The sequence below is a fragment of the Eubacterium sp. LMAG:50 genome (genome assembly GCF_008680265.1).
GTDB lineage: Bacteria > Bacillota > Clostridia > Lachnospirales > Lachnospiraceae > Eubacterium_U > Eubacterium_U album.
Genome location: NZ_NALP01000007.1, coordinates 403,700 through 461,370, shown reverse-complemented (window position 1 = coordinate 461,370; position 57,671 = coordinate 403,700). Strand labels below are relative to the sequence as shown.

The window sequence follows — 57,671 nt, the reverse complement described above, 5'->3', positions numbered from 1 at the left end:
CAGGATCATAAACTTCCATTAGTAGATGAAGTTATTGAATTAGACGAAAAGAATCGTAAAATAAAGCAGGAAGTTGAAGCACTTCGTGCTGAAAAGAATAGTCTTTCAAAATTAATTGGTGGATTAATGAAAGATGGAAAGAAAGATGAAGCTGAAGAAGTTAAAGCTAAAGTTGCTGCAGGTAATGCAAGAATTGATGAACTTACAGATGAAGAGAAAACAACAGAAGAAGAAATCAAGAAGAGAATGATGGTTATTCCAAATATTATTGATAAATCAGTTCCTATCGGAAAAGATGATAGTGAAAATGTTGAGATTGAAAGATTTGGTGAACCAGTAGTTCCTGATTTTGAAGTTCCATATCATACAGATATCATGGAAAAATTTAATGGTATTGATTTAGACGCTGCAAGAAAGGTTGCAGGAAATGGATTCTATTATCTTATGGGAGACATTGCAAGACTTCATTCAGCAGTTATTTCATATGCAAGAGACTTTATGATTGATAGAGGATTTACTTATTGCGTACCTCCTTTTATGATTAGAAGTAATGTTGTAACAGGTGTTATGAGTTTTGATGAAATGGATCAGATGATGTACAAGATTGAGGGAGAGGATCTTTACTTAATCGGTACAAGTGAACATTCAATGATTGGTAAATTTATTGGAACACATACAAATGAAGAAGATCTTCCTTACACACTTACAAGTTATTCACCATGTTTCCGTAAAGAAAAAGGTGCTCACGGTATCGAAGAGAGAGGTGTTTACAGAATTCATCAGTTTGAAAAACAGGAAATGATCGTTATTTGTAAGCCGGAAGATAGCATGATGTGGTATGACAAACTTTGGAAGAACACAGTAGATTTATTTAGAAGCATGGATATTCCGGTTCGTACTTTGGAGTGTTGCTCAGGAGATTTAGCAGACCTTAAGGTTAAATCAGTTGACGTTGAAGCCTGGTCACCAAGACAGAAGAAATATTTTGAAGTTGGTAGTTGCTCTAACTTAGGAGATGCTCAGGCAAGAAGACTTTCTATAAGAATTAGAGGAAAAGAAGGAAACTATTTTGCTCATACTCTTAACAATACAGTAGTTGCACCACCTCGTATGCTTATTGCATTTTTGGAAAATAACCTTAATGCAGATGGAAGCGTAAATATTCCTGAAGTTTTAAGACCATATATGGGTGGAATGGAAAAAATTGTTCCTAAGAAATAGTTAAAATATTTAAAAACAAGATAAATTCAGAAAAATTTTATAAATGTCGCTATAGCTCAGTTGGATAGAGCGACCGCCTCCTAAGCGGTAGGCCGGAGGTTCGACTCCTCTTAGCGACGCCTGGATGTTATACCGAAAACTTTGTAGTCAAAGTTTTCGGTTTTTTATTTTAGAATAATATATTGTTTATGGAAATAAATATTTAAATAAAACAGAATTTGATTATTTGTCAGGAATGATGGTAACACAAAATTTTAAGAAAATAAATTTTTAAATAAATATTAAATTTTTAAATAAATATTTAAGAAAGTCTCTTTGCCAAACATGGGATAAAATTAAGAAACAAATAAACTATAAAATGGAGATTATTACTTTTTAAGAATAAAATAAACAATTAAATCAAATAGATAAATAAAATATAAATGTAATACATATTGACAAGTAATTAAAATAATAAGATAATTGTAAAGTACGTGTAATACCCTATTACTCAAATGTTACAATTGCTATAATACAATTGTAAAGTACGATATTTAAAGGAAAGGTTATAAAACCGAGATTATGGATTATATTGTAATGGATTTGGAATGGAATCAGAATCCTTATGGTAAAAACAATAATCATCCTGACATACCATTTGAAATAATAGAAATAGGTGCAGTTAAAGTAAACGATGATTTAGAAGTTGTAGATGAATTTCAGCAGGTTGTAAAACCTAGAGTTTATAAAAGATTGCATTATAAAATCCAGGAAATTACTCATTTGACAATGGAAGAGTTAAATTCGGGTGAAGATTTTAGAAAAGTGATAAGAAATTTTCTAAATTGGTGCGGAGATGACTATATCTTTTGTACATGGGGATCAATGGATTTGACAGAATTGCAGAAGAACATGAAACATTATGGGATGGAAAGAATATTAGAATTTCCATTATTTTATGTTGATTTGCAAAAAATGTACAGTTTGTGTTATGAAGATGGTCATATAAAGAGAACTTTGTCATATGCAGTTGAAGAATTGAATATCAAAGAAGATGAACAATTCCATAGAGCTATATGTGATGCAGAGTATACTGCTAAAGTAATGAAAGCAATGGATTTTGATAAAGTAAAAGAAATGCTTTCAATTGATACTTTTTATTCTCCTAGAATTAAGGAAGAAGAAGTATTTGTTAGATTTCCTACTTATACAAAATATATTTCAAGGGAATTTTTAAGTAAAGATGAGATGTTTTTTGACAGGGATGTAAGCAGTATGAAATGTAATGTGTGTGATAAACCATTAAAAGTTCTTATAGATTGGTTCTCAGACAGTGGAAAAATGTATTATTGTTTGGGTGAGTGTCAGGAACATGGATATGTTCGAGGAAAAATAAAAGTTAAACCTCGGGAAGAAGATAGTTTCTTTGTTGTTAAAATCATGAGGAGTACTGATGAAGAGGGAGCAGAAAGTATTAGAGAAAAACAGGAAAGCATTAGGGAAAAAAGACGAGAGAGAAGACAAAAATCGTTAGATAGTGAGATTGTCATCGAAGAAATATGGGATGAAGATGAAATAAAATCAGAATTGGATGACAAATAATAAAAAGGACATGTAGACGGGAACGTTAACATGTCCTTTTTATTATTATTATTTTGTATTGTTGTAATTCTCCATCAATGAATCAAGTTCATTTAATAAGCAATCAACTTTACCGTAGAAGGCATCGTTATTTGTAGGAGAATCAAAATTATCTCTAATATTTGTAAGAGCATCAATAATATTATTCAATCTGTTCTTACCACTTCCGTTAAGATATAAGAAATATCTGCTACGTTCATTTTCCTGTGGTGTCATTTTCTTCAATACAATCTCGATATTTGGCTTTTCACCAATATATCTATATGTAATTGAAGGTGATGCATGGTTAAATAAGTTCTGTAAGTAGTAAATATCACCTGTTTCATGATAATAATTCCAAGCAAAAGTTTTTCTCATTGTCTGTGCTCCGATTGAAGTTAAGCCAATCTTGTGACCAACAGATCTTAAAACTCGATAAGCCTGTTCTCTTGAAACCGGTTTATCAGATGAAGCATGTCCTCTAATTAAGAATGCTTCAGGATTTTTTCCCTTAGTATAATCTTTAATAATTGCCTTCAAATCTTCTGGAATTTTGAAAGTATTTTTGATGTTCTTTGTTCCAATTTCAACTGTGATTTCATCTTTGTCAGTAACATCTTTGTTTTTGAAATTTAAAATGTCCTGAAGTTGTAAACCTGTTCCAACTCCAATTTCAAACATAATGTAATATTTATAGTCTGTGTTTTTCAATGCCTCTTTAAATTTTGATAATGTTTCAGAATCCTTAATAGGTGCAACCCAATTCATATAAACCCATCCTTTCAATTCATTGATTTTTAACGGTTACGTCTTCTTTTTGAAGCTCTTACTGCATTTAAATGGTCCATTTTCTTCTTAAAGAAGATAATAATTACTGCTAAAATAACTAAAATTACTGCAATAATTATAATTTTAAATATAGCTGAACTAAATTTAAAGTGAGACTTTGATACAGTTTCTTTTTTAGTTGTCTTTTTAGTTGTGTCTTTGTCAGAAACTTTTGAAGAATTATTTGAATTTTCAGAATCTACAGAAGTTTCTGTGTCAACTGTAGTCGATTCTTCAGGAGTAACAGTGGCATTAACACTTATTTTATTTGACACTTCACTATACAAAACAGGAGCAGTTCCAATTGTATGATTTCCATATGAGTAAGAAATCGTAGCAACGGTATTGTTGTCGTCAGAACTATCCTCGTTTAAAGTAATAGTAGAAGTTGTATCAGCAAAATTAGCATCTTTTGGAAGTACAACTACAGCATCTTTAGATAATGATAATCTGTGAAGCTTAGTTTTAAATATAGAATCAAAATTGTTAGTAAATGTTGATTTGTTTTCAAATCTAGTATCATTTTCAGATACATTTGTCAATTTAAAATTCTTAAATCCAAAGTCTAATAAAGCTGTTGTATCCACATAGGAATTTGTACCAGGCGAATTAAGAACAACAGTAATAAGAGTCATGCCGTCTCTTTGAGCACTTGTTACTAAAGTTGTTCCGGATTCATTTACAAAACCGGTCTTACCACCAATGATTCCGTCATAATGGAAGGAATTCCATGGCTGAACCATCTGATGACGCTGACTTATAGTAAGAGGTTCTTTTCGCTTGTTATCTGTAGGTAGTGTATAACTTGAGGAATTAATAATTTCTCTAAATACCGGATATTGTAATGCTGCCTGCATAATCTTTGCCATATCGTAAGCGGTTACATAATGTTTTTTATTAAAAAGTCCACATGCATTTGCAAAATGAGCATCATTTGCACCAGCCTGTTTAGCTCGTTTATTCATTAATTTGGCAAATTCTTCAATACTTCCGCTAACATGTTCTGCTAAAGCAGAGGCTACTTCATTAGCGGATTGCAACATTAATGCATATAAACAATCTTTAACACTCATTTCTTCACCAACGACAGCTCCAATATTGGCTGCTTCAGGTTCAAGAGTGTCAATAGCGCTCTGTGAAAATGTAACAGTATCATCAAGATTACAATTTTCAATGGTAAGTAATGCTGTCATGATTTTAGTGATACTGGCTGGATACATTTTCTGATGGCATTTTTTATCAAAAAGTACTGAACCGGTAGAGGCATCAATCATTACGGCAGTTTCGGCAACTAATCCCGGTCCACTAGGCCAGAAAACAGTATCTGCACTTACAACAGAGTTACTATTATATGAACAAAAGCCAAATGATGTTACCGTAATAACAATCATCATGACCATAGATAATATACGTTTCATTCTTAATCTCCTATATTTTGATGTTGGTTATAATCTATAATAGTTTAATAAATGGAAAATTAGTTTAATTAACCTAAATATCATAATATAGTATACAGCAAAATAAATGAATATAAAAGACAAAAAATTCATTAAAACTTAATAAATATAAAATGTCCTATATTGTAAATTCTAATTTATAAATGTGAAAAAAGTATTAATTAAATGTGAAAACTAACTTATAAATAATTAACACGTGGAAATAGAAAATATCCTATTTTCACGTGTTAATGTATGAATATTAATTTTTATTTTGCGTCAGCTCTAGCTTTTATTACTTTAAGCCTTGTAAATTCTTCTCGCTCTTTTTCTTCAAGCGCATTAGAAATTGTTTTAACAAGTCCTTCATATGTTGGAATTGTTATATTCTTTAGAGCATTTGCTCTTTTTTGCGTTTTCTTAATATTATAAGCAAGTCGGTAAGCTGAATTTTCAATCATCGAAAGTCTGATTGTTAAATCCTTTACTTTTTCAAAACAAGTTTTTGCCTTGTCTAGAGACTCTGTAGTTCCATAAAAAGAGTAAACAGGATTATGAACAGATTCGTTATTAGTAACAAGAGGAATTTCAGTTCCCATGATACTTCGACTTTTTATTTTTACATCATGTTCAAGAGGAACATTAAATGCAAATATTTCAACATTTTGGATTCCAAGTTCGATATTTGCTCTTTCCAAAGCAGTGTAAGCTTCAGTAAATGTTTTATCAATATCGTCCTGAATGTCTTTAGCTTTAGCATTTAAATCCATAATTTCACGAACAAGAATATTACGTTTTTTGTCCATAAGTTCAAAGCCCTGTTTCGCAAGAGCAAGAGAATTTTTTGCGGCTATTAAGTTACCTTTGGTTGGTACTGCATTTAAATCCATAAAAAACCTCCTTGTTTGAAAAATTAAAGTGAATCAGAATCTTCTTCGTCATTATTTAAAGATACACTATCGTAATATTTCTCAAGAATCTTTGTATCAATTCTATCAAGTTCTTCTTTAGGAAGAAGATGTAATAACTTCCAACCTAAGTCTAGTGTTTCTTCAATAGTTCTATTTACATTTGGTCCCTGACCAACAAATTGCTGCTCAAAAGCTTTACCAAATTCAAGATATCTTTTATCTGTAGGTGATAATTCATCTTCACCAATTACTGATGCTAAAGCTCTTGCATCACCAACTTTTGCGTAAGATGAGAATAACTGGTTAGCAACATCCTGATGATCTTCTCTTGTAAAGCCTTTACCAATACCATCCTTCATCAAACGTGAAAGGGAAGGTAACACATTAATTGGAGGATAGAGTGACTGTCCGTTTAATGAACGATCTAAAACTATCTGACCTTCTGTAATGTAACCTGTTAAGTCAGGTATAGGATGTGTTATGTCATCGTTAGGCATTGTAAGAATAGGAATTTGAGTTACGCTACCTTTTGCTCCTTCAACAATACCTGCCCTTTCATATATAGTTGCGAGTTCACTGTATAAGTATCCGGGATAACCTTTTCTTGAAGGAATCTCACCCTTTGAAGATGAAACTTCACGCATAGCTTCTGCAAATGATGTCATATCAGTTAAAACAACTAAGATATGCATATTTTTTTCGTATGCAAGATATTCTGCAACAGTTAAAGCAACCTTTGGGGTTATCAAACGTTCTACAACAGGGTCATTTGCCAAATTTAAGAACATTACAACGTGTTCAGAAGCTCCGCTTTCTTCAAATGTTTTCTGGAAAAATTCAGCAACATCATGTTTTACACCCATTGCAGCAAAGACAACTGCAAATTCTTCATCAACATCATCACCAAGAGATGACTGATTAACAATCTGTGCAGCTAACTGATCATGAGGTAAACCATTTCCGGAGAATATAGGAAGTTTCTGTCCTCTAATCAATGTTGTTAAACCGTCAATAGCTGAAATACCTGTTCTAATATAGTTTCTTGGATATTCACGGGAAACCGGATTAAGTGGTTTTCCGTTTACATCTCTCTTTTCTTCAGCAACGATTGGACCAAGACCATCAATAGGCTGGCCAATTCCGTTGAAAGTTCTTCCTAAAATATCAGGTGATAAGGCTATTTCCATAGGGTGTCCTGTTAATTTTGTATGTGTATTTGAAAGGGACATTCCTTCTGAACCTTCAAATACCTGTATAACTGCTTTATCTTTGTAAATTTCAATAATACGACCGAGACGTTTCTCGGCACCGTCATTCATTGAAAATTCTACTATTTCATCGTAAGCCGCATCTTTTACACCTTCAAGTGCAATAAGAGGACCATTAATTTCGCTTAAACCTAAATATTCTATTGCCATTTTGGTACCTCCTTATGCATGTCTAGCCATGATTGATGCATAGTAATCATCAATTTCATGTTTATAATCATCAAATTTTTCAAGTTCATTATTTGCAACATCATATTTGATAGAAATAATTTTTTCAAACATATTGTTTTCCTTTAATACTGATACAGGAATTCCAAGATTAATAATCTCAAAAGCCTTATCATTTAAATAAAGGATAAGTTGCATCATTTTTAACTGCTTCTCAAGAGGTACACATGTATCTTCAGCATGGAATGCGTTCTGCTGTAAAAATCCTAAACGTATAACTCTGGCTATTTCAAGAATAAGCTTTTGGTCATCCGGAAGTACGTCACTACCAATAAGTTTTACAATTTCCATCAATTCGCTTTCTTTATTTAAAATAGCTAAAATTCTGTTTCTGCAGTTTACAAAATCAGGACCTACATTTGTGTTGTACCAGTCTGCAAGATCATTTACATATTCACTATAACTTGTAAGCCAGTGAATAGCAGGGAAGTGCCTTGCATAAGCTAATGATTTATCAAGTCCCCAGAAACATCTAACGAAACGTTTTGTATTCTGTGTTACAGGTTCTGAGAAGTCACCACCCTGAGGAGAAACAGCTCCAATAATTGAAACAGAACCTTCTGTTCCGTTAAGGTTTTCCATATAACCCGCTCTTTCATAGAATGCTGAAAGTCGGCTTGCAAGATATGCAGGGAAACCTTCTTCTGCAGGCATTTCTTCCAAACGGCCTGAAAGTTCTCTTAAGGCTTCAGCCCATCTAGATGTAGAATCGGCCATTATAGCAACATCGTAACCCATATCTCTGTAGTATTCCGCAAGAGTTAAACCAGTGTAAATACTAGCTTCTCTGGCAGCAACAGGCATGTTAGATGTATTTGCAATTAATGTTGTTCTGTCCATCAATGGATTTCCTGAACGAGGATCTACTAATTCTGAGAATTCATCAAGAACCTGTGTCATTTCGTTTCCACGTTCACCACATCCGATGTAAATAATAATGTCGGCATTTGCCCATTTTGCAATCTGATGCTGAGTCATTGTTTTTCCTGTACCAAAACCACCCGGAATAGCGGCTGTACCACCTTTGGCAATAGGGAAGAGAGTATCAAGAATTCTCTGACCTGTTACAAGTGGCTGGCTGGCAGGATAACGTTTATTAATAGGACGAGGTGTACGAATTGGCCATTTCTGAGTAAGAGTCAATTCTAATTCTTCACCATTGTCTTTCTTTATTACTGCTATAGTTTCGTTTATTGTATAAGGACCATCATCTACAACGCTAATAACTGTTCCAGAAATATAAGGGGGTACCATTGATTTATGTAAAATGGCTTTTGTTTCCTGAACTTCTGCTATAACTGTACCACCGGATACATAATCACCCGGTTTAATTGTAACGTGAACATCCCATTTTTTTGTTGTATCAAGAGAATCAACACTAACACCACGGCTGATGAATGCGCCTGATTTTTCTCTGATTTTACTTAAAGGTCTTTCAATACCATCAAAAATATTGTTTAAGATTCCTGGTGCAAGAGTAACAAAGATTGCAGTTCCAGTTCCATAAACTAATTCGCCCGGTTTAAGACCACTAGTTTCTTCGTATACCTGAACGGTAGTCATTTCAGATGTAAGACCAATGATTTCGCCAACAAGTTTTTCTTCGCTTACGTAAACCATTTCACCCATCTGAAAATCGGTCTTTCCTTTTATATAAACTACAGGACCGTTAATACCGTATATCTTTCCTGTTTTTACCATCTGGCTGCCTCCTAAATTGAAATCGTAAACTTTTCCTGCTCCTCAGCAAGCTTTGTTTTAAAAGAATTGTCAACTAACATATTTTTATCTGAAATAATAGCTTTACAACCACCAATAAAAGGAACAGTGCTTATTTTAATATCGGCACCTGTATGACTTTGTAAATCAGATAATAAAGATTCGTCACTTGAATCAATATAAAATTCTACTGTAGTATCATTAAAATCTGAAGATATTTTGTTGATTTGTGATATAAGTTCCTTTTTATATTCTTCTGTTTTCTTATAAGCGTTCAATTTTTCAACAACTGCTGAAAAAATTTGAGATTTCAGCTTGTTTTGGTGTAATGTAACAGTTCTACGAACTTCAGCCTGAACTTTTGAAAGTTCTCTTTTAACTTCAAGTCTCACCGCATTTAGTTTTGCGCTTTCAACGGACTTAGATTCTAAAAGTGCTGTTTCTTTATGTTTTTCAAACTGTTCATCAAGAGACTGTTTGTAAGCTGTTAGTATATCATTACTTTTAGCGGATGCATTATCCAGGGAGACATTTTTAAAATGTTCCATTTTTTCTTCTATTGTCATGCTAAGCCCACACTTTCTATATTTTTATTCCGATAGCTTCATTAATATATGCTGTAATGAAATCCGGACGACGGCCTGAACCGTGGCGGTCAGGAATTTCCAGCAACAAAGGAAACGTACGGTTTAATTTAATATCATCAACAATCTCAGGAATTTCTTTTCCAAGCTTTTCTGTCATTAAGATAATTCCAATATCTTTTTGAGAAAGAACTTCGTCTAAAGCCTGCTTAATTTCCTGCTTTTCGTGAACAACAACTCCATCAATTCCTGCAAGACGCATTCCTGTAAGAGTGTCCACGTTATCACTAATGAGAAACATTCTCATAATTTGTTCCTCCTATCTGTGTAAGTGTTAAAGTTGTATGATTTATAATGCACCTAAAATCATGAATGCGATAATTAATCCGTAAAGAGCAATACCTTCTGCAAGACCTGCAAAGATAAGTGCTTTACCAAATACGCTTCCATCTTCACTAATTGCTCCAAGAGCAGCACTTGATGCACTTGCTACTGCGATACCACCACCAATACCTGAGCTACCAACTGCTAATGCAGCTGCGATGTATCCAAGACCTGAACCTAATGATAAGCCGGCAGTAGTTGTTTCAGCAGCACTTGCTGTCTGAGCAAACATAACAACAGTTGATAAAACTAATAAACCGAAAAATCCAACAACGTTTATTGCTAATGATTTTTTAAAGCGGCCTCTGCTCTTTTCACCAACAAAGTAAGCTACCATAGGTACGATAATTGATAAAGTTAATGCGATAAATAATGTGACTTTTAATAACATATTTTTGTCCTCCTAGTGTTTAATATTTTTTGAATAAGGTTTAAATTCCTTACCGGAACCTGAATAAAAACGGCCAAATAATTCATAGTATTCAAGACGCAATCCCTGAATTGCTACAACAAGGCCTTCCATACCACATACGAAAATGTTACCAAGAATTAAAACTAAGATATTTGGTGAACCTCCGTCTGTAGCTCCTGCTAATGTTAAAACTACTTCCATCATGGCACCGTGGCTGATTGCAAACGCACCGACACGAAGGAATGATAATGTATTTGAAAAATAGTTTAACAACATCTCAAAAAGTTCAAAGAATCCTTCAACAAAATACATTGCTGCTGATTCAGGAAATAACTTTTTGTTCTTTTGTACAAGATTTACTATAGGTGTCTTTAATGCAATTAGAATTAATGGAATGACGAACATTATTACAAGAACGATAGTTCCTGGAAGAGAATGTCCTGACATGTATAAAATAACTACAGCCATTAACGATGCATAAAATATAAGACCTGTAAGACCGTTAGGTCCTATAAGTAAATCTGCATATTTTTTATTTTTGAAAGCATTTACCATATTAATAATCATTGTTATGAGTATTAAGAATACACCAAATAATATGGCAGCTACAAAAACTGTGTTAAATGAACCAACTATAGGCAAATTCATTTTACTTGTTCTTGGATTAACCCATATTTGAGGAATTACACCCTCAAATCCAAATATACTTCCGTATAATAATCCAAATATGGCGGAAGTAAATCCTGCTGCTGATAAAATAGCGGCTAAAGGAATCTTCTTTATCAGGTATACAATTAAGCCTATGGCAAATATGCATAATCCCTGTCCTAAATCACCAAACATTGCACCAAAAAGAAGTGAATAAGTTATTGCTACAAAAATAGTAGGATCAAATTCGCCGTATTTTGGTAAACCGTACATTTTAACGTACATTTCAAATGGTTTTGCAAATTTAGGATTTTTTAATTTTGTAGGTGGAACCTTTGATTCATCAGTTTTATTATCAATCATACAAACAACATTAGGATCATTTTCTGTCTCGGCCTGAAGTGAAAGAGCATCCTTTGTTGCCATCCATCCACAAAGAATATGGAAAACTATGTTAGAATCACGTGTACATGCTGCAAGTTTTCTTACATCAAAATTTCCATATGCAATTTCTATTCTGTTGCAGGCAGATAAAACATGAGATTTATTTACCTGAACTAAAGTTGAAATTCTACTTTCTACAGTTCTTATTTTTTCATCAATTTCTGAAATTGACTTTGCAATATTCATACATGCCTGAGCAGGAGTACCTGAATAATTATCAGGAATTTTAACCTGTTCAAAATGTAAAGCTTCAAATGATTCATCAACTTTTTTTATTGATATTTCAGGAGCAAAATAAACACCCCATATAAAATCATTGTCAACAAGACAATCAATAAAAACAGCGTCAAGATCAGGATTAATAAATGTTTGGAAACTGTCCCACATATCTCTAGGAACACGACCAAAACGGTATTTGATGTAATTCATTCCCAAAACCTGTTTTAAGTCGTACTCTAAATTTTTAAAAGGAGAAATACAATCATAATCTTCATTTAATTTATCTTTTCTTATATTGAGAGTATTAATTTCTTCTTTTAAATCTTTGATTTGGTCATCGATGTTATTTATTACATTAGTAGCTTCTTCAACACTCATATCGGTTAATGGAGAATTAGCAATGCTTTCATCCATTAATTCAAGTAAAGCGTGACTCTTATCTAAAATATCTTTGTATGGATTAGCTTCAACGTATGGAAGTAAATTTCCTGATGAGTTAAGTTCTACTAATGCATTTTCAAGTTGTATCTCGTATTTTGATAAATACGTATCAATAACTCTGTCGATATCTGATTTAGGTCCGGCAAGAGTTACAAAACTCATTTGTACAATCACTAGATACCACTCCCCTTTCCATTTATATATTGTAATGTCTTCTCCGGACTGTATTGATAACGAATACATTCAAGAGCAGTAATAATTTTAGCTGATTCAGAGTTTTTCATATGAAAATATCCGTTTATTGCAGCTAATGAATAAGGAGATTCTTTAAAATCTTTAAAAATTATTTCATCCATAATATGATTACACTGCTCTTCAAAAGGCATTTTGCTTGTGAAATCAAAGTGTTTTCCATATCTGGTTTTTGATATTAAAGAAATAGTATCCTCAATAGTTGGTGCTTCAACTATATTTTTTATTTCTGATTTTTTTAATTTATAATTTACAGGAATTAAAAAAGTATAAATTGAAGCTGATGAAACTGAATAGTAAGATTTGCATCTGTAAATCCATAACATATTCAGAAGATCAATACGTGAACCGTATGATTCGGTAATATATGCACATTCTTTTTTAGAATAGGAATCTTTTGCTTTCCATATAGAAGCAAAATAGAATAAATCCAATCCCATTTCATAGTCAAATAGTGCAGCGTTATCTAAAGTGCTGACCTTAAGAAGTGGTGCATAATAAATAGTACCCTTTAAACAATTTATAAATTCTTCCATAGTTGTAGTCTGGGAAAGCTTCTGAGTGTCAATCTTTGAATGCTTCTCAAAATCATTCTCGATTACAGAAATAGAAGTAGATTGTCTAGGATCAAGCATTGCCCTCATATATCTTTTAAGCGTCTGAATTTCATATCTCATAAAATAAAGATTGAGATATTTACGCTGCCTTTTCTGAGCAAAACAATAAATCTTAGAAAAATCAGAATATGTTGAAAAATTAAGTAACCATTCAATCTGTCCACGGTGAATTGTAGAAGGGTCAATATCTGCAAAAAGTTCTTCATAATAAGGAAGCTTTTGCAGATATGCAAATGCATCTGCCACAGTAGTAAAGTGAGCAAGTTCTTCGTATTGTTCGTTTGTTAGTAATTTACTATGCATGGCTTTGATTTTAGTTGTCAAAGCACTGTAAGCTAATAAATTTCCACCTGTCATAGAATCACTCCTTTACAATATGGTTAAATATGGACTCAATCCATAAATCTTTGTTAGCAGTGTACATAGAATCTAAAGTTTTTAATGAGGCTTCTGTTTCCTTCTTGAAGTCATCAATAGCGTGCTCATTTTCAACAAGTAAAGATTCTTTTAATTGGTTTACCTGCTTGTCGATGCTGCTGGAAAGTTGTTCATCGAATTCTTTAGTCTTTTGCTTAATCATGCTTGCGTAAGCTTCTTTTTCCTTACGGGTGCTCTCCATAATCTGAGAAGAAGCTTTGTCGATTTTAGTTAAATCCGATATGATTGAATTAATATCATTTACCATATGCAGCCTCCTTTGTTTAATTAGTATGTATAAAATTCTCATAAATAGACTACCACTTTTTAAATAAAATGCAACAAAAAGAAAAATTCTTAAGAAAAGAAAAATGTTTATTTATTTTATAAACATTTTATTATAAAATATTATAAGTTAAGTGAAAAAGTAAATTATAAAATTAAATTTTCGGAGGATAAAATGCGATTAAGAAATGTACCGGGTTCACGAGAAGCAATTGCAGAAAGTGAATATACAATTAATGAACCAGAATTAAATAAAGGAAAATGGAAAGAAATTTTTGGAAATGATAATCCTATAAGAATTGAAATAGGAATGGGAAAAGGTAAATTCATTACAACATTAGCGCAGCAGAATCCAGATATTAATTACATTGGAATAGAAAAGTTCTCAAGTGTTTTAATTCGTGCAATAGAAAAAATGGAAGAATTAGAACTTACAAATTTAAAATTTATAAGAATGGATGCTGAAAAAATCGAAGACACATTTAATAAGGAAGAAATTGATAAAATTTACTTAAATTTTTCCGATCCATGGCCAAAAGACAGACATGCAAAAAGAAGACTTACATCAAAAGAATTTTTCAAAAGATATGACAATATATTAAAAAAAGATGGAGTAGTTGAATTTAAGACAGATAATAATGATTTGTTTGATTTTTCATTGGAACAGATTCCTGAAGCAGGATGGAATATAGTGGAATATACAAGAGATTTACACAACAATGAAAAAATGAATGAAGGGAATATTATGACCGAGTATGAAGAAAGATTTTCAAAAATGGGTAATAATATTAATAAATTAATTGCAAACAGATAATAAAAATAAAAAGCTAAGCGTCAATAATGTATTTAATAAAATTAGATTATGTATAAATACATTATAAAATGCTTAGCTTTTTAAATTAGTTTGCTAAAGATTTAATATTTAAAAAGTTATTAAATGCTTATTTTTTTACCTTCATAAAGTCCGAAATAATTTTTAAATAATCAGTAAAACTCTTTGAATTAGATTCATGCTTTATTTTAGGAAGATTAACATTTTGCTTTTCTAAGTTGTGCTCAACAATATCGTCAAGAATGCTTGAAATAACAGCAACACAAGGAACGCCTAAAAACATTCCGACAATTCCACCAATCCATCCTCCGACTGTAATTGCAAAAATAATCCAAATAGGGCGAAGACCAGTTTTGTCACCTAAAATCTTTGGACCAAGAATATTTCCGTCAAACTGTTGTAAAATTATAACAAAAATTAAGAAAGCGAGTCCCTGCTTAGGTGACACTGATAAGGATATCACTAAAATGCTAGGTATAGCACCAATAAATGGACCAAAATATGGAATCATATTTGTAAGACCAACAAATATACTAACAATAACTGCATATGATGAACCAATATTAAACAACTTCATACCTAAAAGGCATATTATACCAATGATTAATGAATCAATAGTTTTACCAATAATAAATCCACTGAAAATGTCATTTGCATGCTTAAAAGTGCTCCATACATAGATTGCACGTTCTTTTCTAAAAATTGAATAAACAATACGTTTAAAGCTTCTTGAAAGAATATCCTTATCAAGTAACATATAAATAGAAACAATAATTGCAACAATAAAATTTAATACCCATCTAACAATTGAAATGGAAGCATTGGCAATTGAAGGAGCTAAATTGGCAGCCCATGATTTAAATGTTTCTAAGTAGCTAGGCATGGCATCCTGAATTGCAGCCTGAACATATTCGACAGTTGAGTTAGGATATTTCGAACTTATTTCTTCTATATAATTAATAAAATTCTGATATATTGTAGAAATATTTCCAGCAATATCAGAAATACTTTGTATAAATGAAGGTATAATAAAGAATAGTGCTAAAATCAACATACCAAAAACAATAACGTATGAGGATATTAAAGCAACCATTTTACGTACCTTAACATTAGATATATGAATTGTGTTTGTAAAAAAACGATTCTCCAACTTTGATGAAAGGTTACCCATTATGTATGCAATAAAGAAACCAAGTAAAAATGGAGAGAGGCTGGATAAAAGACCCAAAAGAAGACTTTTAGTTTCTGACCAGTTCCAAATACATCTTATAAAAAATACTGCTACAACTGTAGTAATAAGAGCATAGATGCATAGGGTAAATAATTTTTTGTCGGGTTGAAATTTATTTTGATTCATAGGAAACCTCCATATATTTAAACTGAAAATAACAATTAATTGAAGTATAACAGTAACAAATAATCAATACAAGAAGATAATAATAAAAAAATAAAAAAAAGGGGTTGATTTTTGTATAATCATGAATTATAATATCATCGTTGTCAAAAATACTAAGCGCGATTAGCTCAGTTGGAAGAGCACCTGACTCTTAATCAGGGTGTCCAGGGTTCGAGCCCCTGATCGCGCATTTGCGGGTACCGTTTCTGTAGTGCAACTACGGGGATGGTGCTTTTTTTGTGCGTAAGCAATGAGTCCACATACACCAAAAAAGGAACAGGTTCTAGAGAAAGCTTGCTTTCAGAAAGAACCTGTTCCTTTTTTGGTGATGCGGCGAATGCCGCATCAGTGAGATATAGCGAAGCGGAATGGAACTGTATGTGGACTCATTGCGATTAAGAAGAGACGAATGCCGCATCAGTGAGATGTAGCGAAGCGGAATGGAACTGTATGTGGACTCATTGCGTTAGAAAAGAAGCGAATGCCGCATCAGATTCTCCCATACTTAGCAAGAATACCCAGCAATTTATTGATAGCAATCGGTTTAGACATATAATCATTCATTCTGACATCAATACTTCCATTCATTAGATTAACTAATTCCTTACCAATAGAAAGTCCTAATCCGTATCCGTATTTAATAAATCAGCGTAATACACAGAAGTATAGTCTCTGCAAAGAACTTCTAAAAATTGACGTTCCTGTTCTAGAGCAGAGATACTTTAATTTAAGGTAGTTTGTAAGTTTTTTTCTGCCATAAGGGTAAAAATCACTTCCTAAAACACTATTTTTATACGTTTCATAAATTTATATGTATATTAAAATATATAATATTTAAATAAATTTATATGATAATACTGCAAAAATGGCATGTCAATTAAGTTATGGGAGGGTTTAAATAAAAAAATAACTTCAAAATGTACAATTGAAGTTGAATTTGTTATAATAAAAAATTGAGTAAAATAATTGGAGGATAAAATTATGGATATGAACATTGTTTGTTTGGATTTAGAGGGAGTTTTAGTTCCTGAAATATGGATTGCATTTGCAGAGGAGACAGGAATTCCTGAACTTAAGAGAACAACAAGAGATGAGCCTGATTACGATAAACTTATGAAATATAGAATTAACATTCTTAAAGAACATGGATTAGGTCTTAAAGAAATACAGGATACAATTGCAAAGATTGATCCTATGCCAGGTGCTAAGGAATTTTTAGATGAACTTAGAGCAATGACTCAGGTAATTATTATAAGTGATACATTTACACAGTTTGCAGGTCCTTTAATGAAAAAATTAGGATATCCTACAATTTTCTGTAATTCATTAGAAGTTGCTGAAGATGGTGAAATCACAGGATTTAAGATGAGAATTGAAAATTCAAAACTTACAACAGTTAAAGCGTTACAGTCAATCGGATATCAGACAATTGCCAGCGGTGACAGTCACAACGACCTTGGAATGATTAAAGCAAGTAAAGCGGGATTTTTATTTAGAAGTACAGAGGAAATAAAGAAAGAATATCCTGAACTTCCTGCATTTGAAACATATGATGAATTAATGGATGCAATTAAGAAGGCATTATAGACAAACAAAAACCACATCAATTTGATGTGGTTTTTGTTTGTCTATATAATATTTAGTTAAAAGATTTATAGTAAATTGAAATTCCTGAGTCCTGATACAAAAATGAAATTAATACATCTTTAGTTCTCCACCAGGATTCTTTGTATCCATTTGAATATTCTCTGCTGTAAGTAGCAGGACCAAATTGGGAAGAAGCATCAGCGATAATTGAATCATAAGCTGAAGCATCTAACTTTCCATATTGCCAGCGAACTTCTATAAGTTTGTTATCTTTAAATACATAAACTAAAGATGCGGAAGCGTCGGAAACATTAGCTACAGTTCCGAATGCTGTAGGGTCATTTTTACCATTAAATGAATATGTAAGATAAGTATATCCATCAGCTGATGATGAATCATCTGGATTATCTAAAGTATCATCGGACTTACTCTCTAATGCTTTGATTTCATCCATGGATGATGCAAAACTAATGTTTCTAAAATTAATTTCTGAATCCGCAATTTCTGTCTGGTCACCGCTTTCATTCTGAACAACAACAGGTGGAACAGTAGTGCCGGAGTAACTTGAACTTGCAGCGATTGTTCCTGAAGTTGATGATGACTCGTTTTTATTTCGGGAACATTGAACAACAAAGAAAATTAAAACTATAGCTAAAAGTGCAATAGTAATAATTTCAGCAATATGCTTGTTAGAAGAAGTGTTATTGTTAGAATTGTTTGTTGAAATATTGTCAGATGAAACATCTGAATATTTATTATCGTTGTTATTATTATCGGACATAAAACCCTCCTCAAGTAAAAAAATCTATTTTAATAATAGTAAATAAATTAAAAAATCACAATAGAAAATTAATATCTCACATGATTATTTACAAAAATATACATAAAATCGCTTAATAAAAGAAAAATATTAATAAATATCAATAAAAACATTGAAAATATACTTTATATATTTTAGAAATTTGATATAATTTAACACGTAGTACCTAATACTTGATTTTACGAAGAATCGTAAAATAGAACCACTCCTAGGGTTCATAAGTATACTAACATATTTTTCAGTCCGGAACGGTTAAGGCAAGGGGGCCCTAACCGTTCTTTACGTTTATAAGAAAAAAAGGCATAATAGTACAAAATTATAATTAAGAGGTGGTGGACAAAATGAAGGGATGGCTTGTAGTTAACGGATATTTAAATAGTGATAAATTTAATGAAATATACCAATGGCTTGTAATTGCAGCAAAAAAACAGAATTGTGAATTGAAAATAATGACTAATGACAGGTTGCTATCAATTCTTGGAATAGAAAGTGGGAAAGTAGATTGGAATAACAAGCCGGATTTTGTAATATTTTGGGATAAGGATTACAAATTAGCAAGATTATTGGAAAAAACAGGATTAAAAGTATTCAATAATGCAAGGGCAATTGAGGTTTGCGACGATAAAGCATTAACATTTATTGCTTTAAAAAATGAAGAGATAAAGATGCCAAAAACATTCATGTCACCAATGACATTTGAAAAAGAATATTCAGATTATGCATTTTTAATGCAGGTTGAAGGAAGCCTAGGATTTCCGTTCATAATAAAAGCAAATAAAGGCTCGTTTGGAGCACAGGTGTATAAAGTTAACAATCATCAGGAAGCCATAGATACAATAAAAAAAATAGATGGAAATGAATTCATAATGCAGGAATTTGTAAAAAGTTCAGTAGGTAAGGATTTGAGATTAAATGTAGTTGGAAATAAAGTAGTCGCGACAATGAAGCGTTTAAACGAGGATGACTTTAGAGCGAATATAACCAATGGTGGAAAAATGGAACAGTATAATCCAACACAAAAACAACAGGATATGGCATTAAACGTGTGCAGGGCACTAGGATTAGATTTTGCAGGAGTTGATTTGATGTTTGGAGAAAATGATGAACCGATTTTTTGCGAAGTGAATTCCAATGCACACTTTAAGAATATATGTGATTGCACAGGCATAAATGTTGCTGATGCAATTATTGAATATGTTATAGATAAGTGCAAATTATAATACAAAGTCTGGTTTGGAGTTGTTAATTATGACAGGTTACATGATTTATGAAAAAAACGATGCACAGAAAAATAAAATGTATGTTGAAATGCATAAAGAAGCCTTTGCAGATTTTGGTGTAGATATAAAACTAGTACTGACAGATAAAATTTATAAAGAACATAAAATGGAGTTAGGAAAACCTGATTTTGTAATAAACAGAAGCAGGGATTATATAATTTCAAAAGAGTATGAAAAAATCGGAATCAGGGTATTCAATTCGTCTGAAGTAACAAGAATTGCAAACAATAAAGGCTTAACATATAAATTTCTAAAGGGAAAAGTACCATTTATGCCAACGGAATATGAAAAACTAATGTTAATAAGTGGTGTAAATGTTAATAACAATTTGATTTCATATCCTTATGTGTTAAAAAGTTGTAGTGGTCATGGTGGAAGTCAGGTATTTATGATTAATTCAAATGACGATGAAGAGATTGCAATTAAAAAAATTGAAAATGATAAATTTGTAAAACAACAATGCTGTACAGATTTAGGAAAAGATGTAAGAGTATATATAATAGGGAATAAAGTGGTGGCAGCAGTTTTAAGAACCTCAGAAAAAAGCTTTAAAAGTAATTATAGCCTGGGCGGAAATGTTTCTTTATATGATTTAAATGAGACTGAAAGAAAATATGTAGACACAATTACACAAATGTTACCAATGGATTTTGCTGCAATAGATTTTATATTTAACAATGGGCAGGCTGCATTTAATGAAATAGAAGATGCAGCCGGTGCCAGAATGTTATATAGCATATCTGATATAGATATCGTAAAAATGCAGGTTGAATATATGATGAAAGAATTAAAGAAGTCATGCATTGCCAAAAATTAATATGGCAAATCAGCTTTTCCTTTCATAAATTTAATAACTTTTTTCTTTTGTGCCTTATTAGTTATAATGTCAGGCTGCCAGTTATTTGTGTCGCCTGTGTATACATAACAGGGAATAATTTTACCGGACTGATTAGATAAAACTCCATCGGTTATTGTAAGCTTATGTGTGTAAATAATTGTCCTGTTTTCAGGATGCCTGTTACCACCGAAAATAAAATTACCAAGAGAGTAAATAATTGTAACTCCTTTATATTTTTCCATTGGCTGCAACACGTGAGGATGGTCGCCCATTATCAAATCAGCTCCGGCATTGATTAAATCGTGGCAGGCCTGTTTTTTCCATGATTCAGGTACATGTATAGCTTCTTCTCCTCCGTGAAAATATATAATCTGGTAATCAGAATTTTCTGATGCTTCTGTAAGCAGTTCTTTAATTGAATCTACAGCGTAAGAGTTGTACATAGATACACAAAGAATTGCAATATTAAATCCATTTTTTGAAAAATAAATATTAGAGCCTTCTTCGCCCCATTTTACATTGGCTGCATCAAGTGCGGCCTTAGTATCAGAATGTCCCTGCTCGCCATAGTCATTAATGTGATTATTTGAAATCGAAACACCGTCAATTCCGCCGGCAGAAAGAATTGCGGCATTTTTTGCAGCAGATTTAAACCAAAAAGCTCTCATTCCGGGGTCAGCATATTGTCCCTTATCACGTACTTTTAAATTCTTGCTATCTGAATAAACATTTTCGCAATCAGCCATTGTAAAATCGTCATTAAGGAAAATGTTACTGACTTTAGAAAGAAAATATTTAGGCTTCTTTTCATCAGCAACGTCATTAAAACAATTTGCATAATATGTATTTTCATCTGTTGCGCAAAGACAATCTCCAATAAAACTTAAATCAATTGTAAAAGTATTGGTTGTTGTTGGCTCTTCAGTAGTAGATTCGGCTAAATTATTAGAAGGTTCATTGGAAACATCAGTGCTATAAGCAGGTTCTGTATGTTTAGGTTCCAGTAATTTTACAGTGCCAGATATTACTGCAACAATAATTAATATTGAAAGTGCACAACCTAAAATAAATTGCTTTTTATTCATAAATCCTCCGTATTTATAGTGTAAAATAAAATATAACATATTAAAATCTTCTGATTTTGAACAAATGAAAACGATAGTATTATATTTTATTTTAAATTTTATGTTTACACGTTAAATATAAACGAATACATATTATTTTACAACTTAACATTTCCTTAAGAAATATTCGTTTTAATGACAAAAGATAGCCTGTGTGCTATAATCACGAATGATAAAAATCATTTCAAACGGAGGGATAACGAAATGGAAAAAGAAGTTAAAGTATCGGTAATTGTGCCGGTGTATAATTCAGAAGCCTTTATTAGACAGACTGCAGAATATATTTTAGGACAATCTCTTAAAGATATAGAAATAATATTTGTAGATGATGGTTCTACTGACAAAACAAGAGAGATTCTTGAAGAAATAAGTAAGACAGATGATAGAGTTAAAGTATTGCATCAGCAAAACAGTTTTGCAGGTGCTGCAAGAAATTACGGATTCAGAGAATCATCAGGAAAATATTTAGTATTTTGGGATGCAGATGATATTTTTCTTCCGGAAGCGTTGGAAAAAATGTATGACAAAATAGTAGAAGACGATGCGGATATATGTATTTGCCCGGCTGATTACTATGATAATGAAACCAGCAAGATTTTGAAGAATAATGTATACATTAAATATGATATGATTCCTGAAAAAACTCCGTTTTTTAAAGAGGATGTTGAAGATGTATTGTTTAATTTTTCAACAAATGTTCCATGGAATAAAATGTTTAAAAGGGAATTAATTACTGATAATAATCTTGAATTTCAGCAGATACAAAGGGCGAATGATAACTATTTTGTAATGACAGCTTTTTTCTATGCAAACACATTTACTTACATTAAAGAAAGCGTAATTCAGTATAGAATTAATTTATCAACAAGCCTTATTGGTGGAAATTCTAAGACCCCATTATGTGTATATGAGGCTTATAAAAAAACTTATGATAGAATTAAAGATGAAGCAGGATTTGATAAAGTAAGACAGAGTTTTCTTAACAAGGCAATGCGTGCATGCTTTTATTTCTTAAGTGTTCAGACTAAATTTGAATCATATGAAGTACTTTACAATAAGTATAAAAATGAAGTGTTTAAGGAATGGAATTATCCTGAAGATAAAGAGTTTTATTATAATGAAAAAGATTATAACAGATATCAGAGAATGAAGGAAAGTACAGCAATAGAATTTATGGTGTGCGAGTATCAGGGGGCAATAAATGAAGTTAGAAAATTAAAGAATTCAAGATATCAGCTAAGATTGAAAAATGACAGACTTAAAGATAAAAATGACAGACTAAGGGAAAAGAATGAAAAATTAAAGATTGCAAAAGAAAATTTGAAAGCTCAGGTTTCAAGACTCAAAGCTAGAATTGCAGAAATTGAAAATAGTACGAGTTTTAAAATTGGAAAAGCAATTACTTATTTACCAGGCTTAATAAAGAAAGCCATAAAAGGTAAAAAGTAAAATATAAAATAATAAAAAATAAGAGAGTGAATAAATGTCAAAAAAGAAAGATAAAACTAAGAAAAATGGAATAACTGTTTTAATAGGTCTTATCGTAGTTGCTATTATAGTGATTGCTGTGGTAGCTGTTATTCAGTCGACCACAAGTTTAAGTACTCATAAACCAACAAACGCTGCAAAGAACTATGTAAAGAGTCTTTTAAAGGAGATGGATTATGATCTCGTGGTTAAAGGCGCAGAAGTAAAATATCATGGAGATCTGGATAAAGCTAAGGAACTGTATGGAAGTGAAGTAGATAATAAAAATTCCATAGAAGATTATTGCGTAGTTAATGTAAAATTAATGACAAGCACAGGAGATGAAAAGAAGTATATAGTTGATTGCATAAAATACAATGGCAAATGGAAGGCTATGGGTGTACATTCTGATTATAAAGAGTCAGAAAATAGTAGTAACAGTGCAATCGATAATCTGCCTAAAATTAATCTTGATGGAGAATCTAAATAATGAGCGTGGTTAACAATTTTTTTGGACATTTAAGAACAATAACGAAACATAGGCATATGGTTATAAAACATTGTAAGAAAGCAGGGATACTTTGGCAGGGGTTAAGACATGACTTGTCAAAATATTCACCAACAGAATTTATACCTGGAGTTAAATACTATACAGGTACAAAAAGCCCTAATGAAGGTGAACGAATTGATAAAGGGTATTCTGTCGCATGGTTACATCATAAAGGAAGAAATAAACATCATTTTGAGTATTGGATGGACTATAGTAATGTTACTCATAGAAATGATCCGGTAGAAATGCCTTATAATTATGTAGTGGAAATGTTTTGTGACAGAGTTGCTGCAAGTAAGATTTATAATGGAAGTTTATATAAGGAAACTGATCCTATAGATTACTTTAATGCAAAACATGGTCAAAGAACAATCCATCCAAAAACATCGGATGAGATTGAAAAACTTTTGAAAATGCTTGCCAGTGAAGGTGAGGATGCTACATTTGCCTACATTAGGGAGCAAATGAAAAAATTTAGAATTGAAAAGAAAAAACATATTAAATTGAAACGAAGCCTGCGAAATTATTAACATTTTTAAGTAGATAATAAATAAACATGGGCTATCAAATGCTTAACAAAGAGTAAAAAAAGAGCACCATAATGTGTATTAGATTAAATTTGTGATGCCAAGGTCAAAAGGTTTAAGCCCACATGAGCTTGATCATGAGTGGGTGAAAGACCTTTTGACCCTGCCATCAAATTATTATAAAATACACTTTTGATGCTCATTTTTATATGTATTTAATTTTCAACTTCTTTCTTAAAGATTACAAGTTTGCTTAAAACGTAATTTAAGACAATAACTACAACACTTATTGTAACTTTGCTAACCATTCCCTTTATACCGAAAATTGTTCCGTTTACACCTAATTTTACAAGGAGAGGTGTTCCAAAAACCTCAATTATACCGGTGAAAATTCTAGCGGAAATAAATTTGCCAAATTCAGCAATGACAAAAGAAGGTTTCCAGCTGTAACTTTCAAAAACCCATATTTTATTTGTAAAATATGCAAATATAACAGCAATTGTCCATGAAACAATACTTGAAAGTAATACATTTGTGTCATCGGAGAACGCTGAGAATACGAAGGTGAAAATTGAATAAGAAACCCAGCTTATAAAAGTAGTTGCAAAACCCATAATTAAGTACATAATAATTTCTTTGTACTTAATAAATAATTCCGAAAATTTTTTCATAATATTAATCTCCATATAGTATTATGTTGTTTATGTACTAATGTACTAAATACAACCTTTATAGTATAACATAGGCACAACAGCGGTTCAATAGATAGGAAAGTTGCACTGATAAAATTGTCGACTAATATCCTAACCTGCTGTATAATTGTTCTTTAGGAGTTTGAAATTTAAAGAGTATTTGAAAGAGTTAAAATAAAAAAGTAATATTAGGAAATTAGTATACAAACAAGGGTATTATTTGAAAGAAATATATTAAAAGAAAAGGAAAGAAAAATGAAATTTGATTATTTAATAGTAGGAGCAGGATTGTTTGGAGCAGTATTTGCCCATGAAGCAACTAAGGCAGGGAAGAAGTGTCTTGTAATCGACAAAAGAAACCATATTGCCGGAAATATTTATTGCGAAAAGATAGAAGATATTAATGTTCATAAATATGGTGCACATATTTTTCATACAAGTAATAAGAAAATATGGAACTATGTTAATGAGTTTGCAGAATTTAATAATTACATAAATTCTCCTGTGGCAAGATATAAAGATGAATTATATAATTTGCCATTTAATATGAACACATTTAGTAAATTGTGGAATATTGCAACACCGGCTGAAGCTAAGGCCATTATTGAAAAACAGAAAGCGGATTTGAATATTAGTGAGCCTAAGAATTTAGAGGAACAGGCATTGTCATTAGTTGGAACAGATGTATATGAAAAATTAATAAAAGGATACACTGAAAAGCAGTGGGGAAGAGATTGCAAGGATTTACCGGCATTTATTATAAAGAGACTTCCGCTTAGATTTATTTATGACAATAATTATTTTAACGACAGATATCAGGGAATCCCTATTGGTGGGTATACTGAAATTGTTGAAAAAATGTTAGAAGGAAGCCAGGTAGAACTTGGAGTAGATTACTTTGAATTTAAAAAACTACATCCTGATATTGCTGAAAAAACAATATATACAGGTATGATTGATGAATACTTTGATTTCAAATTAGGACATCTTGAATATAGAACTGTAAGATTTGAAACAGAAGTTTTAGATACTGATAATTATCAGGGGAATGCAGTTGTAAACTATACAGAAAGAGAAGTACCTTACACAAGAATTATTGAACACAAGCATTTTGAATTTGGAAATCAGCCAAAGACGGTTATTTCAAAGGAATATTCATCAGAATGGAAGCCGGGAATTGAACCATATTATCCAATTAATGATGAAACAAATGGAAAGTTATTTGAACAGTACAAAGAGTTGGCAGATAAAGAAGAAAATGTAATTTTTGGTGGAAGACTTGGAAATTACAAATATTATGATATGGATAAGGTAATAGAGGCAGCGCTTGATTGCGCGGAGAAAGAATTGGCGTAAGGAGTTTCTATGATTCAGCATACAATAACGCATACATTAGAGAAAATGGGATATCAAAATATTTCAGGAAATACTGTTACCGCAGATTGCATGTTTAGATTTAAAGATGGCGAAGCAAAATTTTGTGTCATAGTTAAAAATTGGGGATTGAATGCACTTAATTATGAAGAGGTTGTGGAATCTACAAAAGAGGTGGAAAATAAAATTCTATTGACCGGTGGAAAAAGCTTTGAAGCGTTTTATATAATTATCACCGATAGAAAAGAAAATGTAGAATGGTTTCAGCAACATGGCATGAAATTCTGGATAGCTGATTTAAATACAAAAAAGTTGTTAATCTATGAAAACCAGCCGGATGATTTTGAAGGATTAAGAAGTATTGTAGAAAGTGAACTTGAAAAGACTGACATCTCAGATGGAAAATATGAATATGACTGGAATGAGGTTAAGGTAAGAGATAATAATGGAGAAATTGTAGACATAACAGACCATTTTAGACAGAAGAAAAAGATTCCGATAATAACAATTTTATTGGTAGCGATAAATATAATTGTATTTATAATTGCTCAAATATTTGGAAACACGGAAGATGTTGATTATATGATAAAGATAGGCGCAAGCAATTATGAAGATGTGCTTATGAATGGTCAGTTTTACAGGCTTTTCACATCTATGTTTCTGCATTTTGGAGCAGAGCACTTACTTAATAATATGTTTATGTTGGCTGTTTTAGGAAATGAATTGGAAACTAAAATTGGAAAAAGACATTTTGCAGGAATTTACTTAGTAAGTGGACTTTGTGCAAGTATAGCATCTGTTGTGTATCACTATTATATAGCGGATTATGCGGTAAGCGCAGGAGCTTCAGGAGCAATATATGGTATATTTGGAGCGTTTATTGTGTTCATGATTATGAATCGTGATGATGGAAGAAAATTCAGCATAGGAAGAATAGCATTTGTTGTTTTCCTTCTTATATTTGGAAGTTTTCAGGAAACAGTGGATTTTGTAGCACATATAGGTGGATTTATAGCCGGAGCAGTGCTTGCAATAATCCTTTGCATAAATAAAAGAAAGACAGAGGTGTAAGACAATGGTAAATGATGATTGTATTTTTTGCAAATTAGCAAATGGCGTATTTGAAACAAATACACTTTATGAAGATGATGATTTTAGAGTTATTTTTGATGCCAGTCCTGCAACAAAGGGACACGTTCTTATTTTGCCAAAAGAGCATGCGGCAAACGTATTTGAACTTTCAGAAGAAACAGCTTCAAAAGTATTTGTACTCGCTAAAAAAATAGCAACTGTATTAAAAGAAGTTACAGGATGCGAAGGAGTTAATATTTTGCAGAATAATGGTGAAATTGCAGGTCAGACTGTATTCCATTTCCATATGCATATAATTCCAAGATATAAAGGCGATACAGCAAATATCAAATGGGTTCAAAATGAAGTTGACCAGGCTGTTGTCGATGAAATTATAAGCAAGGCAAAAGATTTATTATAATGATGTCAGAATTAAAAGGCTTTCACCAACGTATGAGCAAACTCATGTGGGTGAAAGCCTTTTTAAATTTGGTATTTTAATTTATAAAGTAACGTCCTTGATTAACGAAATAATAGTGTCTACACCATTAGAAAGTCCGGAAACACGCATTGATTCAATGTAATCAGCACGGTTGTCATAAACTTTCTTAATTGTATCTAAAAGAACATCAGTTGTCATTGTATCTTCGTCTATTACTTCACAGAATCCCTGCTTCTCAAATGATTTTGCATTTAAAATCTGGTCGCCACGACTTGCATTTGCAGACAATGGAATTAAAACACTTGGTTTGTTAAGTGCTGCAATTTCGCAAATTGAATTTGAACCGGCACGGGATACAATAATATCTGCCATAGCAAAGAAATCTTTCATTTCATCACTTATGTATTCAAATTGTGCATAACCTTTTGTACCTACAAGGCTTTCGTCAAGTTTACCTTTGCCGCAAAGGTGAGCAACCTGAAAATGTTCAAGTAATTGTGGTAAAGCAGCACGAATTGCATCGTTAACTTTTTTGGCACCAAGACTTCCACCTACGACTAATAAAACAGGTTTGTCAGTAGTAAATGAACACATATTAAGAGCATTAACTTTGTTTCCTTTAAACAATTCTTCTCTTAATGGAGAACCTGTAAATACTGCTTTATCTCCAAGAAATTTAGCTGTTTCAGGAAATGTGTGGCATACCTTAGTTGCGTAACGCATTGCTATTTTATTTGCTAAACCGGGAGTCATGTCGGACTCATGAATAATTGTTGGAATTTTGTAAGCACTTGCTGCCATAACAACAGGAACAGTTACAAATCCGCCTTTAGAAAATACAACGTCCGGTTTATATTTCTTAATAATTTTTCTAGCTTCAAAATATCCCTTAATTACACGGAAAGGATCAGTAAAGTTTTGCCAACTGAAATATCTTCTTAACTTACCTGAAGAAATTCCTACGTAGTTTAGACCTTCTTTTTCGACTAATTGTTTTTCCATTCCGTTATAAGACCCGATATATTTAATGTCAAAACCGGCTTCTTTTAATTTAGGAACTAATGCTATATTTGGTGTTACATGTCCTGCTGTACCACCGCCTGTAAGAATAATCTTTTTCATAATAATACATCTCCTTGCATAATATGTAATGACTCCGCCTAATGGTTGGTGGATAATCATAGAAAACAGTTAATAAACTTTGTTAATTTTAGTTTAACAAAACTTAAATTGTTTCCTGATTTATAATCATAATTTTGGGGCCAAAATCACATTTTGACCCCATGAGTGTCGTAATATAACAACATATAATTTTATTTTTTATCTGCATTCAAGCTGTCTACATAAGCCTGAACAGTTTCGTAATCTTCTCCACCTAAAACTTTTTCTATGATAGAAGAAGCATTGGCAACAGAAGTTTCATCAATTGACAAAACAGATAGATTCTGTCCGTTCCAAGTACACTGTTTATAGCCGTCATTTAAACCACTAACACTGTATGAAACAATGTTCCAGCCATTGTAACCGGCACTTAACTGTTTCTTTAATTGAAGATTTGCTAAAGAACCTAAATCCATGTCAGTCGTAAAACTTGAACCGATTGCATTAATAATTTTATTGTAATTAGTTAAAGTTGAAACTGAAAGCATTTTATCAGTCATTGCTTTTATAACTGAAATCTGATTTTTGTTACGCTGAACATCACCATTTGCAAATGAATGACGCTCACGTGCATATGTAAGAGCTGTTGCTCCATCCATTTTCATTTTACCCTTAGTAAAAGTATATTTCTTACGTTTTGATTTATTAGTCTGCATATCTTTATCAGTGTAGTTTGCATAAGTATATGTGCTGAAACCTTCTTCAACATTAACAGTTATTCCGCCTAATTCATCAATTAATTCAGAAAATCCTGTAAAGTTTAATCTGAGATAATGATATTCAGGACTGTCAGTTGTTAAAGCTTTACCATTAATCTGTATTCCGTATAAATTAGATAATGTGTTCATTAAAACCTGATAACCCGGTTTCCATGTTACTTCCTGTCCCCAACCCCATTCACTAGGACTTGTTGGTTCTGCCGGTTCACCACTTCCGTATAAACCACAGTGAGTAAGTTTATCGTATGAATCTGCAGCAATATTTTTACCTGCCTGAATTTCTACATAATAATCTCTAGGTGTTGAAATTAAAGCAACTGTATTTGTTTTAGGATTAACAATAGCTAAAATATTTGTATCTGAACGACCATTTGACTTAGAGTCAGCTAATTCACCGAAAGTATCACTTGCTGAAACATACACAACAAATGGGTCTTCAGAAACGGCAGCCCCTTTAGTATCAATAATTTTTGTTAAAGGTGCAACAAAATATGTACCTAAAAGACAAATAATAATAACTATAATAGAAAGTATCTTACCTATACGTCTTAAAATAGTTCCCCTTGTTGCAAATATAATTGCAATTAAGAAGAATATTCCAAGAACAACGCCAAGACCAATTGTAAGTGGCATTGTTAAAATGTTGATAGTTACCAGTTTAATCATTAAAAAGACTGAAGTAACTAATTGTAATATTGATAATATAATTCCAAATATTGTACTAACTTTATTTGGATTCTTTTTCTTTCCTGAATCTGAATAATCTGAATTAAAATCTTTACCATATACAGATTTATATTCATTTCTTGATTTGCTCATATGTACCTCCAAAATAAATGAGAAAAATCAGCCTGTAATTAAATACAAGCGTACTTGCTGTGTAATTATACTATATTGAATAAAAAAAAACAAACTAATGAAGGCGATGATGTCAATAATTAAGAAAATTTTAAAAAGTTCACAAATATGGCATTAATTGACAAACATTATAGGCTTTGATAAAATTAATAGAATTATGTACACTAATAAATAGTAGTAGTTTAAACGGACAGGAGTAGTTATGAGGGAATCAAGTGCGTTTAGAAGATGTATTATATTGTTGCTTCAGGCAATAATAATTGTAGCGCAGACTTATACGTTCTGGCATTTTTGGGACACTTATTATAGTGAAGGTTTAACAAGAATGTTCTTCTTTAAAGGACATATCGTAATTGTTTTTTTATATGCATTATTGTTTGGCGTGTTTGCAAACGTTTATGGAGCATTTCAAATAAGCAGATTAAGATTTGGGGATATGGTATTTTCTCAGATTTTATCATTCGGATTTGTTAATGTGGTAATGTATTTGCAGATTTCAATGCTTTCATTAAAGATGGTTAATGTAGCTCCCATTTTAGGAATGAGCTTTGACAATCTTTTATGTGCATTAATTTGGAGCTGCTTTGCAAAATTAGTCTACAGATGGTTATATCCACCAAGAGATTTGTTGCTTGTATATTGTGATAGAGATTCTGAGGGGTTAGTAAAGAAAATGAACTCCCGTAAAGACAAATATGACATTAAGGCATCAATTCATATAGATGAAGGCAACGAGAATGTATATAAGGCAATAAGAAAGCATGAAGCAGTATTGCTTTGTGATATACCGGCACAGAGTAGAAATGAAATATTAAAATATTGTTATGGATGCGGAAAAAGGGTATATGTAACACCTAAATTATCAGACATTATTTTAATGGGTGCCGAAACAAATAATATATTTGATTCACCATTACTTATTACCAAGAGCAAGGCTTTAAAATGGGAACAGACAGTAATCAAGAGAATTTTTGATATTGTTATTTCACTTATACTTTGTATTCCAACAATCATTTTGACAATTATTGTGGCAATGTGTGATTTGGTATACGACCGAGGTCCTATATTTTATACTCAGGAAAGACTTACTTTAGATGGAAAGAAATTTAAGATATTTAAATTTAGAAGTATGAAAGTAGATAGTGAAAAAGACGGAGCAAGATTGGCGGCTAAGGAAGATGACAGAATTACTCCAATCGGAAGAGTACTTAGAGCTTCTCATTTAGATGAACTTCCACAGGTATTTAATATATTATTAGGAACAATGTCTATTGTAGGACCAAGACCGGAAAGACCGGAAATTGCTGAAAAGTATTTGGAAAGTATTCCTGAATTTTCATTTAGACTTAAGGTTAAAGCCGGACTTACAGGATTTGCTCAGGTTTATGGAAAATATAATACTACACCATATGATAAATTGAAATTAGATTTATATTATATAGAACATTATAGTTTTTGGCTTGATATTAAACTTATTCTTATGACATTTAAGATTATGTTTATGAAAGATAATACAGAAGGTGTTGAAAAGAATCAGAAGACAGCGACAATAACTAAAGATGTATTGAAAAAATAAAGGCAGGGTTATAACTTTGGAAAATTATTCTGTTTTAATGTCTGTTTATTATAAGGAACAGGCAGAAAACTTAAGAGAGGCCATAGACAGTATTTTAAATCAAACTGTAAAAACAAATGAATTTATTATTGTAAAAGATGGCCCTTTAACAGAAAAACTGGATAATACAATAAAAGAGTATGTGGAAGAATACCCGGGTGTATTTAAAATAGTTACTCTTAAAAAAAATATGGGACTGGCAAAGGCATTAAATAAAGGTATTGAGCAGTGCAGTAACGAAATTATTGCAAGAATGGATAGCGATGACATCAGTATGCCGGACCGAATGGAACGCCAGTTAGAAGCAATGGAAGCAAATAGAGCAGATATTCTTAGCGGAACTATTGTGGAATTTGATGAAAGCGTAGATAAGCCGACTGCCAAAAGAGAGCTTCCTGAAAAAAATGAGCAGATTATTGAATTTGCAAAAAAAAGAAGCCCATTTAATCATCCGGCAGTTATGTATAAAAAAAGTTCAGTTTTAAAATCAGGATTGTACGAAGATTATACATATTTTGAGGATTATAATTTATGGGCAACAATGTTAAATGACGGATGCATAGGATATAATGTAAAGGAACCGGTGCTGTATATGAGAGCAGGCGAAGGAATGTACAAACGCCGTGGAGGATTAAAATATATATCCTATATATATAAATTTAAAAAGCATTTAAAAGATATTGGATTTATAACAACAGGGCAATTTATAGGTGATACGGTAGCAAGAAGTATTGTGAGTATAGTCCCATATAAAGTTAGAAAATTCATATATGCAAAACTTTTACGCAAGTAAGGTAATGAGAAAATGAACAAGAATGTATTAAGGCTTTTTTTTAAGCCCTTAACAATATTAAATAAATTTACTGCAAAGGATAGCAGGCTTATATTCTTTTATTCTAATTTAGGATTTAGGGACAATGTTAAAGCTATGTATGATTACCTCATTGAGGAAAAATTCAATATGGGCTATAAGTTTGTAGTAAGCATAAATGATTATGAAGACTATAAGGACAATGCCCCTGAGAATGTTACATTTGTAAACAATAAAGAGGGCATTAAGTATTTTATGAAGGCAAAATATGCTTTCTATTGCTTTGGCAAATATCCTATTAAGCCATCAAAAAAACAGACAGTTGTTAATTTGTGGCACGGTATGCCGTTAAAGAAGATAGGGAATATGGAGTCAGGGTTAGAAAAAATAGATTATAATTTTTTTACTGATATAGTTTCTACATCAGAATTATTTAATCCTATTTTGATGAAAAGTTTTAACTGCAATGAAAAACAGGTAATTATAACAGGACAACCTAGAAACGATGAAATGTTCAAGGAAAATCCTATCATGGATAGTGCTGTAAGAAGAGGTGCCGATAAAGTTATTTTGTGGTTGCCAACTTACAGAAATGAGGAAAAAGATTTTCCAACACCGGTGCTTACTGAAAGGCAGGCACTTGAATTAAATGAAATGCTAAAATTAAGAAATGCTAAGCTTATAGTAAAAATTCATCCCCTTCAAAAATTGTCAGGTGAGATGAAAAAATATTCATATATAGAATTTGTTACACAGGAACAGTTGAATAAATCTGAAATGACAGTTTATTCATTACTTAGAGCAGCAGACGCACTTATAACAGATTATTCATCAGTTTATTTTGATTTTATGATGTTAGACAGACCTATTGGATTTACGGTAGATGACATAGAGGAGTACAAAAAAAACAGAGGTTTTGTATTTGAAAATCCTTATGATTACATGCCGGGATATAAAATATCTAATTATGGTGATGTTCTAAGTTTTATAGAAGATGTAATAGAAGGAAATGACAGATACGCTAAAGAACGTAGAGAGTTAAATAAAAAAATAAATTTCTACAATGATGGTAAAAGCTGTGAAAGAGTTGTAGCTAAGGTATTTAGGAGACATAACTCATGAAAAAAATAAAAGATTTGTTGAGATGCATTATGCTTCTATACAAAAGAATGTTGTTTTTTATTGCAAAAATCACAACAAAAACTGATGAAAAGGCTGTGTTTTTTGAGTCATTTCAGGGAAGAAGCTTTGCCTGTAGCCCAAAAGCAATGTATTTGCAAATGCAGCAGGATGATAAATATAAAGATTTTTCATTTTTCTGGGGTTTGAGAAAAACAGACAGAGAAGATTTTAGTAATAAAAAAAATACTCAACTTGTTAAATTTGAAAGTTACTCATATTATAAGGCGTTGGCAAAAGCAAAGTATTGGATAGTTAATTCAAATACAAGGTTATTTTTGAAACCGGGTAAAAAACATGTTTTCGTCCAGACATGGCATGGAACACCTCTCAAAAAAATAGGATGCGACATTACATGTACAGGAAATGCAATGACTAAATATGAAAATATTCAAAAAATTTACGATGGAGAGGCTGAAAAAATTACATATATGATTTCTCCGTCACAATACTGTACAGAAAAGTTTATTTCAGCATTTGATTTGAAGAAATTTGGAAAAGAAGATGCAGTGTTAACTGTAGGTTATCCGAGAAATGATTATTTGTTTAAATTTACTGATGATGAATGCAAAAATATAAAATTAAAACTTAATATTCCAATGGATAAAAAAGTTATTTTATATGCACCAACATTTAGAGATAACAAATATAGTGCAAAAGATGGTTTTAAAATTCAGAATTTTATGAATTTTGATAAAATGAGAGATAAATTTGGAGAAAATTGCGTTATATTATTTAGGGCTCATTATTTTATTTCGGGAAGAATTGATTTCTCAAAATATGCAGGATTTGTGTATGATGTGTCAAATGTAGAAGATGTTAATGAATTGTATGTAATCAGTGATATACTTATAACAGACTATTCTTCAGTATTTTTTGACTATGCAAATCTTAAAAGACCTATTATATTCTATATGTATGATTATGAAGAATATAAGAATGAGCTTAGGGATTTTTATATAGATGTAAATGAACTACCCGGCAGAATTGTAAGAGATGAGAATGAACTCGCAGATGCAATAGAAGGGTCATTAAACGATTTTAATGTAGATAATAAATATCTGCAATTTAATAATAAATTTAATTATCTTGATGGAATTGATTCCAGCAGGAGAGCATTGGAAAAAATTATAAATTAAAGGAGATTAACCAATGAAAAGAGTAATTACTTATGGAACATTTGATTTGTTGCATTATGGTCATATCAATTTATTAAGAAGAGCTAAGGAATTAGGAGACTATTTAGTAGTTGTTCTTTCAACAGATGAATTTAACTGGAATGAAAAACAGAAAAAATGCTATTTTTCATATGAAGACAGAAAGAAAATGTTGGAAGCAATCAGATATGTAGACTTAGTAGTTCCAGAAGAAAATTGGGACCAGAAGAGATCTGATGTACAAAAGTATAATATTGATACTTTCGTAATGGGAGATGACTGGAAAGGCAAATTTGACTTCCTTAAGGATTTATGCGAAGTTGTTTATTTACCAAGAACACCGGACATTTCAACAACACAGATTAAAAAGGATTTAAACAAGAAATAAGGTTCAAAGGAGCAAAGTAATGGTAAGCATTATTGTTACACACAAAAAAGGATTGGCATATTTGGAAGATTGTCTTGAAAGTATTTCAGAGCAGGAATTTCAGGATTATGAGACAATCCTTGTTGTAGATGGAAATGAAGATGATCCGTCTGAAGTAATCGAAAAATACAAAGAAAGCGCAAAGATTAAATTATTCAGATTAGAAGGAAAACATGGTGTTTCCGCAGCTAGAAATTTAGGACTTGAAAAGGCAACAGGGGAATTTGTTTATTTCCTTGATGGAGATGATTATCTTGACGGCGATACAATTGGAAAATTAGTAAAATTAATGACACCTGAGGATGATGTTGCATATGGAGATATTATGTATACATGGTTCCAGAAAAAAGCTTTCAACGAAGAGCAAAAAGGTGAAAATGAAGATAACGACAGCGAAGATAAGAAACAGATATATACTTACAATGATATTTTCCAATACAGATATAACATGTACAACAGATTAAAAACAGTAACAGTACTTGGAATGCTTTACAGAAAAAGTTTCTTAGATGATAACGATATAAGATTTGACGAAAATCAGTTGTATTATGCTGACGCACCTTTCTTTACAAAGGTTATGTGTTGTGTAAAAAATTATAAATGTGATGAAAATGCAATTTATGTAAAGCGTTATCATAATGATAAAGAGGATAATCCTTCAATTAATCAGATTGTAGATGAAAATAGAGAGCAGCATTACATAGCAAGTTATAATCTCGCTATTGAATATGCAAAAGATAATGAAAAGATAAAAGCACATATGGAAGAGATAATCTGCAAATATTTTGTCAGATTTTATGCTCCAAGATTCCATTGGGATAAAGATCCTAAGTGGGATAATGAAAGACTTGTGCCATTCCAGACAGCTATTGCAAAGACAGATAAAAAATCACTTGTTACAATGCCATTTTTACATAAGGTATTGATAAGCAAGGTTAGAAAAAATAATTTAAAAGCAATGAAGCGCTGGACAAATATTATTTTGATTAAGAAAAAACTTGGAAAAATGCTTACAAATAAGAGACAGTTCTTAAGAGCTGTAAACCTTCATATTTTCTATAAAATGAGCATGAAGGAAAACTGGGTAACATTTGAAAGTTTTGTAGGAAGAAATTATTCAGGACAGCCTAAGTATGTATATCAGTATATGCAGAAAGTTTACGGTGACAAATATAAATACATTTGGATTGTAGATAAAAAAGGTATTAAGATTGATGGAAAACATACAACTGTAAAAAGATTTGGATTAAGATATTTTTACTATATGACACGTTCTAAATACTGGGTTAACAATATGAGACAGCCAACATGGCTTCCTAGAAAAGAAGGTCAGATAATGCTTGAAACATGGCATGGAACACCTTTGAAGAGACTTGTATTTGATATGGACGACGTACATGCGGCTAATCCACATTACAAAAACATTGTATATAAGCAGTCAAGAGGATGGGATTATTTATTGTCAGACAATCCATTTTCAACAGAAAAATTCCAAAGCTGCTTTAGATTTGATAAAGAAAAAATCCTTGAAGCAGGTTATCCTGCAAATGACCCTCTTTACGCAGAGGATTTAGAGGAACGCTCAAAGGCTATCAAGGAAAAACTTGGAATTCCTTTAGACAAGAAGGTACTTTTATATGCACCAACATGGCGTGATGATAATTACTATGATGCAGGTGAATATAAATTTGAACTTGCCCTCGATTTGGACAGATTAAAGAAAGAATTTTCAGACGAATATGTAGTGCTTCTTAGAATGCATTATTGGATTGTAGACCAACTCGACTTATCTAAATATCCGGGATTTGTATATAACGGAAGTGATTATGATGACATAACTGAGTTATACATGATTTCAGATATTTGTATGACAGACTATTCATCTGTATTCTTTGATTATGCGAACTTAAAGAGACCAATTCTTTATTACATGTATGATTTGGAAAAATACAGAGATGTACTCAGAGGATTCTATCTTGACGTAGAAAAAGAACTTCCGGGTCCAATACTTCAGACAAACGATGAAGTTGTGGAAGCAATAAAAAATATAGATAAAGTAACAGAAGAATACAAAGACAAATATGCAGAATTTTATGACAGATTCTGTTGCATAGACGATGGACATGCAGCCGAAAGAGTCGTAAAAGCTGTATTTGAAAACTAGTTAGCCATTCAACACAAAAAACCAAAAGAACCCTTATGCTTGCATAAAAGGGTGCTTTTGGTTTTTTGGTTATGTGGCGCTTAGCCACAGTGAGATGAAGCGAAGCGGAATCGAACTGAATGGCTAACTAGCAAAAAGGAATGGCGCTTAGCCACAGTGAGATGAAGCGAAGCGGAATCGAACTGAATGGCTAATTTTCTCAAGAGGATTATGACAATATAATTAATTATGTAAACTAAAATACGGATGATATAAATAAGTTAAATATCATCCGTATTTTTTATTGAATTAAAAATATCCTACAATTTCTTTATTGCATTTCCAAATTCAGCCCAATATTCAGTTAATGTACCTTCCATTAAGACTTCGTCAAAACGCACATTTCCTAAAGAACGCTTGATTTCACGTTTGAAAAATTTCTGGTTATATTTTGTCACATAAGGAAGTGCATACCATACAAGTACACGGACTTCTTTCGGAATATTGTTGTTAAAATATACTTTATATTTAGTGTCAGTAAAGGAAGTAGTAAGTATTGTAACATCAGTTGTTCTATATTCGTATGATTCCAATTTCTTACGAAGATTTTCATAAAATGTCATATCGTTATAATTAGTATTTACGCATATTAAAATCTTTTCTTTATGAGCCTCTAAGCCATTGATAACAGAATACACACCGTTTCCTTCAAGTTCAGAAACAGGTTCTCTTCTAAACACTACATCCACTAAACGTTTGCAGGAATTGCCATCATCGTTATAAATACACCATTGCGACATGTCCTCATGAAGTTTAGAGTAACGTTCCAAATACTTTTCGCGAATCGGATTAACAAGTTCCGATGTACAGATATTTCCAAGAGTAATGGAAATGTCATTTATATTGGAGGACACATATCCCGGAAGTCTGCTGACAGGAACATATAAACCACGACCTGACTGATATTCTTCTAAATCCGGAACGTAGAAAAGAATAGGTTTCTTAGTTGCCAGAAAGTCAAAGAATATACTTGAATAATCAGATATTAAAACATCAACAACAGATAATAATTCATTAGTATCAATTGTAAATGGAATTAACATAGGTCTTAATTCAGGGTCATTTGCCAAAATCTTATAAAGGAAATAGTGAACACGAAGATAAATACGATAGTGCTCAGTGTCAATATTTTCGGATAATTTGGCAACGGTCTTTTTAAAATCCTCTACGTTATAATCTAAATTATTATATAAAGTGCCTTTCCATGTAGGGGCATATAAAATAATCTTTTTATCAGTGTGAATGCCTGCAGTGTTAAGTTTTCTGTGGACATCTAAAGTGTTAGCATTAACAATGGCATCACTTCTCGGATGACCTAATTCAAGAATTTTTCCCTGAAACAGTCCATCTAATTTGTAAGCACGTTTATACATAACCTCAGTCATAAACTGATTTGCAGAAACTAAATAGTCTGCAAGAAGAAAATTACGTGCAGGACCTCGGGCATTTTCCACTCTTTCAGCAGTATGCTCGTATCCCATATATTTTGTAGGAACACCATGCCATGTATTAATATAAACCTGGCTGTTTCGCTTTTCAAAATAATATCCAAAAGTTGAGTTATTTATTAAATACTTGCTTGTTGCCAAATATTTGTAATAATCCTCAGATTCACGCTTTACAATAATAACGTTATCTAAAGATGAAAATTCAGAAATATTATCTGCGGCAAGTTCCGGATTTTCAACAGACCATATATGAGTGTATGATTTAAAATCCTCCTGATTTAACAAATATTTAAAAATAGCTCTTGGGTTGTCCAAAATTCCTAGCCCGGCAAATGCTTCATAAAAAATAAATTTGTCATTAACCGGCATAGAAAGAAATTTGTTATAAAGTAACTTGCCCTTATCTTTTTCGGATATACGAAAAGGCTGAACAATTTTTTTTACTGTACGTTTTAATTTATACTTAAAACCTTGCGGAGCATTAGCAGTATATTTCATATGGCGATTCCTTTCTTAAAATTATAAATAATGTTTTTGATAGAGATTAATTATTCATTAATAATATCTTCAAATTGTTTGATTGTAATATTATTATAATCGGCGTATTCAAATTCGCAAGTAGGAACTTCATTATTTATAAATGCAATTAATCCGTTGTAAATATCATCAACAGAATTGCCAATTACAAGTTGTCCGTTGTCAAATAATGAAGAAGCTGCGGAACTGAAATTTGACATAATTATTGGAAGTTTTAACAAACGCGCTTCCAACAAGGAAACAGGTTGACCTTCATGAAGGGATGGAAGAATGAAACAACTGCAATCCTTCATAAGCATAAATGGATTATCCAAATTTCCTGTTAAAATAACTTTGCCATCCAGATTTAAACTATGAACGAGACCTTTAAGTTCACCCATAAGGGCACCATCGCCAATAATATACAATCTTAAATTCTTATTTGCATCATAAGCTTTTGCAAATGCCTTTATTAATGCAGCCTGATTTTTCTCAGGTGAAAGACGGCCCATGTTTACAAATGAAATTAGGTCTTTATTTAATAAATCAGGAAAACCTGCTTCATTTGCAGATTCAGCCGTATAGGATTCTTTAGAACCGTTTATTACACGTTCAAAATTAGCAGCATTTCTTACAAAGCAACATTTATCCTTTAATTCACTATATCCGATTTTTTCTAAATTAACTTTCATCGTTGCCTCTGAACAGCCTACAATTTTGTCATAAAACTGATAAGTTGAAAAAACAACCCTAAGTTCTCTGCTGTGAGGTTTTTTGTGATTAACGATTTTATTCTTATCTGTTAATAAATCATTGTGTTGCCAAATAAGCTTCTTAGCATTTTTTGCACTTAAAAGCAGAATTGAATAAAATGAACCATATCCTGAGTAATCAATTACTGCGTCGAAATCACTTGTGCCAAAACAACGGATAAATTCTCTGTCATACATTGCTTTTGGGTAAATTTTCTTCATTAAAGGAAAATTAAATCCAAAAACTCTTAAAAAGTCATTTCGAATCTGCTCGCCAAATGTGGCGGGAGTATATGATACTCTGGCAAAAATTCTGGCTTTATCATTAAATGTACAAATCATATCCTTACTGTCAGCAAATTTTAAATTGCCGGCATAAACTGTTACGTCATATTTATCATAATCGATGAAATCAAGCATTGTTCTAAGAGCAGTGGAAATTCCGTTCATGCGAAGTCCGCCGCCAAAGAATAATAATTTCTTCTTTGTATTTTCACATTTAATAATGCGGTATGGATTACCATTTGAATCAGAAGTATTTCCTCTAAAAACAATGTCAACAATTCTTGAAGAAACATTGCCATCATCGTATGGACATGCAAAATTCTTGGCTTGTGAATAACTATCTTTATATTTATTAATAACTTCACCCAAATTGTTAATAGAATTTCCAATTTCCTTAACAGATGTTAATGCAGGTCCGGGAAGCTTGTCAGGTTCCATGTATAAACCACGATAATTTTTATATTCTTCTAAGTCAGGAATGTAAAATAACACTGGTTTGTCGCTTGCTAAAAAATCAAAAAATATACTTGAATAATCTGATATTAAAATATCAGTAATAGACAAAAGTTCGTTTGTGTCAATAAAAGCAGGAATTAAGGAATTGCTAAACATACCTGATTTTACCAACTCTTTATATACAACCTGGTGGGGCTTAAGAAGAATCTGATATTTGTCCGTATCTATATATTCTTCCAATTCTCTTTTAAAATTATAATAGTCATCAGGATTTACTTCAGGCTTATTATAATCAGCACCTTTCCATGTAGGGGCATATAAAATAACCTGCTTATCTTTTTCGAGTTCTATTCCGTACTTAAGAAGAAGTGATTTTATTTCTTCTTTAGGACAATTTAAAAGGCGGTCATTTCTTGGATAACCTTCTTCAATAATACTTCCATTGTAAAGTCCGCGTAATTTGTATTTATCTAAATAAACTTCTGTTAAAAACGGATTCGCAGAAATCATATAGTCAGCAGAAAGCATATTTCTAAGAACATTTGAAATAGTGGCTGCTGAACCCGGAATATCGTATCCTAAGCTTTTTATAGGAGTGCCGTGCCATGTGTTGACAAAAATCTGTCCGGGCTTTTTGCAATAATAAAAAGGCAGAGATACATTTGAAATAATATAATGTGCAGTCGCTAAATATTTCAAATGGTCATTACTATGTCTTCTTATGCCATAAATATTATCGTGGTCTGCAAACTGTTCCATAACAGGTTCATTGCCTACACGGTCATCTACAACCCATACATGGGTAAAGTTGTCAAATTCAGAATTTGAAAGTAATTCTCTGAAAATTGCATAAGGATTGCAAAGCATTCCACGGCTAAAATATGAGTCGTATAAAATAATATTGTCTTCGATATCGTAATCTTTATAATAATGCGCGTATTTGCTACGTCTTGCAGTTTCTTTGAAATTGCCTAATTTTGTCTTAATTTTACTTAGCATATAAACCTCCTAATGCTATATACATATAGGAAGATTATAGTATACACAACTGTATTTTTCAAATAAGAAAGAGTTAATTTTAAATGTGGCAATTGTCTGGCAGATGGCATAAATCCTTTGACGAAAAAGAAAGAACCATTATAATGTAACGTAGAGTTTAGAGGAGGTAGCTATGAAAGAGAAAACATTAAAAAACATAAGCAAGTTGCTTGTTGCAATTATGATAGCCACTATAGCCTTACCATCAGGTGCTTTTGCAGGTCATGGAAACTATAAACAGGATAAAGTCATGGCAGCAGAAGTAAGCATAGCTGATAGTGAACAGGAAACAACAAAAGAAAACACAGAGACAACAAAGCCGGCTGAAGAAACGAGCACGGATGAAAGTAGTACTAAGGAAACAGGAACTGATGAAACATCTACAACAGAAGAGTCATCAACAACTGAAACAACAACACAGGCACCGACAACAGAAGTGCCAACAACAGAAGCTCCTACAATTAACCCTGATTTCGTAATTGAAAACGGAGTCCTTACAGGATACAAAAAGGCAGCAACAGATACAACAAATAAAGAAATTGTAATTCCAGCAAGTGTTACAAAGATTAATGCAAATGTATTTTATCAGTATAAATATATTGAAAAGGTAACATTTGAACAGGGCTCATTACTTCAGGAAATTGGAGAAAATGCTTTTAAAGAATGTACAGCATTAAAGACAATTGAATTACCTGAAGGATTGCAGATTATTGGAATTGAAGCATACAGAGGATGTAGTGCCGTTACGGAAATTAAATTACCGACAACAATAAAGTATATTTATAAGAGAGCTTTTTATGGAATTAAAAAAGTAAAAGAATTAACTTTGCCTGAGGGCTTGCAGAAAATAAATTATCATGCATTTTACAAAATGACAGGGCTTACAAGTCTTACAATTCCAAGCACGGTAACAAGTACATATGAAATAATCGGCAAAGGGGCAAATGTTACAACAGTTACATTTGCTAATGGAATGACAAAAGTTCCAAACAGAGTTTTACTTAATGCAAATTCAGTAAAAAAAGTTATATTACCGGAAACACTTACTTCAATAGGATATCAGGCATTTAGCGGATGTACTCAATTATCAACAATAAAGATGGTTCAAACAATTAAGAAAATTGGAGAAAGTGCATTTAAGAATTGTACATCACTAAAAAAGCTTACATTATATAAAACAGTTAAGACAATAGGTGCAAATGCTTTTGCAGGAGCAACAAATTTAACTCTTAAGGTATATTCAAATTCAGCAGGAAAAAAATATGCAAGAGTTAACAATATACCTTGGGAATATACAGATTCTGAAAAAGAAAGAATGGCTGAGGATTTAAGAGTATACGATATGCTTGTAAATAGTGGAATTCAGTCAGTAAAGGATAAATACATATTATTATCTCTTAAAAATTATGTACCACAGGGAACCTGTGTTATTGGAAAATACATTGTAGTTTCAATGTATCACAAGAATTTGACAGCAAAATCAATACTTTTGATATATAATAAACGGGGTAATTTCGTAAAGAAACTTAAATTGACAATAAAAGATCACGTAGGTTCAGTAACAAATGTAAAGAAAAATTTAGTAGTAGGTATAAATAACCTTCCGGGTGCAGTAGATAAAGTAGGTATAATTACATATAAAAAACTTTTGAAAGCTAAAAATGGAAAGACAATAAAATTTAGCTATAGAGTAACTCTTAGAGGATGCGCAGACTTTGCAGCATTTGACGGAACTCATTTCTGGGCAGGAAGAAGTGCAAACAGTAATTCGTGCCTTATGTATGGATATAGAGTTAAGCGAAATAAAAAGACAAAACGATTAACATTTACAAATCAATATAACCTTTATGTTCCTGCAAATACACAGGGATTGGTTGTAAATAAGATTTCTGCTACAGAAAGAAAGTTTACATTGTCCCAGTCATACGGAAGAATAGCAGATTCATATTTAATGGTTTATGAACCGGTAAATATTGTGACAGCATCCGCACTTGATACACCTGTAAAAACAGTTGTGCTTCCATCAATGATGGAAGGAATTTGTGTAAGCGGAAAGAAGACATATATGGTATTCGAATCTGCAGCAGGTAAATATTGTTCAAATCAGGACAATACGTCAGAAATTCAGATTGATAAAGTAAAAGTAATTAAGACATGGAAATTGCTTGCACTTAACTAATTAAAAAATATCTATGACAGATGCATTGAAAAATGTAGAATAACAAAAATTACCACAGATTAATTCTTAATTGTGAGGGTTTGTAATATTAACTAAATAACGCTCGCGCTGAATTCAAAAAAATTATCTCAGATAAAAAGCTTTGGCTGGTAAAACTGGAAAATTTCCCAGATATACATATTCACAATATGCTGATTTTAATGCACTACTTTCTAAACAAATTTTGTTACGAAAGTGGTGCATTTTTATGTGTGTAACAAAAGTGGTAACTATTACTAATTCTTTAAGTCAATGCTATTTATATCATTATATTTCCCATTAATTTGACATAAAAAAATTATAATATATAATAAGATTAGTTTATTGTCGGGAATTTAATCTTATATGGATAAACTATAAAAATAAATGCTTCAGTTTTGGAGGTTATATGAATAAGTACGTGAAAAATTTTGCAAGATACAGATATTTATTAATCGAACTTGTAAAAAAAGGAATTAAGTTAAAGTATAGAAGATCATATCTGGGACTTATATGGACAATGCTTGAACCGTTACTTACAATGATTGTTCTTACAATCGTATTTGGACAGTTGCTTGGTAAAGGTGACAGATTATATCCTGTTTACATTTTGTGTGGACGACTTATATATAGTTGCTTCTCAAGCTCAACAAAGATTGCGATGAGGTCTATCAGGGCAAATCAGGCAATGATAAAGAAAGTTTATGTACCTAAGTATTTGTATCCGCTTTCAAGTTGCATTTATAACTATATTTTATTCTTACTGTCATTAATAGTTCTTGCAGTAGTTTCAGTAGTTTTAGGTGTTCCACTTACATGGCATGTAATTGAAGCGGTTATTCCTTTGACAATTTTGTTTATTTTGTCAATTGGTGCAGGAATGGTATTGTCAACGGTATGTGTATTCTTTAGAGATATGGAATATTTGTGGGATGTTGTGTTGATGCTTGTTATGTACTGCTCAGCAATTTTCTACAAAATCACAAGTATGGGACAGGGATTAATTCTTATCAAATTAAATCCGCTTTACGGAATTATCAGTAACTTCAGAGCTGTATTGTTAGAAGGTCATTCTATGTTTAACAGTTATAGTTACGGAGTGTCAAATTTAAAATTATTTGCATACTCAGGAACCTGTAGTGTTGTATTACTGATATTTGGAATATATGTATTTAAGAAAAATCAGGATAAGTTTATTCTTCATATTTAGGAGGAGTTATGGCAAAGAATGATGTAGCTCTTAGAGTTAATGATGTTAGTATTTGTTTTAATTTAAGCAAAGAAAAAGTTGATAATTTTAAAGAATTATTTATAAAGAAATTAAAAGGCGAAAAGCTTCGTTTTAATGAATTTTGGGCGTTAAAAGATGTTTCGTTTGAATTGAAAAAAGGCGAACGTCTCGGAATACTTGGACTTAATGGAGCAGGAAAAAGTACGCTTCTTAAAGTAATTGCAGGTGTTTATAAGCCGACAAAAGGTTCAGTGCAAAGATATGGACATATGGCACCTATGATTGAACTTGGTGCAGGATTTGATCCTAACTATACAGGTAGGGAAAATATATTCTTATATGGCTCGGTTCTTGGATTTTCAAAAGAATTTTTAATGTCAAAATATGATGAAATTCTTGAATTTTCTGAGTTAGGAGAATTTATAGACGTTCCAATTAAAAACTATTCTTCAGGTATGAAGGCAAGACTTGGATTTTCAATTGCTACAGTTGTAGAACCGGAAATTCTTATTTTAGATGAGGTATTATCAGTTGGTGATGCTAAATTTAGAAAAAAATGCGAAAAGAAAATGAAAAAAATGTTTGATCATGGGGTTACAGTTTTATTTGTATCACATAGTTTGGCTCAGGTTAAGAGATTGTGTAACAAGGCAATCATTTTGGAACATGGTCAGTTAATTGCCAAAGGTGATATAGATGATGTTGTAGAAATTTATGAAAAGAAGATAGACGATTAAAAAGCCTTGGATAGGAGTGCAGTTATGAATTATAAGACAAAAGGAACGTGTTCAAGAGAAATTAGTTTTGATGTTGTTGATAATAAAGTTACTAATGTAAGATTTCTTGGAGGATGCAGTGGAAATACACAGGGAGTTGCTGCATTAGTCGAAGGAATGGATGTGAACGAAGCAATTAAAAGAATGGATGGAATTGATTGTGCAGGAAGAGGAACTTCATGTCCGGACCAGCTTGCAAAGGCATTAAAATTGTACTTAGAAGAAAATAAATAAAGGAACAGGTGTAACGTGTTAGGAATAATTGGAGCGATGGACAGCGAAGTCCAGGAATTAAAAAATGAAATGCCGAATGCGAAAATTACATCAGTTGCAGGAATGGATTTTTATGAAGGACATATTCATGACAAAGATGTAGTTGTTGTAAAGTGTGGTATAGGAAAAGTAAATGCAGCTATATGTACACAGATTCTTGCGGACAGATATAAAGTAGATTCTGTTATTAATACAGGAGTTGCAGGCTCATTAAATAGTGATATTGATATTTGCGATATTGTTATATCAAAGGATGCCATTGAGCATGATATGGATGTGACGGCGTTAGGCTATGAACGTGGAGTGATTCCTGATATGGATAACTCTGTATTTCATAGTGACAGCAGATTAATTGATGTAGCAGTCAAAAGTATAGAAGAGGCAAATCTTTCTGTTAAGGTATTTACAGGAAGAGTTGTTTCAGGCGACCAGTTTATTGCCGGTAAGGAAAAGAAAGATGATTTGGTAAATACATTTGCCGGAGATTGTGCAGAAATGGAAGGTGCTTCTATAGCACATGCAGCATATGTTAACAATATTCCATGTCTTATAATCAGAGCGATTTCTGATAAGGCAGATGGAAGTGCAGAAATGGATTACCCTACATTTGAAAAGAAAGCAGCGGCTAATTCAATTAAAATATTAAAACAGTTAATTAAGAATTTGTAGAAATTTGACGAACGATTTATAGTGTTAAAAGACCTCTTGTATGATAAAATTTTATTGTATAAAGGAAACAAAAAACAAAGTTTAAGCATTAATGTTTCCGACTATCGGCCACCAACAAAAGGCTGGTCAATACATATCGTACGAGGAGGTTTTTTATGTTTGACAAATGTATGTCATGTTTTAATGTTAATATGGAAAAAATCACATCAATAATTGAAAATAAAGCGTACTTCCTATGTTTATTAGGAAGTATTTTTTTAGTAGGAATTGTAAGTAAATGTCTGGTAATGTGGATTTTTGGTAAAATGATTAAAAAGGCAGAAAATATGGATAGCCCAAAAAGTAATATTCTTCGCCAGATAAAATTGAAATTTGAAAGTATTAAAACCATAAACGGCACGGTGGCTAATCCCATGCTTTTAGTAAGTAGGTACATAAATAAGTGTAAAATAGGCATATTTTATCTTGATTCCATAAATAAAATTATTAGCTGGTGTGGATTTTTGTGTGTGGCAATAGGCGGATTATGTGGATATATACTGTATAATCAGGGATACGGAAAGACAACGGCGATGTCGTATATTCTTGTAGGATTTTATTTTGCACTTGCATTATTTGTAGTTGAAAATACAATTCATACAAATGACAGAAAAACAGAACTGATATATGTTATTACGGATTTCTTTGAAAATAGTGTTAATTTGCGAGAGCAGATTAGTAGGCGGGAAAATGATTACAACATAGAAATAGGTAGCAGCAAAAATGAGCAGGAATCGGAACAGAATGTTAATGTAAATGAAATAAATAATACAAATAAAAAAATAGAAAATGAAAAACAGGGTAGAATAAATATTACAAAAGAACAGGAGAGAATAATCAACGAAGTTTTAGGAGAATATTTGCAGTAAAGATTTAAATGGTTTTGCAAAAATAAATTAAGATTTAATCATATAAGTTTTGTAGAAATGTTTACAGGTTCAATTGTATAATTTATATAGAAATATTCGCAGGTTGAAACAAATATGTTTTAAGGAAATATTTGCAGATTAAGCAAAATAGTTTCGGGGATATATTCTCGGGTTGACTCCAATAAAATTGTTTCAATAAATATGCTAAAAACATTGACATATGACGACAAAATATTTATTGTATATATGTTAGAGAGAATTTGAAGGAAATTTTACCGGTCGGCATGAATATTATATTATGTCGATAAATAAACGCTTTACCGGACACTGTGGATTTAGTGGAGAGATACCATGACAGTTTGCAAGGTGTACGGGATAGCAGGATTTGAAATGACGGAGGAAAAAGATATGGCTAAGGTAACATTTGATTACTCAAAGGCATCAAAATTCATCTCAGATGATGAAGTAGTAGCAATGAAGAAAATCGCAGAAGATGCAAAAGAAGTTTTGGTTAACAAATCAGGAGCAGGAAATGATTTCTTGGGATGGATTGATTTACCTGTAGATTATGACAAGGATGAATTTGCAAGAATTAAAGCAGCAGCTAAGAAGATTCAGAGTGATTCAGAAGTTTTAGTTGTTATTGGTATTGGTGGCTCATATTTAGGAGCAAGAGCAGCAATTGACTTCTTAAGACATGGTTTCTATAACAATGTATCAAAAGAAATCAGAAAAACACCTGAAATTTACTATGCAGGAAATAGCATTAGCCCTGCATACTTAAAGGGATTATTAGATGTTGTTGGAGACAGAGATTTCTCAGTTAACATTATTTCTAAGTCTGGTACAACAACAGAACCTGCTATCGCATTTAGAATTTTCAAGGAAAAACTTGAAAAGAAATATGGCAAAGAAGAAGCAGCAAAGAGAATTTACGCTACAACAGATAAGGCAAAGGGAGCTCTTAAGAATCTTGCAACAGAAGAAGGATATGAAAGCTTCGTAGTACCTGATGATGTAGGTGGACGTTTCTCAGTTCTTACAGCAGTAGGTTTGCTTCCAATCGCAGTAAGTGGTGCTGATATAGATAAATTAATGGAAGGTGCTGCAAGCGGAAGAGAAAAAGCTTTAAACAATACATTTGAAGATAACGATGCAGTAAAATACGCAGCAATCAGAAATATTTTATTAAGAAAAGGAAAATCAATTGAAATTACAGCTAACTATGAACCAAGTTTACATTACTTTGGTGAATGGTGGAAACAGCTTTATGGTGAAAGCGAAGGAAAAGACCAGAAAGGTATTTTCCCTGCAGCAGTTGATTTGACAACAGATTTACATTCAATGGGTCAGTTCATTCAGGACGGATCAAGACTTATGTTTGAAACAGTTGTAAATATTGAAAAGACAGATGCTGATATCGTAATTCAGGAAGAAGCAGATGATCTTGACGGATTAAATTACTTAGCTGGAAAAGATATGGATTTTGTTAACAAGAGTGCAATGAATGGAACAATTCTTGCTCATACAGATGGTAATGTTCCTAACCTTATGGTTAATGTACCTGAACAGAACGAATTCTATCTTGGAGAATTATTCTACATGTATGAATTTGCATGTGGTGTAAGTGGATATATTCTTGGAGTAAATCCATTTAATCAGCCGGGTGTAGAAAGCTACAAGAAGAATATGTTTGCATTACTTGGAAAACCGGGTTATGAAGACATGACAGCAGAATTACAGAAAAGACTTTAATTATAAGATAACACGGAGCGATTCGTGTTATATCCAGTAAATTTAAATAGTATATAAATATCCCCTCTGTATCGGTTGTCCGGTAAAGAGGGGATATGTTTTCTATAAGGCTTTTTTGTCAAGAATGATTTTGACCCCAACATATTAATCTTCTTCGATAATATAAAAATCTAAATAATCAAAATCAATATGTTCAATAAAACTGTCCTGATAAAATCTGGTTCGTGAAATGCGTTTGAATTCATCAATGTTATTATCAAGCCAGATTGGATTGCTTAAATCAAATTCCCCGCAAATATCTTCAAGTGCTTTGAAAACTTTGTGAGTTCTCGTCATCTCAGGGTTATCTATTTCGATTGTGGTATTTTTTATCATTTTATTATTTTTAAAGGTTCTTCCCCATATTCTAAACATATAAACTATCTCCTGTTTCATATTTTACTAATGTAAAGATGCCGGATAATTGTGAGAGTGCGTAGCACTGAACAATCTGTAGGCATCATAGTCGTGGCGGTTAACCCTGACATCATTTAATTAAGGGTAATTTTATATGAAATAATAAAACATGTAAAGAGTATATTAGTAATCTGTTATGGCTTATAAAGTAGTATAGTGGAAATAAAAATTACAATATGGTATACTAAATAATTAAAGTGCGTTAGAAACGTTGTAAGCTTTTTATATTTTAAAGATATACAAATATAAGGCAGAGATGAAGAATAAAGCAAATTAGAGGTGCTTATATGTTAAATGATAAAAAAGTAGCATTAAATGGGAAAATTACAAAGTATTTAAGGTGGCCTATAAATCTTAGTATACTTTGGATAGTAGTAACGGCTATAATATTTTTTATTGACAAAAGAGCCGGGGTGGTTATGGCGTTTGCAACAATTGTGTTTATTGTAATAGCGATTGTTATGATGCTTAGATTTTATCCTAATATTAAAAGATATCTTGTGGATTTTGGTGCAGAGTATAGTCAGATACAAAGACAGATGATGCATGAATTTGAAATCCCTTATGCGTTACTTGATTGTAATGGAAAAATGCTGTGGCATAATAGCGAAATGGAAAAGGCATGCGAAACTAAACTTTTAAATATGAGAGGAATTGAGTCTATATTTAAAGAGTTTACAAAGGATAAATTTGAATTTAAAGAAGAAAAGAAAGAGTTCAAAGTTGAGTATAATGAAAAAATATATAGAGCTGTGCTAAAGAAGTTTAAAATGAAAGATGCAGTTGATGAAGTGCCTATTGCAGTACTTGATTCAGATGATGACGATGCGGATATGTTTGCACTTTATTTATTTGATGATACAAGAATTCAGCAATTATCTAAGGAAAATAAAAATGATAAGATGATACCGGGACTTATCTACATAGATAATTATGAAGAGGTTCTTCAAAGTATTGAAGATGCCAGAAGAACACTGTTAGTTGCATTGATTGATCGACAGATACAGCGATATTTTGCAGAAATGGACGGTCTGGTAAGAAAACTTGAAAAAGATAAATATTTTGTAGTTGTTAAGGCTAAAAATATAGCAATTATGCAGAGTAAAAAATTCTCACTTCTTGATGATGTAAAGAATGTTAAGATAGGTAATGAGCGAACAGCTACAATCAGTATTGGATTCGGAATGGGTTCAGATTCGTATGTTCAGAATTACACGTCAGCCACAGCAGCTATCGATATGGCACTTGGCAGAGGTGGTGACCAGGCAGTATTAAAAGATGGCGCAAAGATATATTATTATGGCGGTAAGAGCAAGTCTGTCGAAAAGAATACCAGAGTAAAAGCCAGAGTAAAAGCTCATGCATTAAGAGAATTAATTGAAACAAGAGATAAAGTATTCATTATGGGACATCATTTGGGTGATAATGATTCTTACGGCGCAGCAATTGGTTTGTATAGAGCCATAACTACAATGGGTAAAAAAGCTTATGTGGTAACGGGAACTATGAGTTCTTCAGTAAAACCTTTGATTGATAAGTTTACGACAGATAATGGCTATGAAGAAGATATGTTTATTGCAGGAACATTGGCTACAACTATTTTAGAAAAAAATGATATGCTCATTGTAGTTGACTGTAATAGAGCAGGATATACTGAATATCCTGAATTAGTGAGAAGAGCACAAACACTTGTAGTAATAGATCATCATAGACAAAGTGCAGATGCAATAGAAAATGCACATTTATCATACATTGAACCATATTCATCATCAGCATGTGAAATGGTTACTGAAATTATGCAGTATATGGTTGATTCAGTTAAAATGAAACCGTATGAGGCAGATGCATTGTATAGCGGAATTATGATGGATACAAATAATTTTTCTAACAGAACAGGTGTAAGAACATTTGAGGCAGCAGCTTATTTGCGAAAAAATGGAGCTGATATTGTCAGAGTTAGAAAAATGTTTAGAGATGATATTGGAGATTATAAGGCAAAAGCTAAGGCTATTCAAAATACAGAGATATTTATGGATAAATACGCTATAGCCATTTGCCCGTCTGAAGGAACAAGTATGCCGACAGTTGTTGGAGCACAGGCAGCGAATGAATTGCTTAATATTAAAGGCATAAAGGCAGCGTTTGTATGTACGTTTTATAATGAAAAAGTATATTTAAGCGCAAGGTCAATAGATGAAGTTAACGTTCAGTTAATTGCAGAAAGATTAGGCGGTGGAGGTCATATGAATCTTGCCGGAGCACAGATTGAAGATTGTACATGTGAACAGGCAAAGACCTTGATAAAAGAGATTATTCAGGATATGACTGATGAAGGTGAAATATAGTTATTTACACAAGTGATATTTGACCTTAACATTAATATAGTTTGACGGATCGAATTTGAAAAAATGAAATTAATTGCTTAGATATAATAAGTTTATTGCTTTGAAAGGAGACATGAATATGGAAGTTATTTTATTAGAAGATGTTAAAGCGTTAGGAAAAAAAGGTGAAGTAGTAAAGGTAAGCGATGGATATGCTAAAAACTTTATTTTAAAGAAAAAACTTGGCGTAGAAGCAAATAGCGCAAATAAAAATGATTTAAAACTTCAAAAAGCTAATGAAGCAAAGGTTGCTCAGGAAAAATTGGATGCAGCAAAAGCTTTGGCAGAAGAATTAAAAGATAAAAAGGTAGTTATAAAGATTAAAGCCGGAAATGGAGACCGTGTATTTGGCTCAATTTCTGCAAAGGAAATAGCAGCAGAAACAAAGAAGCAGCTTGGTTTAGAAATTGATAAAAAGAAGATTGTTATGGAAGAAGGAATTAAAAATCTTGGAGTCCATACAGTAAAAGTTAAATTGCACAAGGATGTAATGGCAACTTTAGACATAAAGGTTGAAGCTTTATAGGAGATAATTATTAATGGAAGATCCAATAGTAAAAAAAATACTACCTCATAGTTATGAAGCAGAACAGGCAGTAATAGGTTCGATGATTATGGATCCGGATGCTGTTCCGATAGCTATGGAGTTGATAAATAAAGATGATTTTTTTAACAGACAATATGGATTGCTCTTTGGGGCAATGACAGAATTGTATCGTGAAGGAAAAAATGGAGATTTGGTTACCATAAAGGCTAAATTGGAAGAGATGGATGTTTCTAGTGAAGTAATCAGCCTTGATTTTATCAGGGAAATATTAGAAATGGTACCGACTTCAGCAAATATAAAGCAGTATGCGACTATTGTATATGAAAAAGCAATGTTGCGTAAATTAATAAAAGTAAATGATAATATTTCAGCTAAATGTTATGCAGGAACGGATAAGCTTGAAGATATAATGGAGAGTACTGAAAAAGAAGTTTTTGAAGTGCTTAGATCACGTTCAAGTGGCGACTTTGTCCCAATTAATAAAGTAGTTGCTAATGTATTTGATAAATTAGAACAGGCATCGCTTACAAAGGGAACTGTTACAGGTTTAGCAACCGGATATATATATCTAGATAATCAGTTATCCGGATTGCAGCCATCAGACTTTATTTTGATTGCGGCAAGACCTTCAGTTGGTAAAACAGCATTTGCACTTAACGTAACAGAGCATATAGCTATACGTAAGCCGAATGCAGTCGCTATATTTAGTTTGGAAATGTCAAAGGAACAGTTGGTTAACCGTCTTATATCACAGCATTCAATGGTAAGTTCTCAGAAAATGAGAGCAGGAGAACTTAATGAATCTGAATGGGAAAAAATTGTAGAAACAGCGGATATTATAGGAAATTCAAATATTGTAATTGACGATACGCCAAGTATTACGATTGGTGACCTTCGTTCCAAATGCAGAAAGTTTAAATTAGAAAAAGATATACAGCTTGTGGTTATTGACTACCTACAGCTTATGAGAGGAAATGGTAATTATCCAAGCCGTGAACAGGAAATTGCGGATATTTCAAGATCATTAAAGGGAATTGCCAGAGAGTTGAATATTCCGGTAGTTGCACTTTCACAGCTTAACCGAAGCGTAGAATCGAGACCTGACCATCGACCTATCATGGCCGATTTGCGAGAATCAGGTTCTATCGAGCAGGATGCCGACGTTGTAATGCTTTTATCAAGAAAATACAACAAAGAGGACGAAACAGAAGACAGAAATACTATTATTGTTGATGTTGCTAAGCAAAGAAACGGTCCTGTAGGAGCTATAGAATTATTATGGTTACCTGAATATACAAAATTCGAGACAAAAGCAAGAGAGTAGATTTGCTTGTTTGTCCGCATTTTAAAACAAATGTGAGAGAATAATTAATATATTGTTAATCAAACAACTGGTGAAAAATATAGGCTCAAAATAAATGTGAGAGAATAATTATGCTAAGCCATATGCGAATTTGAACGAAAAAAATGAGATGTTTACACTCATTTGACGGCATTCGTCATTTGCTTAAAAAATAATTGAATATGGGACTGTCAATTCGTTGAATTGAGTAATAGTCAGAATTATACTAATGTTAACAATAATTTGGAAATTATTGTTAACATTATTTTTTTGGAGGGGAAAATGGGAACGCGACGATATATTATTTCAGATGCATCTAAAATGCTAAAGGTAGAATCTCATGTGTTAAGATATTGGGAAGAAGAACTTGAGATAAAGATTCCCAGAAATGAAATGGGACATCGATATTATACGGAAGAAAATATTGAATTACTTCGGAAAATAAGGGATTTAAAAGAACAGGGATATGGTCTAAGAACTATAAAAATGATGATTAATGGAGAAATTGACATTAATCGTTCAAATCCTAATACAGTCAACATTAGAAATCTTTTTGACAAACCAAAGAGTGAAAAAAATACATTTTATAAAGAAGATGAAGAAGGATGTAATAATGGTGTAAATAATAAAGAAATTATGGACACAAAAACAAAAGATAATAGTGGAAACATAGAAAAATATAGAGGATTAGAAAATAAAACATCTTTAACTGAAAGTGCTAGCTCAGAAAGTAAAATGCAGCAATTTCAGGAAATTATGGGAAATATAGTTTCGAGAGCCTTAGAGGAAAATACCGAAAGTATAGTTACCAGAGCGATAAATAAGTCGACTCAGAACATGTCAAAAGAAGTAAGCGATTGTGTAAGCGAAAAAGTTTTAAAAGGTGTAGATTATATAATTAGAATGCAGGATGAAAGAGAAGAAGAACGTTATCGAAAAATTGATGAAGTAATAAGAAAGAAACAAAGAAGAACCAGAAAAGAGCGAAAAATGGAAAGCCGCATTAATAAAGATGAAAAAGCTATGAACAAAAAAGCTGAAAGGGCTCGAAAAAAAGCCGAAAAAGAGCGAGTAAGGTCTGAAAAAAATAGGGAGAAGTCTAAAAAATTGGCGTTTAGCACATTGAGTAAATGAAATTATGTACATAATGTACAAATTGTGACTAAATTATTAAAAAATATTGACTAAATGACGAAAAGTATTATAATAATACTATCATAAAGAAAACGTTTTAAACATTTAATACATAAGGGTTTTCGATGTAGATGCAAGTAAATACAGAGGAGGAAACAGCAATGGAATACGCGATATACGCGACGGTGGGTTTGCTCTCTGGATTATGCTTTTACTATCTGGCGAGATACCAGATACAAGTAAGAAGTATATATGATACAGAAAATAAAGGACAACGAATAAACAACATAGGTTACAGAATAGCATGGATGGTGGTTCCGGCAGTATTGTTTGTAGGTATAGCCCTTAAAGAATTTGATTACTGGCAGACAGTGCGATATATGCTTATCATATTGATGGCAATAAATGTAGCAGGAATTGATATGTTGATAAGAAGAATACCTAACGCATTATTATTGGGAATGTTACTTTTACAGATATGTAATATGGTAATTACAAGTAACGGATTAGATTTGTTTATGGATACATTTTTTAATTCGTTTATAGGAATGATTGTTGCGTATGTTTTATTTGTTATTCCTGGATTATTTAAACTGAGGATTGGGGCTGGCGATGTGAAATATAGCGCCGTAATAGGTTTTATGTTGGGTCTTCAAGGTTATGTTGAAGCAATGGCAGTGATGGGTTTTACAATATTTATCTATTATCTGTTCTTAAAAATCACAAGAAGAGGCAACTTAAAAACAGCAGCTCCTATGGCACCGTTTTTATCGGGAGGGGTTTTGGTTTCATTATTTTTCCCGCTAATTTATTAAATTTATAATTAAGCACGACGGAGTAAAAGATAGTCGTATGCAAGAAGGAGGAAATATTATGAGAGATGTAAAGAATTTCTTAATGGATGAAGATGGACAGGGCATGGTTGAATATGGTCTTATCATCGGATTAGTAGCTTTAGCAGTAATCGGAGCATTAGCTGTATTAGGACCAAAGATTGCTGATATGTTCACAAATGCAAGCGATCAGCTTACAACAACAGCAAGACCATAAAAGTTACAAAAAGATTATATTCTAAAATAGAGGGGCATCAGCCCCTCTATTTTAGAATATGAGGAAATTATTTGAGAGGTAGCATCAATGAAGAAAAGAGAAAAAGGACAATCGGCTGTTGAATTTGCTTTGGTTTTGCCTATATTACTTTTAATTGTATGCGGGATATTGGACTTTGGGTGGCTATTTTACAATCAGTTATCAGTTGAAAATGCCTGTAGGGAAGGCGCACGAGTCGGATGCGTAAATGCACAAGATGCACAATTAGATCAAATTGTAACCGATAAGGTGGAAGCAATATTGCCGAAAAATCTCAATTCAGTAGTGGTTGATTCAAAACTTACAAATCCCACAAGTCCACTTGAGGGAGATTTGAAAGTAAATGTTAAGGCAGAAATGAATACACTAACA

Annotated in this window: 52 protein-coding genes and 2 tRNA genes (2 of these 54 running past the window's edge); 34 read left to right on the top strand and 20 right to left on the bottom strand. The window is 32.1% G+C overall.

The annotated features are described in order from the left end of the window. The 3 genes from serS to CCC31_RS07305 all read left to right on the top strand — a co-directional run. On the top strand, positions 1 to 1,221 hold the 3' portion of the coding sequence (gene serS / locus CCC31_RS07315; protein ID WP_290850632.1) for a serine--tRNA ligase. The gene continues 66 nt to the left of window position 1, outside the view; only the last 1,221 of its 1,287 coding nucleotides appear in the window; the start codon falls outside the window, past its left edge; it ends in the stop codon at positions 1,219 to 1,221. 45 nt (positions 1,222 to 1,266) lie between these two features. After that, positions 1,267 to 1,340 (top strand) — tRNA-Arg (locus tag CCC31_RS07310). A gap of 442 nt (positions 1,341 to 1,782) precedes the next feature. After that, positions 1,783 to 2,802 carry a 3'-5' exonuclease gene (locus tag CCC31_RS07305; protein WP_243003075.1) on the top strand — a complete coding sequence of 340 codons (1,020 nt, stop codon included), beginning with the start codon at positions 1,783 to 1,785 and terminating at the stop codon, positions 2,800 to 2,802. Positions 2,803 to 2,850: 48 nt separating this feature from the next. On the opposite strand, the gene CCC31_RS07300 is transcribed toward CCC31_RS07305, so the two are convergent. From CCC31_RS07300 to CCC31_RS07250, 11 genes are all read right to left on the bottom strand, one after another. Next, on the bottom strand, positions 2,851 to 3,588 hold the full coding sequence (locus tag CCC31_RS07300) for a tyrosine-type recombinase/integrase (RefSeq protein WP_022088777.1): 738 nt from the start codon (positions 3,586 to 3,588) through the stop codon (positions 2,851 to 2,853). 29 nt (positions 3,589 to 3,617) lie between these two features. Beyond that, positions 3,618 to 5,066: a D-alanyl-D-alanine carboxypeptidase family protein gene (locus CCC31_RS07295; RefSeq protein ID WP_290850629.1), complete on the bottom strand. Its 1,449-nt coding sequence runs from the start codon at positions 5,064 to 5,066 to the stop codon at positions 3,618 to 3,620. Between the two features lie 287 nt (positions 5,067 to 5,353). After that, positions 5,354 to 5,974: a V-type ATP synthase subunit D gene (locus tag CCC31_RS07290; protein WP_022088775.1), complete on the bottom strand. Its 621-nt coding sequence runs from the start codon at positions 5,972 to 5,974 to the stop codon at positions 5,354 to 5,356. 23 nt (positions 5,975 to 5,997) lie between these two features. Further along, complete coding sequence (locus CCC31_RS07285) at positions 5,998 to 7,413, bottom strand: V-type ATP synthase subunit B (RefSeq protein ID WP_290850627.1); 1,416 nt, start codon at positions 7,411 to 7,413, stop codon at positions 5,998 to 6,000. A gap of 12 nt (positions 7,414 to 7,425) precedes the next feature. Next, positions 7,426 to 9,192, bottom strand: a complete 1,767-nt coding sequence (locus CCC31_RS07280) for a V-type ATP synthase subunit A (RefSeq protein WP_022088773.1) — start codon at positions 9,190 to 9,192, stop codon at positions 7,426 to 7,428. Positions 9,193 to 9,203: 11 nt separating this feature from the next. After that, a complete protein-coding gene (locus CCC31_RS07275) occupies positions 9,204 to 9,776 on the bottom strand; it encodes a V-type ATP synthase subunit E (protein ID WP_022088772.1) in 573 nt (190 codons plus the stop codon). A 16-nt stretch (positions 9,777 to 9,792) separates the two neighbouring features. Further along, entirely contained in the window at positions 9,793 to 10,101 is a 309-nt protein-coding gene (locus CCC31_RS07270; RefSeq protein WP_022088771.1) for a V-type ATP synthase subunit F, read from the bottom strand. Between the two features lie 42 nt (positions 10,102 to 10,143). Continuing rightward, on the bottom strand, positions 10,144 to 10,569 hold the full coding sequence (locus tag CCC31_RS07265; RefSeq protein ID WP_022088770.1) for an ATP synthase subunit C: 426 nt from the start codon (positions 10,567 to 10,569) through the stop codon (positions 10,144 to 10,146). A gap of 12 nt (positions 10,570 to 10,581) precedes the next feature. Continuing rightward, positions 10,582 to 12,516 (bottom strand): V-type ATPase 116kDa subunit family protein, encoded by a 1,935-nt coding sequence (locus CCC31_RS07260; RefSeq protein WP_290850624.1) that lies wholly within the window; start codon positions 12,514 to 12,516, stop codon positions 10,582 to 10,584. Then, on the bottom strand, positions 12,516 to 13,568 hold the full coding sequence (locus tag CCC31_RS07255) for a V-type ATPase subunit (protein ID WP_022088768.1): 1,053 nt from the start codon (positions 13,566 to 13,568) through the stop codon (positions 12,516 to 12,518). The genes CCC31_RS07260 and CCC31_RS07255 overlap by 1 nt, the downstream gene beginning before the upstream one ends. A gap of 4 nt (positions 13,569 to 13,572) precedes the next feature. Next, the gene (locus CCC31_RS07250) at positions 13,573 to 13,896 is read right to left on the bottom strand and encodes a hypothetical protein (protein WP_022088767.1); all 324 of its coding nucleotides are present in this window, start codon (positions 13,894 to 13,896) and stop codon (positions 13,573 to 13,575) included. A gap of 192 nt (positions 13,897 to 14,088) precedes the next feature. On the opposite strand from CCC31_RS07250, the gene trmB reads away from it, so the two are divergent. Continuing rightward, positions 14,089 to 14,727 carry a tRNA (guanosine(46)-N7)-methyltransferase TrmB gene (trmB, locus tag CCC31_RS07245; protein WP_117910542.1) on the top strand — a complete coding sequence of 213 codons (639 nt, stop codon included), beginning with the start codon at positions 14,089 to 14,091 and terminating at the stop codon, positions 14,725 to 14,727. Positions 14,728 to 14,854: 127 nt separating this feature from the next. On the opposite strand, the gene CCC31_RS07240 is transcribed toward trmB, so the two are convergent. Then, complete coding sequence (locus CCC31_RS07240) at positions 14,855 to 16,102, bottom strand: AI-2E family transporter (RefSeq protein WP_022088765.1); 1,248 nt, start codon at positions 16,100 to 16,102, stop codon at positions 14,855 to 14,857. A 156-nt stretch (positions 16,103 to 16,258) separates the two neighbouring features. Between CCC31_RS07240 and CCC31_RS07235 the strand changes: the two genes are divergently transcribed. Both CCC31_RS07235 and thrH read left to right on the top strand, forming a co-directional pair. Continuing rightward, a tRNA-Lys gene (locus tag CCC31_RS07235) sits at positions 16,259 to 16,331 on the top strand. Between the two features lie 797 nt (positions 16,332 to 17,128). Then, a complete protein-coding gene (thrH, locus tag CCC31_RS07230; protein ID WP_118565787.1) occupies positions 17,129 to 17,728 on the top strand; it encodes a bifunctional phosphoserine phosphatase/homoserine phosphotransferase ThrH in 600 nt (199 codons plus the stop codon). Between the two features lie 52 nt (positions 17,729 to 17,780). On the opposite strand, the gene CCC31_RS07225 is transcribed toward thrH, so the two are convergent. Continuing rightward, on the bottom strand, positions 17,781 to 18,509 hold the full coding sequence (locus CCC31_RS07225) for a hypothetical protein (RefSeq protein ID WP_290850620.1): 729 nt from the start codon (positions 18,507 to 18,509) through the stop codon (positions 17,781 to 17,783). A gap of 380 nt (positions 18,510 to 18,889) precedes the next feature. Between CCC31_RS07225 and CCC31_RS07220 the strand changes: the two genes are divergently transcribed. Then, positions 18,890 to 19,768 carry a RimK family alpha-L-glutamate ligase gene (locus CCC31_RS07220; protein WP_117910538.1) on the top strand — a complete coding sequence of 293 codons (879 nt, stop codon included), beginning with the start codon at positions 18,890 to 18,892 and terminating at the stop codon, positions 19,766 to 19,768. A 28-nt stretch (positions 19,769 to 19,796) separates the two neighbouring features. Continuing rightward, complete coding sequence (locus tag CCC31_RS07215; protein ID WP_022088761.1) at positions 19,797 to 20,645, top strand: ATP-grasp domain-containing protein; 849 nt, start codon at positions 19,797 to 19,799, stop codon at positions 20,643 to 20,645. Here CCC31_RS07215 and CCC31_RS07210 read toward each other — a convergent pair. After that, positions 20,642 to 21,751: a CapA family protein gene (locus CCC31_RS07210; protein ID WP_022088760.1), complete on the bottom strand. Its 1,110-nt coding sequence runs from the start codon at positions 21,749 to 21,751 to the stop codon at positions 20,642 to 20,644. The two genes, CCC31_RS07215 and CCC31_RS07210, sit on opposite strands and share 4 nt — an antisense overlap. Before the next feature lie 243 nt (positions 21,752 to 21,994). Here CCC31_RS07210 and CCC31_RS07205 point away from each other — a divergent pair, with 243 nt between their 5' ends. From CCC31_RS07205 to CCC31_RS07195, 3 genes are read left to right on the top strand one after another with little or no spacing between them, the layout of a single operon-like run. After that, positions 21,995 to 23,239 carry a glycosyltransferase family 2 protein gene (locus tag CCC31_RS07205; RefSeq protein ID WP_022088759.1) on the top strand — a complete coding sequence of 415 codons (1,245 nt, stop codon included), beginning with the start codon at positions 21,995 to 21,997 and terminating at the stop codon, positions 23,237 to 23,239. A gap of 34 nt (positions 23,240 to 23,273) precedes the next feature. Further along, positions 23,274 to 23,747, top strand: coding sequence for a hypothetical protein (locus tag CCC31_RS07200; protein WP_022088758.1), 474 nt, complete (start codon positions 23,274 to 23,276; stop codon positions 23,745 to 23,747). Further along, positions 23,747 to 24,337 carry a DUF5662 family protein gene (locus CCC31_RS07195; RefSeq protein ID WP_022088757.1) on the top strand — a complete coding sequence of 197 codons (591 nt, stop codon included), beginning with the start codon at positions 23,747 to 23,749 and terminating at the stop codon, positions 24,335 to 24,337. Before CCC31_RS07200 ends, CCC31_RS07195 begins: the two co-directional genes overlap by 1 nt. A gap of 212 nt (positions 24,338 to 24,549) precedes the next feature. Here CCC31_RS07195 and CCC31_RS07190 read toward each other — a convergent pair whose 3' ends face one another. Beyond that, a complete protein-coding gene (locus tag CCC31_RS07190) occupies positions 24,550 to 25,005 on the bottom strand; it encodes a GtrA family protein (RefSeq protein ID WP_022088756.1) in 456 nt (151 codons plus the stop codon). A gap of 276 nt (positions 25,006 to 25,281) precedes the next feature. Between CCC31_RS07190 and glf the strand changes: the two genes are divergently transcribed. From glf to CCC31_RS07175, 3 genes are read left to right on the top strand one after another with little or no spacing between them, the layout of a single operon-like run. Beyond that, positions 25,282 to 26,382 (top strand): UDP-galactopyranose mutase, encoded by a 1,101-nt coding sequence (gene glf, locus CCC31_RS07185; protein ID WP_290850613.1) that lies wholly within the window; start codon positions 25,282 to 25,284, stop codon positions 26,380 to 26,382. A gap of 9 nt (positions 26,383 to 26,391) precedes the next feature. Continuing rightward, positions 26,392 to 27,471, top strand: a complete 1,080-nt coding sequence (locus CCC31_RS07180; protein ID WP_290850611.1) for a rhomboid family intramembrane serine protease — start codon at positions 26,392 to 26,394, stop codon at positions 27,469 to 27,471. Between the two features lie 4 nt (positions 27,472 to 27,475). Beyond that, complete coding sequence (locus tag CCC31_RS07175) at positions 27,476 to 27,892, top strand: HIT family protein (RefSeq protein WP_118565770.1); 417 nt, start codon at positions 27,476 to 27,478, stop codon at positions 27,890 to 27,892. Between the two features lie 81 nt (positions 27,893 to 27,973). Here the strand turns inward: CCC31_RS07175 and CCC31_RS07170 are convergent, their stop codons facing one another. Both CCC31_RS07170 and CCC31_RS07165 read right to left on the bottom strand, forming a co-directional pair. Further along, a complete protein-coding gene (locus CCC31_RS07170) occupies positions 27,974 to 29,035 on the bottom strand; it encodes an undecaprenyldiphospho-muramoylpentapeptide beta-N-acetylglucosaminyltransferase (RefSeq protein ID WP_022088752.1) in 1,062 nt (353 codons plus the stop codon). Between the two features lie 191 nt (positions 29,036 to 29,226). Continuing rightward, positions 29,227 to 30,612 carry an LCP family protein gene (locus CCC31_RS07165; RefSeq protein ID WP_290850608.1) on the bottom strand — a complete coding sequence of 462 codons (1,386 nt, stop codon included), beginning with the start codon at positions 30,610 to 30,612 and terminating at the stop codon, positions 29,227 to 29,229. Between the two features lie 241 nt (positions 30,613 to 30,853). Between CCC31_RS07165 and CCC31_RS07160 the strand changes: the two genes are divergently transcribed. The 6 genes from CCC31_RS07160 to CCC31_RS07135 are packed head-to-tail and all read left to right on the top strand — an operon-like array spanning position 30,854 to position 38,004. Then, on the top strand, positions 30,854 to 32,227 hold the full coding sequence (locus CCC31_RS07160) for an exopolysaccharide biosynthesis polyprenyl glycosylphosphotransferase (protein ID WP_260978594.1): 1,374 nt from the start codon (positions 30,854 to 30,856) through the stop codon (positions 32,225 to 32,227). 16 nt (positions 32,228 to 32,243) lie between these two features. After that, positions 32,244 to 33,059, top strand: coding sequence for a glycosyltransferase (locus tag CCC31_RS07155; protein WP_260978595.1), 816 nt, complete (start codon positions 32,244 to 32,246; stop codon positions 33,057 to 33,059). Positions 33,060 to 33,071: 12 nt separating this feature from the next. Beyond that, the gene (locus tag CCC31_RS07150; RefSeq protein WP_290850605.1) at positions 33,072 to 34,199 is read left to right on the top strand and encodes a CDP-glycerol glycerophosphotransferase family protein; all 1,128 of its coding nucleotides are present in this window, start codon (positions 33,072 to 33,074) and stop codon (positions 34,197 to 34,199) included. Then, the gene (locus tag CCC31_RS07145) at positions 34,196 to 35,395 is read left to right on the top strand and encodes a CDP-glycerol glycerophosphotransferase family protein (RefSeq protein ID WP_290850603.1); all 1,200 of its coding nucleotides are present in this window, start codon (positions 34,196 to 34,198) and stop codon (positions 35,393 to 35,395) included. Before CCC31_RS07150 ends, CCC31_RS07145 begins: the two co-directional genes overlap by 4 nt. Before the next feature lie 13 nt (positions 35,396 to 35,408). Then, the gene (gene tagD, locus CCC31_RS07140; protein ID WP_022088746.1) at positions 35,409 to 35,801 is read left to right on the top strand and encodes a glycerol-3-phosphate cytidylyltransferase; all 393 of its coding nucleotides are present in this window, start codon (positions 35,409 to 35,411) and stop codon (positions 35,799 to 35,801) included. A 19-nt stretch (positions 35,802 to 35,820) separates the two neighbouring features. Next, complete coding sequence (locus CCC31_RS07135) at positions 35,821 to 38,004, top strand: bifunctional glycosyltransferase family 2 protein/CDP-glycerol:glycerophosphate glycerophosphotransferase (RefSeq protein ID WP_290850601.1); 2,184 nt, start codon at positions 35,821 to 35,823, stop codon at positions 38,002 to 38,004. A gap of 299 nt (positions 38,005 to 38,303) precedes the next feature. Here CCC31_RS07135 and CCC31_RS07130 read toward each other — a convergent pair whose 3' ends face one another. Next, positions 38,304 to 39,989 carry a CDP-glycerol glycerophosphotransferase family protein gene (locus tag CCC31_RS07130; RefSeq protein ID WP_290850599.1) on the bottom strand — a complete coding sequence of 562 codons (1,686 nt, stop codon included), beginning with the start codon at positions 39,987 to 39,989 and terminating at the stop codon, positions 38,304 to 38,306. 50 nt (positions 39,990 to 40,039) lie between these two features. Next, positions 40,040 to 42,499 (bottom strand): glycosyltransferase, encoded by a 2,460-nt coding sequence (locus CCC31_RS07125; protein ID WP_290850597.1) that lies wholly within the window; start codon positions 42,497 to 42,499, stop codon positions 40,040 to 40,042. A 172-nt stretch (positions 42,500 to 42,671) separates the two neighbouring features. On the opposite strand from CCC31_RS07125, the gene CCC31_RS07120 reads away from it, so the two are divergent. From CCC31_RS07120 to CCC31_RS07090, 7 genes are all read left to right on the top strand, one after another. Then, positions 42,672 to 44,717, top strand: coding sequence for a leucine-rich repeat domain-containing protein (locus CCC31_RS07120; RefSeq protein WP_290850594.1), 2,046 nt, complete (start codon positions 42,672 to 42,674; stop codon positions 44,715 to 44,717). A gap of 427 nt (positions 44,718 to 45,144) precedes the next feature. Further along, entirely contained in the window at positions 45,145 to 45,945 is an 801-nt protein-coding gene (locus tag CCC31_RS07115) for an ABC transporter permease (protein ID WP_290850592.1), read from the top strand. A gap of 8 nt (positions 45,946 to 45,953) precedes the next feature. Then, positions 45,954 to 46,703 carry an ABC transporter ATP-binding protein gene (locus CCC31_RS07110; RefSeq protein WP_290850590.1) on the top strand — a complete coding sequence of 250 codons (750 nt, stop codon included), beginning with the start codon at positions 45,954 to 45,956 and terminating at the stop codon, positions 46,701 to 46,703. 24 nt (positions 46,704 to 46,727) lie between these two features. Further along, positions 46,728 to 46,976: a TIGR03905 family TSCPD domain-containing protein gene (locus CCC31_RS07105; protein ID WP_022088735.1), complete on the top strand. Its 249-nt coding sequence runs from the start codon at positions 46,728 to 46,730 to the stop codon at positions 46,974 to 46,976. Positions 46,977 to 46,991: 15 nt separating this feature from the next. Continuing rightward, the gene (locus tag CCC31_RS07100) at positions 46,992 to 47,684 is read left to right on the top strand and encodes a 5'-methylthioadenosine/adenosylhomocysteine nucleosidase (RefSeq protein WP_290850588.1); all 693 of its coding nucleotides are present in this window, start codon (positions 46,992 to 46,994) and stop codon (positions 47,682 to 47,684) included. Between the two features lie 155 nt (positions 47,685 to 47,839). After that, positions 47,840 to 48,592 carry a hypothetical protein gene (locus tag CCC31_RS07095; RefSeq protein WP_022088733.1) on the top strand — a complete coding sequence of 251 codons (753 nt, stop codon included), beginning with the start codon at positions 47,840 to 47,842 and terminating at the stop codon, positions 48,590 to 48,592. Positions 48,593 to 49,000: 408 nt separating this feature from the next. Then, positions 49,001 to 50,347 (top strand): glucose-6-phosphate isomerase, encoded by a 1,347-nt coding sequence (locus CCC31_RS07090; RefSeq protein ID WP_117910551.1) that lies wholly within the window; start codon positions 49,001 to 49,003, stop codon positions 50,345 to 50,347. A gap of 144 nt (positions 50,348 to 50,491) precedes the next feature. Here the strand turns inward: CCC31_RS07090 and CCC31_RS07085 are convergent, their stop codons facing one another. Continuing rightward, entirely contained in the window at positions 50,492 to 50,761 is a 270-nt protein-coding gene (locus CCC31_RS07085) for a hypothetical protein (protein ID WP_290850585.1), read from the bottom strand. 329 nt (positions 50,762 to 51,090) lie between these two features. On the opposite strand from CCC31_RS07085, the gene CCC31_RS07080 reads away from it, so the two are divergent. The 7 genes from CCC31_RS07080 to CCC31_RS07050 all read left to right on the top strand — a co-directional run. Continuing rightward, complete coding sequence (locus CCC31_RS07080) at positions 51,091 to 53,148, top strand: DHH family phosphoesterase (protein WP_290850583.1); 2,058 nt, start codon at positions 51,091 to 51,093, stop codon at positions 53,146 to 53,148. A gap of 118 nt (positions 53,149 to 53,266) precedes the next feature. Continuing rightward, complete coding sequence (rplI, locus tag CCC31_RS07075) at positions 53,267 to 53,713, top strand: 50S ribosomal protein L9 (protein WP_022088729.1); 447 nt, start codon at positions 53,267 to 53,269, stop codon at positions 53,711 to 53,713. A gap of 13 nt (positions 53,714 to 53,726) precedes the next feature. Beyond that, positions 53,727 to 55,058: a replicative DNA helicase gene (gene dnaB / locus CCC31_RS07070; protein ID WP_022088728.1), complete on the top strand. Its 1,332-nt coding sequence runs from the start codon at positions 53,727 to 53,729 to the stop codon at positions 55,056 to 55,058. Between the two features lie 300 nt (positions 55,059 to 55,358). After that, positions 55,359 to 56,210, top strand: a complete 852-nt coding sequence (locus tag CCC31_RS07065; RefSeq protein ID WP_290850581.1) for a helix-turn-helix domain-containing protein — start codon at positions 55,359 to 55,361, stop codon at positions 56,208 to 56,210. Between the two features lie 161 nt (positions 56,211 to 56,371). Further along, positions 56,372 to 57,025, top strand: a complete 654-nt coding sequence (locus CCC31_RS07060) for a prepilin peptidase (protein WP_290850579.1) — start codon at positions 56,372 to 56,374, stop codon at positions 57,023 to 57,025. Between the two features lie 58 nt (positions 57,026 to 57,083). Next, positions 57,084 to 57,260 (top strand): Flp family type IVb pilin, encoded by a 177-nt coding sequence (locus tag CCC31_RS07055; RefSeq protein WP_022088725.1) that lies wholly within the window; start codon positions 57,084 to 57,086, stop codon positions 57,258 to 57,260. Positions 57,261 to 57,347: 87 nt separating this feature from the next. After that, positions 57,348 to 57,671, top strand: partial view of a TadE/TadG family type IV pilus assembly protein gene (locus tag CCC31_RS07050; RefSeq protein WP_022088724.1) — the 5' portion only. 72 nt of this gene lie beyond the right edge of the window; the window shows 324 of its 396 coding nt (coding positions 1-324); the start codon lies at positions 57,348 to 57,350; its stop codon lies off the right edge, out of view.

Bases quoted from the DNA above. Each gene is read 5' to 3' on its own strand.
- CCC31_RS07305 (WP_243003075.1), top strand. From the start codon at position 1,783: ATGGATTATATTGTAATGGATTTGGAATGGAATCAGAATCCTTATGGT.
- CCC31_RS07300 (WP_022088777.1), bottom strand. From the start codon at position 3,588: ATGAATTGGGTTGCACCTATTAAGGATTCTGAAACATTATCAAAATTT.
- CCC31_RS07295 (WP_290850629.1), bottom strand. From the start codon at position 5,066: ATGAAACGTATATTATCTATGGTCATGATGATTGTTATTACGGTAACA.
- CCC31_RS07290 (WP_022088775.1), bottom strand. From the start codon at position 5,974: ATGGATTTAAATGCAGTACCAACCAAAGGTAACTTAATAGCCGCAAAA.
- CCC31_RS07285 (WP_290850627.1), bottom strand. From the start codon at position 7,413: ATGGCAATAGAATATTTAGGTTTAAGCGAAATTAATGGTCCTCTTATT.
- CCC31_RS07280 (WP_022088773.1), bottom strand. From the start codon at position 9,192: ATGGTAAAAACAGGAAAGATATACGGTATTAACGGTCCTGTAGTTTAT.
- CCC31_RS07275 (WP_022088772.1), bottom strand. From the start codon at position 9,776: ATGACAATAGAAGAAAAAATGGAACATTTTAAAAATGTCTCCCTGGAT.
- CCC31_RS07270 (WP_022088771.1), bottom strand. From the start codon at position 10,101: ATGAGAATGTTTCTCATTAGTGATAACGTGGACACTCTTACAGGAATG.
- CCC31_RS07265 (WP_022088770.1), bottom strand. From the start codon at position 10,569: ATGTTATTAAAAGTCACATTATTTATCGCATTAACTTTATCAATTATC.
- CCC31_RS07255 (WP_022088768.1), bottom strand. From the start codon at position 13,568: ATGACAGGTGGAAATTTATTAGCTTACAGTGCTTTGACAACTAAAATC.
- CCC31_RS07250 (WP_022088767.1), bottom strand. From the start codon at position 13,896: ATGGTAAATGATATTAATTCAATCATATCGGATTTAACTAAAATCGAC.
- trmB (WP_117910542.1), top strand. From the start codon at position 14,089: ATGCGATTAAGAAATGTACCGGGTTCACGAGAAGCAATTGCAGAAAGT.
- CCC31_RS07240 (WP_022088765.1), bottom strand. From the start codon at position 16,102: ATGAATCAAAATAAATTTCAACCCGACAAAAAATTATTTACCCTATGC.
- thrH (WP_118565787.1), top strand. From the start codon at position 17,129: ATGAACATTGTTTGTTTGGATTTAGAGGGAGTTTTAGTTCCTGAAATA.
- CCC31_RS07225 (WP_290850620.1), bottom strand. From the start codon at position 18,509: ATGTCCGATAATAATAACAACGATAATAAATATTCAGATGTTTCATCT.
- CCC31_RS07220 (WP_117910538.1), top strand. From the start codon at position 18,890: ATGAAGGGATGGCTTGTAGTTAACGGATATTTAAATAGTGATAAATTT.
- CCC31_RS07215 (WP_022088761.1), top strand. From the start codon at position 19,797: ATGACAGGTTACATGATTTATGAAAAAAACGATGCACAGAAAAATAAA.
- CCC31_RS07210 (WP_022088760.1), bottom strand. From the start codon at position 21,751: ATGAATAAAAAGCAATTTATTTTAGGTTGTGCACTTTCAATATTAATT.
- CCC31_RS07205 (WP_022088759.1), top strand. From the start codon at position 21,995: ATGGAAAAAGAAGTTAAAGTATCGGTAATTGTGCCGGTGTATAATTCA.
- CCC31_RS07200 (WP_022088758.1), top strand. From the start codon at position 23,274: ATGTCAAAAAAGAAAGATAAAACTAAGAAAAATGGAATAACTGTTTTA.
- CCC31_RS07195 (WP_022088757.1), top strand. From the start codon at position 23,747: ATGAGCGTGGTTAACAATTTTTTTGGACATTTAAGAACAATAACGAAA.
- CCC31_RS07190 (WP_022088756.1), bottom strand. From the start codon at position 25,005: ATGAAAAAATTTTCGGAATTATTTATTAAGTACAAAGAAATTATTATG.
- glf (WP_290850613.1), top strand. From the start codon at position 25,282: ATGAAATTTGATTATTTAATAGTAGGAGCAGGATTGTTTGGAGCAGTA.
- CCC31_RS07180 (WP_290850611.1), top strand. From the start codon at position 26,392: ATGATTCAGCATACAATAACGCATACATTAGAGAAAATGGGATATCAA.
- CCC31_RS07175 (WP_118565770.1), top strand. From the start codon at position 27,476: ATGGTAAATGATGATTGTATTTTTTGCAAATTAGCAAATGGCGTATTT.
- CCC31_RS07170 (WP_022088752.1), bottom strand. From the start codon at position 29,035: ATGAAAAAGATTATTCTTACAGGCGGTGGTACAGCAGGACATGTAACA.
- CCC31_RS07165 (WP_290850608.1), bottom strand. From the start codon at position 30,612: ATGAGCAAATCAAGAAATGAATATAAATCTGTATATGGTAAAGATTTT.
- CCC31_RS07160 (WP_260978594.1), top strand. From the start codon at position 30,854: ATGAGGGAATCAAGTGCGTTTAGAAGATGTATTATATTGTTGCTTCAG.
- CCC31_RS07150 (WP_290850605.1), top strand. From the start codon at position 33,072: ATGAACAAGAATGTATTAAGGCTTTTTTTTAAGCCCTTAACAATATTA.
- CCC31_RS07145 (WP_290850603.1), top strand. From the start codon at position 34,196: ATGAAAAAAATAAAAGATTTGTTGAGATGCATTATGCTTCTATACAAA.
- tagD (WP_022088746.1), top strand. From the start codon at position 35,409: ATGAAAAGAGTAATTACTTATGGAACATTTGATTTGTTGCATTATGGT.
- CCC31_RS07135 (WP_290850601.1), top strand. From the start codon at position 35,821: ATGGTAAGCATTATTGTTACACACAAAAAAGGATTGGCATATTTGGAA.
- CCC31_RS07130 (WP_290850599.1), bottom strand. From the start codon at position 39,989: ATGAAATATACTGCTAATGCTCCGCAAGGTTTTAAGTATAAATTAAAA.
- CCC31_RS07125 (WP_290850597.1), bottom strand. From the start codon at position 42,499: ATGCTAAGTAAAATTAAGACAAAATTAGGCAATTTCAAAGAAACTGCA.
- CCC31_RS07120 (WP_290850594.1), top strand. From the start codon at position 42,672: ATGAAAGAGAAAACATTAAAAAACATAAGCAAGTTGCTTGTTGCAATT.
- CCC31_RS07115 (WP_290850592.1), top strand. From the start codon at position 45,145: ATGAATAAGTACGTGAAAAATTTTGCAAGATACAGATATTTATTAATC.
- CCC31_RS07110 (WP_290850590.1), top strand. From the start codon at position 45,954: ATGGCAAAGAATGATGTAGCTCTTAGAGTTAATGATGTTAGTATTTGT.
- CCC31_RS07105 (WP_022088735.1), top strand. From the start codon at position 46,728: ATGAATTATAAGACAAAAGGAACGTGTTCAAGAGAAATTAGTTTTGAT.
- CCC31_RS07095 (WP_022088733.1), top strand. From the start codon at position 47,840: ATGTTTGACAAATGTATGTCATGTTTTAATGTTAATATGGAAAAAATC.
- CCC31_RS07090 (WP_117910551.1), top strand. From the start codon at position 49,001: ATGGCTAAGGTAACATTTGATTACTCAAAGGCATCAAAATTCATCTCA.
- CCC31_RS07085 (WP_290850585.1), bottom strand. From the start codon at position 50,761: ATGTTTAGAATATGGGGAAGAACCTTTAAAAATAATAAAATGATAAAA.
- CCC31_RS07080 (WP_290850583.1), top strand. From the start codon at position 51,091: ATGTTAAATGATAAAAAAGTAGCATTAAATGGGAAAATTACAAAGTAT.
- rplI (WP_022088729.1), top strand. From the start codon at position 53,267: ATGGAAGTTATTTTATTAGAAGATGTTAAAGCGTTAGGAAAAAAAGGT.
- dnaB (WP_022088728.1), top strand. From the start codon at position 53,727: ATGGAAGATCCAATAGTAAAAAAAATACTACCTCATAGTTATGAAGCA.
- CCC31_RS07065 (WP_290850581.1), top strand. From the start codon at position 55,359: ATGGGAACGCGACGATATATTATTTCAGATGCATCTAAAATGCTAAAG.
- CCC31_RS07060 (WP_290850579.1), top strand. From the start codon at position 56,372: ATGGAATACGCGATATACGCGACGGTGGGTTTGCTCTCTGGATTATGC.
- CCC31_RS07055 (WP_022088725.1), top strand. From the start codon at position 57,084: ATGAGAGATGTAAAGAATTTCTTAATGGATGAAGATGGACAGGGCATG.